This window comes from Rhizobium ruizarguesonis, assembly GCF_012349115.1.
In the GTDB taxonomy this organism is placed as follows: domain Bacteria; phylum Pseudomonadota; class Alphaproteobacteria; order Rhizobiales; family Rhizobiaceae; genus Rhizobium; species Rhizobium ruizarguesonis.
Map to the genome: position 1 here is coordinate 113,612 of NZ_PQIG01000013.1, position 55,980 is coordinate 169,591.

At 61.4% G+C, this 55,980-nt stretch carries 56 protein-coding genes and 1 tRNA gene (2 of these 57 only partly in view); 26 read left to right on the forward strand and 31 right to left on the reverse strand.

The features are described 5' to 3' along the window. Positions 1–859: the 3' portion of a nicotinate phosphoribosyltransferase gene (gene pncB, locus C3Y91_RS02975; RefSeq protein ID WP_024323203.1), read on the forward strand. It extends 446 nt beyond the left edge of the window; 859 of the gene's 1,305 nt are visible here — the last part of the coding sequence; the start codon falls outside the window, past its left edge; it ends in the stop codon at positions 857–859. Here pncB and C3Y91_RS02980 read toward each other — a convergent pair. From C3Y91_RS02980 to C3Y91_RS02990, 3 genes are all read right to left on the reverse strand, one after another. After that, complete coding sequence (locus C3Y91_RS02980) at positions 841–1,080, reverse strand: CrpP-related protein (RefSeq protein WP_024323204.1); 240 nt, start codon at positions 1,078–1,080, stop codon at positions 841–843. The two genes, pncB and C3Y91_RS02980, sit on opposite strands and share 19 nt — an antisense overlap. 433 nt (positions 1,081–1,513) lie before the next feature. After that, the gene (locus tag C3Y91_RS02985; protein WP_018070336.1) at positions 1,514–1,723 is read right to left on the reverse strand and encodes a KTSC domain-containing protein; all 210 of its coding nucleotides are present in this window, start codon (positions 1,721–1,723) and stop codon (positions 1,514–1,516) included. Positions 1,724–1,964: 241 nt separating this feature from the next. Then, positions 1,965–2,585, reverse strand: a complete 621-nt coding sequence (locus C3Y91_RS02990; protein ID WP_075225227.1) for an RBBP9/YdeN family alpha/beta hydrolase — start codon at positions 2,583–2,585, stop codon at positions 1,965–1,967. Positions 2,586–2,626: 41 nt separating this feature from the next. Between C3Y91_RS02990 and C3Y91_RS02995 the strand changes: the two genes are divergently transcribed. Next, positions 2,627–3,103, forward strand: coding sequence for an Lrp/AsnC family transcriptional regulator (locus tag C3Y91_RS02995; protein ID WP_018447980.1), 477 nt, complete (start codon positions 2,627–2,629; stop codon positions 3,101–3,103). Between the two features lie 63 nt (positions 3,104–3,166). Here C3Y91_RS02995 and C3Y91_RS03000 read toward each other — a convergent pair. Further along, positions 3,167–3,256 (reverse strand) — tRNA-Ser (locus C3Y91_RS03000). Between the two features lie 228 nt (positions 3,257–3,484). On the opposite strand from C3Y91_RS03000, the gene C3Y91_RS03005 reads away from it, so the two are divergent. The 9 genes from C3Y91_RS03005 (at position 3,485) to deoA (ending at position 12,193) form a co-directional block, all read left to right on the forward strand. Then, positions 3,485–3,802, forward strand: coding sequence for a hypothetical protein (locus C3Y91_RS03005; protein ID WP_018070333.1), 318 nt, complete (start codon positions 3,485–3,487; stop codon positions 3,800–3,802). 317 nt (positions 3,803–4,119) lie between these two features. Beyond that, a complete protein-coding gene (locus tag C3Y91_RS03010; RefSeq protein WP_018070332.1) occupies positions 4,120–5,112 on the forward strand; it encodes a BMP family lipoprotein in 993 nt (330 codons plus the stop codon). An 88-nt stretch (positions 5,113–5,200) separates the two neighbouring features. Next, the gene (locus C3Y91_RS03015) at positions 5,201–6,712 is read left to right on the forward strand and encodes an ABC transporter ATP-binding protein (RefSeq protein WP_130656745.1); all 1,512 of its coding nucleotides are present in this window, start codon (positions 5,201–5,203) and stop codon (positions 6,710–6,712) included. 7 nt (positions 6,713–6,719) lie between these two features. After that, positions 6,720–7,823, forward strand: a complete 1,104-nt coding sequence (locus tag C3Y91_RS03020; protein ID WP_130656746.1) for an ABC transporter permease — start codon at positions 6,720–6,722, stop codon at positions 7,821–7,823. A 10-nt stretch (positions 7,824–7,833) separates the two neighbouring features. After that, entirely contained in the window at positions 7,834–8,805 is a 972-nt protein-coding gene (locus C3Y91_RS03025) for an ABC transporter permease (protein ID WP_018070329.1), read from the forward strand. Position 8,806: 1 nt separating this feature from the next. Further along, the gene (locus C3Y91_RS03030; protein ID WP_130656747.1) at positions 8,807–9,196 is read left to right on the forward strand and encodes a cytidine deaminase; all 390 of its coding nucleotides are present in this window, start codon (positions 8,807–8,809) and stop codon (positions 9,194–9,196) included. Next, a complete protein-coding gene (locus C3Y91_RS03035) occupies positions 9,193–9,993 on the forward strand; it encodes a purine-nucleoside phosphorylase (RefSeq protein ID WP_024323208.1) in 801 nt (266 codons plus the stop codon). The genes C3Y91_RS03030 and C3Y91_RS03035 overlap by 4 nt, the downstream gene beginning before the upstream one ends. Before the next feature lie 114 nt (positions 9,994–10,107). Continuing rightward, positions 10,108–10,884, forward strand: a complete 777-nt coding sequence (gene deoC / locus C3Y91_RS03040; protein WP_024323209.1) for a deoxyribose-phosphate aldolase — start codon at positions 10,108–10,110, stop codon at positions 10,882–10,884. A gap of 1 nt (position 10,885) precedes the next feature. Further along, positions 10,886–12,193 carry a thymidine phosphorylase gene (deoA, locus tag C3Y91_RS03045; protein WP_130688592.1) on the forward strand — a complete coding sequence of 436 codons (1,308 nt, stop codon included), beginning with the start codon at positions 10,886–10,888 and terminating at the stop codon, positions 12,191–12,193. A 6-nt stretch (positions 12,194–12,199) separates the two neighbouring features. Here deoA and C3Y91_RS03050 read toward each other — a convergent pair whose 3' ends face one another. The 7 genes from C3Y91_RS03050 to C3Y91_RS03080 all read right to left on the reverse strand — a co-directional run bounded on the left by C3Y91_RS03050 (position 12,200) and on the right by C3Y91_RS03080 (position 17,763). Then, on the reverse strand, positions 12,200–12,769 hold the full coding sequence (locus C3Y91_RS03050) for a TIGR02281 family clan AA aspartic protease (protein ID WP_130688593.1): 570 nt from the start codon (positions 12,767–12,769) through the stop codon (positions 12,200–12,202). Between the two features lie 125 nt (positions 12,770–12,894). After that, positions 12,895–13,524, reverse strand: coding sequence for a uracil phosphoribosyltransferase (upp, locus tag C3Y91_RS03055; protein ID WP_012759721.1), 630 nt, complete (start codon positions 13,522–13,524; stop codon positions 12,895–12,897). 106 nt (positions 13,525–13,630) lie between these two features. After that, a complete protein-coding gene (locus tag C3Y91_RS03060) occupies positions 13,631–14,599 on the reverse strand; it encodes an adenosine deaminase (protein ID WP_130688594.1) in 969 nt (322 codons plus the stop codon). Continuing rightward, positions 14,596–15,816 carry a phosphopentomutase gene (locus C3Y91_RS03065; protein WP_024323515.1) on the reverse strand — a complete coding sequence of 407 codons (1,221 nt, stop codon included), beginning with the start codon at positions 15,814–15,816 and terminating at the stop codon, positions 14,596–14,598. The genes C3Y91_RS03060 and C3Y91_RS03065 overlap by 4 nt, the downstream gene beginning before the upstream one ends. Positions 15,817–16,021: 205 nt before the next feature. Beyond that, positions 16,022–16,603: a TadE/TadG family type IV pilus assembly protein gene (locus C3Y91_RS03070; protein ID WP_130765422.1), complete on the reverse strand. Its 582-nt coding sequence runs from the start codon at positions 16,601–16,603 to the stop codon at positions 16,022–16,024. Then, positions 16,603–17,238, reverse strand: a complete 636-nt coding sequence (locus tag C3Y91_RS03075) for a TadE/TadG family type IV pilus assembly protein (protein WP_018070321.1) — start codon at positions 17,236–17,238, stop codon at positions 16,603–16,605. The genes C3Y91_RS03070 and C3Y91_RS03075 overlap by 1 nt, the downstream gene beginning before the upstream one ends. Before the next feature lie 114 nt (positions 17,239–17,352). After that, positions 17,353–17,763 carry a pilus assembly protein N-terminal domain-containing protein gene (locus C3Y91_RS03080; protein ID WP_024323514.1) on the reverse strand — a complete coding sequence of 137 codons (411 nt, stop codon included), beginning with the start codon at positions 17,761–17,763 and terminating at the stop codon, positions 17,353–17,355. 380 nt (positions 17,764–18,143) lie between these two features. Between C3Y91_RS03080 and C3Y91_RS03085 the strand changes: the two genes are divergently transcribed. The 10 genes from C3Y91_RS03085 to C3Y91_RS03130 all read left to right on the forward strand — a co-directional run bounded on the left by C3Y91_RS03085 (position 18,144) and on the right by C3Y91_RS03130 (position 27,898). Then, positions 18,144–18,332 (forward strand): Flp family type IVb pilin, encoded by a 189-nt coding sequence (locus C3Y91_RS03085; protein WP_018070319.1) that lies wholly within the window; start codon positions 18,144–18,146, stop codon positions 18,330–18,332. 113 nt (positions 18,333–18,445) lie between these two features. Continuing rightward, positions 18,446–18,958 carry an A24 family peptidase gene (locus tag C3Y91_RS03090; RefSeq protein WP_018070318.1) on the forward strand — a complete coding sequence of 171 codons (513 nt, stop codon included), beginning with the start codon at positions 18,446–18,448 and terminating at the stop codon, positions 18,956–18,958. A 110-nt stretch (positions 18,959–19,068) separates the two neighbouring features. Further along, positions 19,069–19,884: a Flp pilus assembly protein CpaB gene (cpaB, locus tag C3Y91_RS03095; protein WP_018070317.1), complete on the forward strand. Its 816-nt coding sequence runs from the start codon at positions 19,069–19,071 to the stop codon at positions 19,882–19,884. 12 nt (positions 19,885–19,896) lie between these two features. Then, complete coding sequence (locus tag C3Y91_RS03100; RefSeq protein ID WP_029768293.1) at positions 19,897–21,396, forward strand: type II and III secretion system protein family protein; 1,500 nt, start codon at positions 19,897–19,899, stop codon at positions 21,394–21,396. Next, the gene (locus C3Y91_RS03105; RefSeq protein WP_024323512.1) at positions 21,393–22,151 is read left to right on the forward strand and encodes a CpaD family pilus assembly protein; all 759 of its coding nucleotides are present in this window, start codon (positions 21,393–21,395) and stop codon (positions 22,149–22,151) included. The genes C3Y91_RS03100 and C3Y91_RS03105 overlap by 4 nt, the downstream gene beginning before the upstream one ends. 14 nt (positions 22,152–22,165) lie before the next feature. Next, positions 22,166–23,443 carry a CpaE/TadZ family protein gene (locus tag C3Y91_RS03110; protein WP_018070314.1) on the forward strand — a complete coding sequence of 426 codons (1,278 nt, stop codon included), beginning with the start codon at positions 22,166–22,168 and terminating at the stop codon, positions 23,441–23,443. A 132-nt stretch (positions 23,444–23,575) separates the two neighbouring features. Next, positions 23,576–25,054 (forward strand): TadA family conjugal transfer-associated ATPase, encoded by a 1,479-nt coding sequence (locus C3Y91_RS03115; RefSeq protein ID WP_024323511.1) that lies wholly within the window; start codon positions 23,576–23,578, stop codon positions 25,052–25,054. Between the two features lie 5 nt (positions 25,055–25,059). After that, entirely contained in the window at positions 25,060–26,067 is a 1,008-nt protein-coding gene (locus C3Y91_RS03120; RefSeq protein WP_024323510.1) for a type II secretion system F family protein, read from the forward strand. A gap of 15 nt (positions 26,068–26,082) precedes the next feature. Beyond that, positions 26,083–27,069, forward strand: coding sequence for a type II secretion system F family protein (locus C3Y91_RS03125; protein WP_018482130.1), 987 nt, complete (start codon positions 26,083–26,085; stop codon positions 27,067–27,069). A gap of 196 nt (positions 27,070–27,265) precedes the next feature. Further along, positions 27,266–27,898: a LysE family translocator gene (locus tag C3Y91_RS03130; protein ID WP_024323509.1), complete on the forward strand. Its 633-nt coding sequence runs from the start codon at positions 27,266–27,268 to the stop codon at positions 27,896–27,898. A gap of 47 nt (positions 27,899–27,945) precedes the next feature. On the opposite strand, the gene C3Y91_RS03135 is transcribed toward C3Y91_RS03130, so the two are convergent. After that, entirely contained in the window at positions 27,946–28,782 is an 837-nt protein-coding gene (locus tag C3Y91_RS03135) for a tetratricopeptide repeat protein (protein WP_168574958.1), read from the reverse strand. A gap of 142 nt (positions 28,783–28,924) precedes the next feature. Between C3Y91_RS03135 and C3Y91_RS03140 the strand changes: the two genes are divergently transcribed. From C3Y91_RS03140 to C3Y91_RS03150, 3 genes are all read left to right on the forward strand, one after another. Next, on the forward strand, positions 28,925–30,316 hold the full coding sequence (locus C3Y91_RS03140; protein ID WP_018070308.1) for a leucyl aminopeptidase: 1,392 nt from the start codon (positions 28,925–28,927) through the stop codon (positions 30,314–30,316). 170 nt (positions 30,317–30,486) lie between these two features. Beyond that, positions 30,487–30,837 carry a MarR family transcriptional regulator gene (locus tag C3Y91_RS03145; RefSeq protein ID WP_003544522.1) on the forward strand — a complete coding sequence of 117 codons (351 nt, stop codon included), beginning with the start codon at positions 30,487–30,489 and terminating at the stop codon, positions 30,835–30,837. A gap of 11 nt (positions 30,838–30,848) precedes the next feature. After that, positions 30,849–31,706 (forward strand): C40 family peptidase, encoded by an 858-nt coding sequence (locus tag C3Y91_RS03150; RefSeq protein ID WP_024323508.1) that lies wholly within the window; start codon positions 30,849–30,851, stop codon positions 31,704–31,706. On the opposite strand, the gene C3Y91_RS03155 is transcribed toward C3Y91_RS03150, so the two are convergent. From C3Y91_RS03155 to C3Y91_RS03210, 12 genes are all read right to left on the reverse strand, one after another. Continuing rightward, positions 31,707–33,098 (reverse strand): amidase, encoded by a 1,392-nt coding sequence (locus tag C3Y91_RS03155; protein WP_168251751.1) that lies wholly within the window; start codon positions 33,096–33,098, stop codon positions 31,707–31,709. Between the two features lie 36 nt (positions 33,099–33,134). Further along, positions 33,135–33,998 (reverse strand): ABC transporter permease, encoded by an 864-nt coding sequence (locus C3Y91_RS03160; RefSeq protein ID WP_018495741.1) that lies wholly within the window; start codon positions 33,996–33,998, stop codon positions 33,135–33,137. 3 nt (positions 33,999–34,001) lie between these two features. After that, positions 34,002–34,949 (reverse strand): ABC transporter permease, encoded by a 948-nt coding sequence (locus C3Y91_RS03165; protein WP_018070304.1) that lies wholly within the window; start codon positions 34,947–34,949, stop codon positions 34,002–34,004. A gap of 110 nt (positions 34,950–35,059) precedes the next feature. After that, positions 35,060–36,589, reverse strand: coding sequence for an ABC transporter substrate-binding protein (locus C3Y91_RS03170; protein ID WP_168574959.1), 1,530 nt, complete (start codon positions 36,587–36,589; stop codon positions 35,060–35,062). A 149-nt stretch (positions 36,590–36,738) separates the two neighbouring features. Next, on the reverse strand, positions 36,739–37,659 hold the full coding sequence (locus C3Y91_RS03175) for a LysR substrate-binding domain-containing protein (protein WP_018070302.1): 921 nt from the start codon (positions 37,657–37,659) through the stop codon (positions 36,739–36,741). A gap of 56 nt (positions 37,660–37,715) precedes the next feature. Next, a complete protein-coding gene (locus C3Y91_RS03180) occupies positions 37,716–38,711 on the reverse strand; it encodes a P1 family peptidase (protein WP_168574960.1) in 996 nt (331 codons plus the stop codon). A 232-nt stretch (positions 38,712–38,943) separates the two neighbouring features. Next, entirely contained in the window at positions 38,944–39,138 is a 195-nt protein-coding gene (locus C3Y91_RS03185) for a hypothetical protein (RefSeq protein ID WP_003544544.1), read from the reverse strand. 522 nt (positions 39,139–39,660) lie between these two features. Beyond that, complete coding sequence (locus tag C3Y91_RS03190) at positions 39,661–42,588, reverse strand: aminotransferase (protein ID WP_164567436.1); 2,928 nt, start codon at positions 42,586–42,588, stop codon at positions 39,661–39,663. Between the two features lie 120 nt (positions 42,589–42,708). Next, entirely contained in the window at positions 42,709–43,593 is an 885-nt protein-coding gene (gene purU / locus C3Y91_RS03195; protein WP_018070299.1) for a formyltetrahydrofolate deformylase, read from the reverse strand. Positions 43,594–43,809: 216 nt separating this feature from the next. Next, positions 43,810–44,826: an acyltransferase family protein gene (locus C3Y91_RS03200; protein WP_168574961.1), complete on the reverse strand. Its 1,017-nt coding sequence runs from the start codon at positions 44,824–44,826 to the stop codon at positions 43,810–43,812. A gap of 168 nt (positions 44,827–44,994) precedes the next feature. Then, positions 44,995–46,287 (reverse strand): hypothetical protein, encoded by a 1,293-nt coding sequence (locus tag C3Y91_RS03205; protein ID WP_168574962.1) that lies wholly within the window; start codon positions 46,285–46,287, stop codon positions 44,995–44,997. A gap of 2 nt (positions 46,288–46,289) precedes the next feature. Then, entirely contained in the window at positions 46,290–47,339 is a 1,050-nt protein-coding gene (locus tag C3Y91_RS03210) for a glycoside hydrolase family 5 protein (protein ID WP_168574963.1), read from the reverse strand. Positions 47,340–47,473: 134 nt separating this feature from the next. Here C3Y91_RS03210 and C3Y91_RS03215 point away from each other — a divergent pair, with 134 nt between their 5' ends. After that, complete coding sequence (locus C3Y91_RS03215; protein WP_018070295.1) at positions 47,474–49,078, forward strand: GumC family protein; 1,605 nt, start codon at positions 47,474–47,476, stop codon at positions 49,076–49,078. Between the two features lie 160 nt (positions 49,079–49,238). Then, positions 49,239–49,571, forward strand: coding sequence for a hypothetical protein (locus C3Y91_RS03220; protein ID WP_018070294.1), 333 nt, complete (start codon positions 49,239–49,241; stop codon positions 49,569–49,571). 6 nt (positions 49,572–49,577) lie between these two features. Here C3Y91_RS03220 and C3Y91_RS03225 read toward each other — a convergent pair whose 3' ends face one another. The 7 genes from C3Y91_RS03225 to rfbG all read right to left on the reverse strand — a co-directional run. Then, positions 49,578–50,252: a GNAT family N-acetyltransferase gene (locus C3Y91_RS03225; protein WP_018070293.1), complete on the reverse strand. Its 675-nt coding sequence runs from the start codon at positions 50,250–50,252 to the stop codon at positions 49,578–49,580. Between the two features lie 24 nt (positions 50,253–50,276). After that, positions 50,277–51,035 carry a cephalosporin hydroxylase family protein gene (locus tag C3Y91_RS03230; protein ID WP_017962832.1) on the reverse strand — a complete coding sequence of 253 codons (759 nt, stop codon included), beginning with the start codon at positions 51,033–51,035 and terminating at the stop codon, positions 50,277–50,279. A 32-nt stretch (positions 51,036–51,067) separates the two neighbouring features. Then, the gene (locus C3Y91_RS03235) at positions 51,068–52,216 is read right to left on the reverse strand and encodes a DegT/DnrJ/EryC1/StrS family aminotransferase (RefSeq protein ID WP_018070292.1); all 1,149 of its coding nucleotides are present in this window, start codon (positions 52,214–52,216) and stop codon (positions 51,068–51,070) included. Between the two features lie 76 nt (positions 52,217–52,292). Next, a complete protein-coding gene (locus tag C3Y91_RS03240; RefSeq protein WP_130665370.1) occupies positions 52,293–53,531 on the reverse strand; it encodes a glycosyltransferase family 2 protein in 1,239 nt (412 codons plus the stop codon). Next, the gene (gene rfbC, locus C3Y91_RS03245; protein ID WP_168574964.1) at positions 53,528–54,070 is read right to left on the reverse strand and encodes a dTDP-4-dehydrorhamnose 3,5-epimerase; all 543 of its coding nucleotides are present in this window, start codon (positions 54,068–54,070) and stop codon (positions 53,528–53,530) included. The genes C3Y91_RS03240 and rfbC overlap by 4 nt, the downstream gene beginning before the upstream one ends. Then, positions 54,067–55,302: a class I SAM-dependent methyltransferase gene (locus C3Y91_RS03250; protein ID WP_168574965.1), complete on the reverse strand. Its 1,236-nt coding sequence runs from the start codon at positions 55,300–55,302 to the stop codon at positions 54,067–54,069. The genes rfbC and C3Y91_RS03250 overlap by 4 nt, the downstream gene beginning before the upstream one ends. Next, a protein-coding gene (gene rfbG / locus C3Y91_RS03255) for a CDP-glucose 4,6-dehydratase (protein ID WP_168574981.1) crosses the window boundary here: on the reverse strand, positions 55,299–55,980 show its 3' portion. 383 nt of this gene lie beyond the right edge of the window; the window shows 682 of its 1,065 coding nt (coding positions 384–1,065); its start codon lies off the right edge, out of view; it ends in the stop codon at positions 55,299–55,301. The genes C3Y91_RS03250 and rfbG overlap by 4 nt, the downstream gene beginning before the upstream one ends.

Sequence of the window (55,980 nt, forward strand, 5' to 3'; positions counted from 1 at the left end):
CGAGCTGCGGTCGCGCTCGGCGATGAAGGCGCTCGGCCCCTTCACCCTCGATGTGCTCTATGCCCGCGCCAAGGCGAAGATGTGGTCGAAGGTCGAACGGCTAAAGGAATTGCCGGGCCTGCGCATCTCCGATTTCGGCACCCGCCGCCGCCACAGTTTCCTCTGGCAGCGCTGGTGCGTCGAAGCGCTGAAGGAAGGCATCGGCCCGGCCTTTGCCGGTACCAGCAACGTATTGCTGGCGATGGATTCCGATCTCGAGGCCGTCGGCACCAATGCCCACGAGCTGCCGATGGTGGCCGCCGCCCTTGCCGAAACCGACGAGCAGTTGCGCAACGCGCCCTACAAGATCCTGCGCGACTGGAACAAGCTCTATGGCGGCAACCTTCTGATCGTGCTGCCGGACGCCTTCGGCACCGCCGCCTTTCTGCGCGACGCGCCGGAATGGGTCGCCGACTGGACCGGCTTCCGCCCGGACAGTGCCCCGCCGATCGAAGGCGGCGAAAAGATTATCGACTGGTGGAAGAAGATGGGCCGCGATCCGCGCCAGAAGCTGCTGATCTTCTCCGACGGCCTCGATGTCGACGCCATCATCGATACCTACCGGCATTTCGAAGGCCGCGTGCGCATGAGCTTCGGCTGGGGCACGAACCTGACGAATGATTTTTCCGGCTGCGCGCCGATCGAGATCTCCGGCCTCAACCCGATCTCCGTCGTCTGCAAGGTCAGCGACGCCAACGGCCGTCCGGCAGTGAAGCTCTCCGACAATCCGCAGAAGGCGACCGGTGAACCGGCCGAGGTCGAACGCTACCTGAAATTCTTCGGCGCCGAGGACAGGGTCGATCAGACCGTTCTGGTGTAGGTCTGGGGCAAGGCGCCGCCATCCCGGGGCATATTGATGTGCCCCGCCATCGCATCTTCGATCGACCAACCGAAGCGCCAGGCATCGAACATCGAGTACCATTCCTGGAAGTCGGTTATCGGCAGGATATCCGGCTTCGACATCGGATTGTCGGCTAGGCTGCGGCCACGGGCACGGTCCCGTGCGCCACGCTCCTGCATCTCAAGCAGATTCTCGAACATCATGACCCCCGTCTTTATCCCGATTTATGCAATCATGCTAATAAAGCGTTGTCGAGTCCGGATGCGATAATTCGAGTTTTTCACAGGATTAACCCCAATTCGCTAGCCCAGGGATGATCAGGTCGCAACCGGCCCGGGGTCATCTCAATCAGACAAGCAGAGCATGACGGCGTCCGAGAGCCGCTCATGCGCTTCGTCATCACGCTCACCGAGCACCCGTGACGGGGAGGCTCGGCTTCCTGGCTGGGGTCCGCCGCCGAGCCTCCCGGCTGGCCGACCTTGAACAGGCCGGCAGCGCCGACACGTTGCCGCTTTCCGGCAGGGGCGATCCAACCGAGATGATATTGAAGGCTAACAGCCGGTTAATATCCACCGGCCTCGTCCCGATCCCGCACAATCCCGCAATGCGTGCTGTCGCTATCCGCTCGGGTTTTCAGGCTGCCAATCTGCGAAACCGGGTTCTGATCCGGTCGAGATAATAATGGCCGGGAGACGGCGCCACCGTCATCGCATGCGCTTCCGAGGAGGGAACGCCTTCGAACAGACGTTCCTCGCCATTCTTGAAACAAATCCTGAGCCGTCCGTCTTCCTGGCTGAAATAGACGGATTTGATGATCTTCGACGTTACCGAAAGTTCTTCCACCTGTTTTACCTCTGTTTTTTAGTTTGGCAGACGGTAAACCCAAACGTGCAAAGACGCGGTGAAGCCGCATGGTAAAAATTCAGGAATCTTTCGACGTTTAAAACCTCGTAGCGTCATCGGAGCGACGGGTCGAGAGCCTCGAACATACGCTTGCGAGCGGGGCATTTCGTTGCTCCGTCTCGCACACGTCCGCCGCAGCAAAGGCCTGTTTCCGCTATTTGGTCGGGAACTCGAAATAAGATCAAACCCGATCAGATTTCGCCAATCCGGCAGAGAAGGCCGTCAGCAAGGCCTTTCCTGGGATCCAGTCCTCAAGGCCGCTTTGCCCGTTGATATGGCCGAAAGGTCCGATCGCGACAAGACCGCTGCCCCACAGATCCGCTCGCGCATGGGCATGGTCGAGCGTGCCGAAGGGATCATCGGCGCTTGCGATAATCAGAGTGGGGAAGCGTATTTTTTGCGATGGCGTATTTGCGAATCCGGCCGCCTCCTCAGGAAATGAATCGGACTGCGGATCTGGAACCGCCACAAGAAATGCTCCGGCAACGGCAAGCGAAGAAACCTGCTGCCAATGAGCAACCAGCAGACAGGCAAGGCTATGGGCGACCAGCAGGGGAGGGGTCGCCGATGCGCCGACGGCGCGTTCCAGAGCTGAAATCCAGTCCGCCAGATCGGGTTTTTCCCAACTAGCCGGTTGGAAACGCCGCATGTCCGGGTTCGACCTTTCCCAGCGGGTTTGCCAATGAGTCTCGCCCGAACCGCCAATTCCCGGCAATATGATGATGTCCTTCATGTGTTTTCCTTTGATCATCCGCGCAGGTGAAAATGATGCATTTTCATTTGCTTCGGAATGAATGATCATCGGAAAACCACGTCCCTCTCCGATGATTTTAAGGTGATTCCATGGCTTTTCAGGAAAACAATCGGGTACTGCTCGATCCAACCGATATCGCCATTATCGAAGCGATGCAGGAAAATGGACGCATTGCGATTTCCGAACTCGGTCGACGGGTCGGGCTCTCTCAGCCGGCAGCATCAGAACGGGTCAAGCGGCTGGAAGACCGCGGCATCATTGTCGGTTACTCCGCCCGTATCGACCCCACCGCTTTGGGAATTGGAATGACGGCTGTGCTTCGCTTGCGCACGACGCATGAGCATATCAAGGCCTGTCTGAAACAGTTCGCGGAGATGCCGCAGGTCATGGAAGTATTGCGCCTCACTGGAGAGGACTGTTTTCTTTTGAAGGTGCTGGTTCCGTCGCCGGGAGAGTTGGAAACGATCGTTGACACGATCGCGCGATTTGGGGCCGTGACGACATCTCTGGTGTTGCGCAGCGAGAATCCGAAGCCGATTGGACGCGCCCTGCTGCAGCGCCCTTGAGAATAACAAAGCTTCCGCGTCCGGCTCAGGATGCGGTTTGAATCAATATTGAAAATGAAGGTATGGCGGACAGGGTGGGATTCGAACCCACGGTACGCTTTCACGTACACACGCGTTCCAGGCGTGCGCCTTAAACCACTCGGCCACCTGTCCTTTTTTGGCGTTCGCGCCCGGATAGGAGCAAATCGTCGGAACGGCGCGATATATACCGATGAATTTTTGCCGATCAACCGAAATCTAACAGTTTTTTGACTTCTTGCGATAAAACTCGCCTCGGCCCCTCCATTGTGCTTCACCTCATCGATGACTATGTAATTCTCGAAGGTGGAGAATGGCGCGGCCGGCCGGAATTGTCCGGCATATCGAGCGTCGGAGGAATTGATGCGTTTCCTGTTGCGTCTGGCGAGTCTTGTCGCGCTTGCGGCGGCCGTGATTGCCGGGACCATCGATTCGATCCAATCGGTTGCCGCGTCTTCCGTGGTGATGACGCCGATCTCCGATGCCTGGCAGGATGTCAGCCCGACAACCCTCACGTCGCTACAATCCTCCCTTTCCTATTATATCCACCCGCGTTTCTACACCTTCATCTTCCAGTGGCTGATGCTGCAGCCGGCCTTTGCCGTTTTCCTGGTGATCGCGCTGCTTCTGTGGATGATCGGCTACAAGAAGCCGCCAGTGGCGGGTCGCTTCACCGCATAGCAAGGTGGTTCTGCCAACACGATCCGGCGAGAAATCCGGGTGGGCATCGCCCGCTCTTCTATCTCTATATTTGCCGCCGGATTGGCTAGAAAATCCGCATTCCCATGCGAGGAATGTCCAAAAATCAGCCCCGAAGAGCTGATTTTCGGCAATCGCTGCAAATCTTTACCAGCTGAAAAATTTCTGGTGAATTTTTCCGTGAGCCATGCAAGGATGCGCCCAGCCAGGCCTCCGGGGGGAGGTCGGTGGTTCCGCAGACATGCCCGAAAAGGGCTTGCGGGAGGACCCCTAACGAATAGCAACAACAGGGCTGCACAATGAAAAAATCCCTTCTCACTCTCTTTGCCGTGGCTGCCATGTCGACGACGGCGCTTGCTGCCGATGTCAAGCCGGCGCTGGTTTACGGCACCGGCGGGAAGTTCGATAAATCCTTCAACGAGGCGGCCTATAACGGTGCCGAGAAGTTCAAGGCCGAGACCGGCATTGCCTATCGCGACTTCGAGCCGACGGGCGACACCCAGGGCGAACAGGCCATCCGCAACTTCGCAAGCCGCGGTTTCAATCCGGTGGTTGCCGTTTCCTTCGCCTGGACTTCGGCCATCGAGAAGGTTGCAGCCGAATTCCCTGATACCAAGTTCATCATCGTTGACTCCGTCGTCGACAAGCCGAACGTCCGCTCGGTTGTCTACAAGGAAGAGGAAGGCTCCTACCTCGTCGGCGTTCTCGCCGGCATGGCGTCGAAGTCAGGCAAGGTCGGCTTCGTCGGCGGCATGGACATCCCGCTGATCCGCAAGTTCGAATGCGGCTACGAGCAGGGCGCACGCTCCGTCAAGGCCGATATCGAAGTCTTCCAGAACATGACCGGCACGACGGGCGCTGCCTGGAACGACCCGGTCCGCGGCGGCGAGCTCACCAAGAACCAGATCGACCAGGGCGCTGACGTCGTCTATGCGGCAGCCGGTGCCACCGGTCTCGGCGTTCTGCAGACGGCCGCTGACAACAAGAAGCTGTCGATCGGCGTCGACTCCAACCAGAATTATCTGCATCCGGGCTCGGTCCTGACCTCGATGGTCAAGCGCGTCGACCTCGCCGTCTACAACGCCTACAACGACACCAAGAACGACAAGTTCACCGGCGGCGTCCAGGCGCTCGGCGTCAAGGAAGACGGTGTTGGCGCCGCGATCGATGAGCACAACAAGTCGCTGATCACGCCGGAAATGCAGGCTGCCGTCGACAAGGCCAAGGCCGACATCATCGCGGGAACCATCAAGGTTCACGATTACACCTCGGACAACGCTTGCCCGAAGTGATCCGCGCCCGAATGTGATCGACGATTGAGATCGGGCGTATGGCGGAGGGGATTTTCGCCATACGCCCTTTTCTTATTTGGAGCCTGCAGTGACAGATAAGCCCGCTATTGAGCTTGTCGGCATCGACAAGAAATTCGGTGCCGTCCACGCCAACAAGGACATCAACCTTACCGTTGCCAGGGGGACGATCCACGGCATCATCGGTGAAAACGGCGCCGGCAAATCGACCCTGATGTCGATCATCTATGGTTTCTACCATGCCGACAGCGGCGAGATCCGCGTCAACGGCAATCCCGTCACCATCCGTGACAGCCAGGCGGCGATCGCCACCGGCATCGGCATGGTGCACCAGCATTTCATGCTGGTCGATAATTTCACGGTGCTCGAAAACATCATGCTTGGCGCCGAAGGCGGCATGCTGCTGGCGAGGGGCGTCGCCTCGGCCCGTGCCGAGCTCAAGCGGCTGGAAACGGAATATGGCCTGGAGGTCGATCCCGACGCGCTGATCGAGGAATTGCCGGTCGGCCTGCAGCAGCGTGTGGAGATCTTGAAAGCCATGTATCGCGGCGCCGAGATCCTGATCCTCGACGAGCCCACAGGCGTTTTGACGCCGGCGGAAGCCGATCATCTCTTCCGTATCCTCAAGGTACTGCGCGACCAGGGCAAGACGATCATCCTCATCACCCACAAGCTGCGCGAGATCATGGCGATCACCGATACCGTCTCGGTTATGCGCCGCGGAGAAATGGTCGCGACCCGCAAGACGTCGGAGACGACGGTGGAGGAACTCGCCGAACTGATGGTCGGCCGCCGCGTGCTGCTGCGCGTGCAGAAGGGCGAGGCGAACCCTGGGGCCGCCGTGCTGTCCGTCCGCAACCTCACGGTCAAGGACAATCGCGGCGTCACCATGGTCGACAATGTCTCTTTCGACGTGCGCGCCGGTGAGATCGTCGGCATCGCCGGTGTCGCCGGCAATGGCCAGTCCGAATTGCTGGAGGCGATTGCCGGCATCCGCAAGCCGACCTCCGGCGAAATCCTACTCGACGGCCAGACGATCGACAAAGCCGATCCCGCCCGCCTGCGTGATCTCGGCCTCGCTCATATTCCAGAGGACCGCCACCATATGGGCCTGGTGCTGAAATTCGAGGAATATGAAAATTCCGTGCTCGGTTACCATCGCCGCCCGGCCTACAGCAAAGGCCCGCTGCTCGATCTCGAAGCGATCCGCAAGGATGCGATGGAGAAGATCGAGAAATACGACATCCGCCCGCCGAACCCGCGGCTGAAGACGGCGAATTTCTCCGGCGGCAACCAGCAGAAGATCGTCGTCGCCCGCGAGATCGAACGCGATCCGAAGATGCTGATCATCGGCCAGCCGACACGCGGCGTCGATATCGGCGCCATCGAATTCATCCACCGCCGGATCATCGAAATGCGCGACGCGGGCAAGGCGATCCTGCTCGTCTCCGTCGAACTCGATGAAATCCGCTCCCTTTCAGACCGTATCCTTGTCATGTTTGCCGGCCATGTCGTCGGCGAGAAGACGCCCGATGCCGGTGAACAGACCCTCGGCCTGATGATGGCCGGCATTGCCGCATGAGGCCTTTATGAGCACTGCTTCCGTTCCGCTACCAAACTGGATCAATTACGGCCTCATCCCGATTTTGAACCTCGTCGTCGCCTTCCTGATCTCCGGCTTCGTCGTCTGGGTAATCGGTGAAAGCCCGCTCGATGCGCTGTCGCTGCTGATCCAGGGTGCGCTCGGCAATGGCGAAGGCATCGGCTTCACGCTGTATTACGCGACGAGCTTCATCTTCACCGGCCTCTCCGTCGCGGTGGCGATCCATGCCGGCCTGTTTAACATCGGCTCGGAAGGCCAGGCCTATGTCGGCGGCCTCGGCTGCGCACTGGTGGCGCTGGCGCTCGACCGCTACGTGCCGTGGTATGTGACGATGCCGATCGCGGTCGTTGGCGCCGGCCTGTTCGGTGCAGCCTGGGCCTTCATCCCGGCCTTCCTGCAGGCAAAACGCGGCAGCCACATCGTCATCACGACAATCATGTTTAACTATATCGGCGCAGCGCTCATGGTGTATCTCCTGGTGCATGTGCTGATCGTGCCGGGAAAAATGGCGCCGGAAACCCGCACCTTCCTTGAAGGCGGCCAATTGCCGAAGCTCGGCTGGGTCATGCAGCTGTTCGGCGCCAAGCTGGGGGCTGCCCCGTTCAACGTCTCCTTCATCATTGCGCTCGTCGTCAGCTACCTCGTCTGGTTGCTCATCTGGCGCACCAAGCTCGGTTTCGAGATGCGCACGCTAGGCGTCAGCCCGACGGCGGCGGCCTATGCCGGCATCCCCTATGCCCGCACCGTGATCATCGCCATGCTGCTCTCCGGCGCGCTCGCCGGCATGATGGCGCTGAACCCCGTCATGGGCTCGTCGGCCCGCCTGCAGGTGGAGTTCGTCGGGGGTGCCGGCTTCGTCGGCATCGCCGTCTCGCTGATGGGCCGCAACCATCCGCTCGGCATCATCGTGGCGGCGATCCTCTTCGGCATCCTCTACCAGGGCGGCGACTGGATTTCCTTCGAAATGCCAAACATCACCCGCGAGATGATCCTCGTCATCCAGGGTCTGGTGATCCTCTTTGCCGGCGCGCTGGAATATATGTTCCGGCCGGCGATGGTGCGCCTCTACCAACAGTTCAAGCGCGGTTAAGGAGCGGGCGATGGATTATTATGACATCTTCATCAGCGTTCTGAGCTCGACCATCCGCCTGTCGATCCCGCTGATCTTCACCGCCCTTGCCGGTCTGTTTTCGGAACGCGCCGGCATCTTCGATATCGGCCTCGAAGGCAAGATGCTGGGCTCGGCCTTCGCCGCCGCCTGCGTTGCCTATCTCACCGATTCGGCCTGGCTCGGCCTCGGTGCCGGCATCCTCTGTTCGGTGGCGCTGAGCCTGGTGCATGGCTTTGCCTCGATCACCAATCGCGGCAACCAGATTGTGTCAGGCGTCGCGATCAACTTCTTCATCGCCGGCATCACCATCGTGCTCGGTCAGGCCTGGTTCGGCCAGGGCGGACGCACGCCGCAGCTGTCGCCGGAGTCGCGCTTCGCGCCGATCATCCTGCCAGGCGCCGATGCCGCCCGCGAGATACCGATCATCGGCCCGATCTATGCCAATGTCATATCGGGCAACAATGTCCTCACCTATCTCGCCTTTCTCGCCGTGCCGTTTTCCTGGTGGGTGCTTTACCGCACACGCTTCGGCCTGCGGCTGCGCGCCGTCGGCGAAAACCCGGGCGCGGTCGATACAGCCGGTATCTCGGTCGCCTGGCTGCGTTACCGCGCCGTCATGTGTGCCGGCATTCTCTGCGGCTTTGCCGGCACCTATCTGGCAATCGCCCAGTCAGCCGCCTTCATCAAGGACATGTCGGCCGGCAAGGGCTATATCGCGCTTGCCGCTCTGGTCTTTGCCAAGTGGAAGCCGGTGCCCGTCATGTTTGCCTGCCTGCTCTTCGGCTTCCTCGATGCGCTGGCAAATTTCATGCAGGGAAAGCAGGTGCCGCTGATCGGCGAAGTGCCGGTTCAGGTCTTCCAGGCGCTGCCCTATGTTCTGACCTGTGTCCTGCTTGCCGGCTTCATCGGCGTTGCGACCCCGCCAAAAGCTGGTGGCGTGCCCTATACGAAGGAGCGTTGATATGTCTCACGATCTGTTCGAAGCCGCCCGCGGCGCCATGGCCTTTGCCCATGCGCCCTATTCGAAATTCCCGGTCGGTGCGGCGATCCGCGCCGAGGACGGTAAGGTTTATACCGGCGCCAACGTCGAAAATCTCTCCTTTCCGCAAGGGTGGTGCGCCGAGCCGACGGCGATCGGCGCCATGATCATGGGCGGCGCAAAGAAGATCGTCGAAATGGCCGTCATTGCCGAGAAGCTGCCGCTCTGCCCACCCTGCGGCGGCTGCCGCCAGAAGATCTCCGAATTCGCCTCCAAGGAGACGAAGATCTACCTCTGCGATGAGGCGGGCGTGAAGAAGACCATGACGATGGAAGAGCTTCTTCCCTTCAGCTTCGAGACCGAACTCGGATGAAGGCGACAGTCAGCCTGCTCGCCGCACTGCTCGGGGGCATCAAGCCGCGCCACGGCATCGTGCTCGGCTCCGGTCTCGGCTCCCTCGTCGGTGAGCTGGACGGCGCCGTTCGTGTTCCCTATCGCGACCTGCCGGGCTTTCCCGTCAGCGCCGTCTCCGGACATGCCGGCGAAGTGGTCGCCGGCCGCCTCGGCGGCGTGCCCGTTATCATGCTCTCCGGCCGCGTGCATTATTACGAGAAGGGCGATGCCAACGCCATGCGCCTGCCGATCGAGGTGCTGAAGGCGCTCGGCGTCGAAGCGCTGATCCTGACCAATTCGGCCGGATCGTTGCGTGACGACATGCCGCCCGGTTCGGTGATGCAGATCATCGATCACATCAACTATTCCGGCATGAACCCGCTGATCGGCGAGGAAAGCGATCACCGTTTCGTCGGCATGACCAATGCCTATGATTCAGGCCTTGCCGCGGCGATGCAAAGGGCAGCGGCAAAACTTGAAATCGAGCTGGCACAGGGTGTCTATATGTGGTTCTCCGGTCCCAGCTTCGAAACGCCGGCCGAAATCCGCATGGCGCGCATCCTCGGCGCCGATGCCGTCGGCATGTCGACGGTGCCCGAGGTCATCATCGCAAGAATGCTCGGCCTGAGGGTTGCAGCCGCCTCCGTTATCACCAACTATGGGGCAGGCATGACCGGCAATGAGCTCAGCCATGAAGAAACCAAGGACATGGCGCCCATTGGCGGCGCCCGTCTCGCCGCCATATTGAAAGACATGATTGCGGCTGGAACAGGATGATTTTTGGGCCGGGTCGGCCTAAAATCTGAATCCTGTTCTACATTATATAGTGAGAGCATGACGTCGTCCGAAAACCGCTCACATTTTCGGCATCATGCTCTAGAGGAAGCAAAGATGAATGGCCATTCCAACCGGGAAACGGCGGCTGTCGCCCTTTCTCTTCTCGATCTCACCAATTTGAAGGATGATTGCACCGAGGCGCAGATCGACACGCTCTGCGCCCGGGCGCAGACGCCCTACGGCAACAGTGCTGCGATCTGCATCTGGCCGCGGTTCGTCGCCCAGGCTCGCAATATCCTTGGCACCGGGCATGCCGTGCGTATCGCGACCGTCGTCAACCTTCCCTCCGGCGATATGGAAGTGGCCGATGTCGCTGCCGAAGCACGCGAGGCGATTGCCGATGGCGCCGATGAGATCGATCTGGTCATCCCTTACCGCAAGCTGCTCGCCGGCAATGAGAAGGCGGTGACCGACATGGTCAAGGCCGTGCGCGCAGAATGCGCCGGCCCCGTCCTGCTGAAGGTCATCATCGAGACTGGCGAGCTGAAGGATGCGGCATTGATCCGCCATGCCTCCGAACTCGCCATCGATGCCGGCGCCGATTTCATCAAGACCTCCACCGGCAAGGTCGCCGTCAATGCGACGCTCGAAGCCGCCGACATCATGATCCGCGCTATCCGCGAAAGCGGCCGCAAGGTTGGCTTCAAGCCGTCAGGCGGTATCGGCTCGGTGGCCGATGCCGCACTCTATCTGAGCCTTGCCGAAACCATCATGACACCGGACTGGCCGATGCCATCGACGTTCCGCTTCGGCGCTTCCGACCTGCTCGACGATATCCTGGCGGTTCTGAGCGGAACACAGTCGGCATCGGCTGCGGCGTCGGGCTACTGAAATGATTCCGCAGGAGATCATCCGTCGCAAGCGCGATGGCGACGAACTCGACGCCGCCGATATCAGCTCCTTCATCGCGGCACTCGCTGCCGGCCAATTGTCGGAAGGCCAGATCGGCGCGTTCGCCATGGCTGTTTGGTTCAAGGGCATGTCGCGGGCCGAAATCGTGGCCTTGACGCTGGCGATGGCCGATTCCGGCAACAGGCTGCAATGGACCGATATCGACCGCCCGATCGCCGACAAACATTCGACCGGCGGCGTCGGCGACAATGTTTCGCTGATGCTGGCGCCGATCGCTGCTGCCTGCGGCCTGGCCGTTCCGATGATCTCCGGACGCGGTCTTGGCCACACCGGCGGCACGCTGGATAAGCTCGAATCCATTCCCGGCTATCTAATCACCCCGGATGCGAACTTGTTCCACAAGGTCGTGAAGGAAGCGGGATGCGCCATCATCGGCCAGACCGGGACCTTGGCGCCTGCCGACGGTAGGCTCTACGCCGTGCGCGACGTGACCGCCACCGTCGATTCCATTCCCCTCATCACCGCCTCTATCCTCTCGAAGAAACTTGCGGCGGGGCTCGAGACGCTGGTGCTCGACGTCAAGGTCGGCAACGGCGCCTTCATGGCTGACCGCGGTCAGGCGGAGATCCTGGCGCAGTCGCTGGTCGAGGTGGCCAATGGCGCAGGCGTGAAGGCGTCGGCCCTCATCACCGACATGAACCAGCCGCTCGCCGACAGTGCCGGCAATGCCGTCGAGATGCGCAACTGCCTGGACTTCCTGGCGGGCAGAAAAAAGGACACGCGGCTTGAGACCGTCGTTCTCGCCTTCGCCGCCGAAATGCTGGTGAAATCCGGCATTGCCGCTTCGTCCGATGAAGCCGAGACGATGGCGCGTCGAGCCCTGTCATCGGGAAAGGCGGCAGAGGTCTTCGCGCGCATGGTATCGATGCTCGGCGGTCCGGCCGATCTCATCGAAAACCCCGACCGATATCTGGCCAGGGCCCCTGTGGAAAAATCTGTCCCGGCCGCCCGGTCCGGCTGGCTTGCCGCCTGCGATGCGCGCGGTATCGGCGTCAGTGTCATCGACCTCGGCGGCGGAAGACGCCATCCGGCGGACCGGATCGACCACCGCGTCGGCTTTTCCGAACTCCTGCCGCTCGGCACCCGTGTGACCGCGGGCGAACCGATCGCTCTCGTTCACGCCGCTGACGAGGCCGCGGCGGAGAGGGGGGCTACAGCACTTGCCATGCACTACCGCATCACCGAGGACAGGCCGGAGCTGACACCGGTGATTGCGGGGCTGGTCTGATGCGGTTTACTGCTTGAGGCTGAGCGAACCGTCGGCGACGGAGTAGGAGGCGAGCTTCCGCAGGAAGCTCATGCCGACCAGCGTCATCGTCAGCGCACCGTCCCTCAGGACGAAGGCTTCGACATCGCGCACGCGAATACCGCCGATTTCGACCCGGTCGAGTGTCACATGCGCGGCCTTCGTCTGACCGTTCGCAGTGTTCACGCCATAACGGAAATCGAGCTGGTTGGCCGTGAAGCCCAGTCGGCGGGCGAGCGTCTCATTGAGCGCCACATAGGTGGCGCCGGTATCGATGAGGCCCTGCACCGGCTTGCCGTTGATCTTGAAGCTGCCGGTATAGTGGCCCTGCGCATCGGCCTGCAGGCGGATCGCATTGCTGCCGGATACGGGCGCGGGTACTGCGGGCTCATCGCTTTCGGTCGATACGTAATTGGCGGAGAGAGCGTCAGCAGGTTGCTGGCTGGTGCTTCCGAAGAAGGAAGGCACCTGTGTGGCGAGCACCGCGGCGATGCTGGCGAATAGGACGGTACGCACGAGCATGAAACAGAAATCCTTCCTGTATAAACCCCGCTTCATGCGGGGCCTCATGCTTCATGCTTCCTAAACCTCAAGTGCTGATAAGTTGCTAAGATCGACAACAAAAGGCCCGGATTGAACCACCGGGCCTTAAAGTCTTTCGATTTGGTAAAGGAAGGCTGAAATTACTTGGTGCCGTACATGCGATCGCCGGCATCGCCGAGGCCAGGCACGATGTAGCCCTTCTCGTTGAGATGACTGTCGATCGATGCGGTGAAAACCGGAACATCGGGATGCGCGGCGCGGAAGTTGCGGATGCCTTCCGGGGCGGCAAGCAGGCAGAGGAAGCGGATATTGTGGGCGCCGCGTTCCTTGAGTTTGTCGATCGCCGCGATCGAGGAATTGCCGGTCGCAAGCATCGGGTCGACGACGATGATCAGGCGCTCGGCCACGTCCTCCGGCGCCTTGAAATAATATTCGACCGGCTGCAGCGTCTCGTGGTCGCGGTAGACGCCGATATGCGAGACGCGGGCGGACGGCACGAGATCGAGCATGCCTTCGAGCAGGCCGTTGCCGGCACGCAGGATCGAGGCGAAGACCAGCTTCTTGCCCTCGAGGATCGGCGACTCCATCGTCTGCAGCGGCGTCTCGATCGTTTCCATCGTCAATTCGAGATCGCGGGTCACCTCGTAGCAGAGCAGGGTCGAGATTTCGCGCAGCAAGCGCCGGAAACTTCCCGTCGATGTCTCCTTGCGCCGCATGATGGTGAGCTTGTGCTGCACAAGCGGATGATCGATGACCGTGACGCCGTCCATGGGGAAGCCTTTCATTCTTTCTATCGGATGTTTCTTTCACGGAAATCGGCCCGACCGCAAGAGTGGCGGTCAACTTGCGTCGATCTTCCCCAGTCTCTCGCGTCTTTTAAAGCCGGGCGAGCAAAGTCTTTCGTGTCTCATCGTCGACGAAGGCCGCCTCGATCGCAGTGCGCGTTATGGCATCGATCTCCGCGTCACCGAAGCCGAAAGCCCCGGCGGCAAGCTCATATTCTCGCTTGAGCGAGGTATGGAAGAAGGGAGGATCGTCTGAGCTGATCGTCACCCGCACGCCTGCTTCCTTCAGATGGCGCAACGGATGGGAGGCGAAATCTGGAAAGACCCCGAGCGCGATATTGGAGCCCGGGCAGATCTCGAGCACGGTGCCGAGATCGGCAAGCCGCTTCACCAGATCGAGATCCTCGATGGCGCGCACGCCATGGCCGATGCGCGAGGGGCGCACCGCATCGAGCGCGTCAGCGACGCTGAAGGCGCCGCAGACCTCGCCGGCATGGATAGTGAGCCCAAGGCCGGCATCGCGGGCGATATCAAAGGCGCGGGCATAATCCGCGACGCGGCCCATGCGTTCCTCGCCGGCAAGGTTGAAGCCGGTAATCAGAGGATTGCCGGCCTTTGCCGCATATTCGGCAGCACCGATCACACTCTCCGGACCGAAATGCCGCTCGCCGGTGACGATCAGCCGGGCCTCGATGCCGCTCTTTTCCCTGGCCCGCCGGATGCCTTCGCAGACACCTGATATATAGGCATCGGCGCCCAGCCCGATGCGCTTGCCGTGATCGGGCGAAACGATGAGCTCGCTGTAGATCGTATTGATGCGGGCCAGTTCGTCGAGATAGGTTTCGGTCAGAAGCGCATAGTCCTCCTCGGTTTTGTAGACCTCGGAAACCTTGTCGTAACATTCGAGGAAGCTTGCGAAATCATGCCAGACATAGGCTCCGTCGCGAAGCTGCGCGCTGATGTCGACGCCGTATTTCCACGCCTGCGCCGCGGTCAGAGCTGGAGGGGCCGCACCCTCCAGATGGCAGTGCAGCTCGACCTTCTTGAGATGCGATGTCACAGAAAACTCCTTCCATGCGGTCCGGCCGGGATGCCGAGATGTCGGGCGATGCTCTCGCCGATATCGGCGTAGCTGCGGCGCACGCCGATCGAACGCGACCGGATACCGGGGCCATAGGCGATAACAGGCACGCGCTCGCGCGTATGATCCGTGCCGCGCCAGGTCGGATCGCAGCCATGATCGGCGGTGAGCACGACGAGATCGCCGGGCTTCAGTTTCTTGTGGACTTCGGGCAAGCGCGCATCGAAGGCTTCGAGTGCCGCGGCATAACCCGGCACATCGCGGCGATGGCCGTAGATCATGTCGAAATCGACGAAGTTGGTGAAGACGAGATCGCCATCCTCAGCCTCGTCGATCGCCGAGAGCGACGCATCCATCAGCGCCTCGTTGCCGTTCGCCTTGATGACCCTGGAAACACCTTGATGCGCGAAGATGTCGCCGATCTTTCCCACAGCATGCACGTGCCGTCCGTGCTCGATAAGCCGGTCGAGCAGCGTCGGTTCCGGCGGCAGCACGGAAAAGTCGCGCCGGTTTCCGGTGCGCTGGAAGGAAGAGGTAGACTGGCCGATAAAGGGCCGGGCGATGACGCGGCCGATATTGTAGGGATCGAGCAGTCCCCGGGCCAAACGGCAGAAGGCGAGCAGACGATCGAGGCCGAAATGCACCTCGTGCGCCGCGACCTGGAAGACCGAATCCGAGGAGGTATAGCAGATCGGCTTGCCGGTGCGGATATGGTCCTCGCCGAGCCGGGCGATGATCTCCGTTCCCGAGGCATGGCAGTTGCCGAGAATGCCGGGCACATCAGCCTCCCTGCATAGCGCCTCGATGAATTCCTGGGGAAAGGCGTCGCCCTCCGTCGGGAAATAACCCCAATCGAAACTGACAGGTGTTCCCGCGATCTCCCAATGGCCCGACGGCGTATCCTTGCCGCGGGAGATTTCGGTGGCCGCGCCATAAATACCGTAGACCTTTTCCGGGACGGGCATGCCCGCCGGAAACCGGCCGGAGGCGGACCGTGCGATGTGCATTAGCCCGAGTTCCGACATGTTGGGCAGGGAAAGCGGCCCTTCGCGCAATCCGGCGCGGTCCCCGGCTCCGGCTGCGCAGAACTCGGCGATATGGCCGAGCGTATCAGCGCCTTCGTCGCCATAGGCAGCCGCATCTGGTGCTCCGCCAACGCCGAAAGAATCCAGAACGAAAAGAAAGGCACGCGCCATTTTACACCCGAGAGAGAGCCGATCGCCGGCCTCTGGAATGTCGGAGGCGGCTGAGATCCAGCCATATAATGCCGCGGCCGGCTTGGCAAATTACAGCGCCGAGCGTCCTTTTCAAAGGACGCTGTAACACTTTGAATTGCTGCATAACTCCCTAGATCGATTTCGATCTAGGGAGTTATGCAGCAGACAAGAGCGGAAGGGGCCGTCAGCAGTCGCCGCAGGGAATCGAGTCGCCTTGGCGCTGGCGGTAGAAATAACTGCGGTTGATGGTGATCGTGCGCATGCCGTCCGGCATGAAGTTCGGGGCAAACAGGAACATCGTATAGGGGATGCTGAGCTCGGTGCGGACCAGGAAGCTGTTCGCCGTCTTCATGTCCGATGGCACGTTGCTCACTGTGGTGTTCTTGGCATAGGGCGCCGTCCCGTCCTGCGCCCACGACCAGAGCACCTTCGCATTGGCGCTGGCATCGATGGTAACCCCCGTGATCTTCATCGTCAGCGCCGTCGAATTGTAGGGCACGAAGATCGCCGTTGCGACCGAAGGCATCTGCGCGAGCGCGCTCTTCGTGACGGATTGCTGCTGGGTGATGAGGTCGGCCACCGTCCCTGCGGCGCGTGTCACGCGCTTGCTGACGCTGAGGCCGATGGTAATCTCGAAAGCGCCAATATAGAGCATAATGAGCACGGGAAAGAGGATCGCGAATTCGATCGCTCCGGCGCCCTTGCGATCTCGGATGAGCCGCCGCGCCGTCAGGACCAGTCTTGTGAACGGGTTGCGCAACGCCATTATGGATACTGCTCGTTCTGGAAGGCCGCGGTGGCGACGATCAGATATTGGCTCGGCATCGAGCCGTCGGAGGGACGTATCGTGGTGATATAGGGCCGGACCAGATCCGTGATGATTTCCCAGCGGTAATAGGCGCGGACCATATTGATCGTCCCAGCGCCGCCCGGAGCATATTTGAAGGCCGCCGTGTTGATATCGGCATATTTGTCGGTAGAAAGCTTGGGGATCGTCGTCGGAATGGCCGAAAACGTGCTGAACGTCTGTACATCCAGGTAGAGCTTGCTCGGCGTGGCGACTTCGCTCGCCGAGCAGCGGACCAGGATCGAGATCTCGTCGCAGAAAGCCTGGCGGAATTGCGCCTGGTTCATATCGGTCGTGCGGCCGAGATTATAGGTGATCTGCCCGGTTCGCATCCGGCGGCTCATCGTATCAACGCCGTTGGAGACGAGCTCTTCGGCGGCGAAGGCGACGAAAGTTTCGAGGATTGCGAAAATCACCAGAAAATAGGGAATGGCAAGCAGGGCGAATTCGATCGCCGCTGCGCCGTCGCGCGAGCGGGCGAGAGCGCGAAACCGTAAGAAACGGAATGGCGTAAAGGCGCGCGCCTTATCGGTCTTCTGATCAATTACCGTCATTGCCTGGACCTAAGCGACATTCTCCGTCCGTCACACTAGGATCCGTTCGTTGATTTTCCGTTTCAACCTGACACGATGATTTTAACGAATGGTCGAGGAAGCTCCGAGATATGCTCAGGGTGAGGCGGTCGCGGTGGCCGCTTGCTGCGCATGCTGCTCGCAATTCGGCGTGCAGGACAGCACGGAGCGCTCGGTCTGCCGGTAGACGCGCACCGTATTGCCCTCATCGATCGACACCAGGATGCGCTCGTCGAGGATCGCATTGCCGTCGGCATCGAGAAGCACCAGATTTGTGGTGCCGAAACTGCGTCCTGTCAGCACGATGGTCTTGGCGTCGGCGACGGTCGCATCGGCGACCTTGGCATTGCCGACGATCACCTTGCTGACGGGGCGGTCAAGCTTCAATACGCGCGCGTGATCCATATAGACGCGCAGCATGTCATCGTCTGCGGCCGCGGAAACTCCCGAAATACCGAAAACGGCGATCATGCCGGCAAAGAAAATGGTTTTGCCGCTCGATGACATTTGGTCCTCTTTCACGATCACAGCGCAATATGCACATAGAATGGAAAAAAATGGTGAACGAAGCCTTAAGCTTGCCGCTCTGTTCCAGGATGAAGCGTAATGCTCCGATCTGGCACGGTTTCGGGGCGGCGCACGCCCCGGTTGGAGACGCAATTTGTGCTATTTCCGGATGAATGCAGCAGTTATTCCCGGAATATTGTTAAATATTGAGGTAAGTGCGTAAGAAAATACTGACTCTACAAAGGCCTGTTGTCTCGTTCACATGTCGTTAACTCTTTTCCTTAAGCCGATGGAAACGGCCATTCGCTAGGTTGCAGTCATCCGATCAACGGCAAACAGTTGGCGGACGTGCTGAACATCAACTGGAGTTAGGAGTTATCATGACCAAGCTTTTTAGCCGTTTTCTGAAGGACGAATCCGGCGCGACCGCGATCGAATACGGCCTGATCGCCGCCCTCATTTCCGTAGCGCTCATCACCGGCGCAACGACCCTCGGCGGCAAGATCGGCGATACGTTCAACAACTTGGGCACCAAGATGAATACTGCGGCCACCGCGAGCGGCAGCTAAGCAGCGGCATCTGCATAATGCCGGCCGGATTTGCTCCGGCCGAACTATTCGAGCGGGCTCACAGGCTGAACGGCCGTGAGCCTTTTCGCATCATGTCATGATCGGGTATACGCATGTTCGCAGCTGCAGTTTTCCTAATACTGCCACTCTGCCTGGCCATGGCGGCCTTCTCGGATCTGTTGACCATGACGATCCCGAACCGTATTTCCTTGATCCTTGTTGCCTCTTTCCTTCTCCTCGCGCCATTCTCCGGCCTGGGCCTGGAAATGATCGGCATGCATCTCGCCGCTGCTGCCATCGTCTTTGGCGCCTGCTTTGCCCTTTTTGCCTTTAATGTGATGGGCGGCGGCGACGCCAAGCTGTTGACCGCTACCGCACTCTGGTTCGGTCTGAACCAATCCCTTGCGTTCCTCATGACCGACGTTGCCATGATCGGCGGCCTCATCACCCTGTTGATCCTGCTGGTGAGAGCGCAATCGGACACCATCCTCGCCATCGGTTTGCCGGTGCCGAACTCGATCCTGCTCGCCAAGAAGATCCCCTATGGCATCGCGATCGCGATCGGCGGTTTCATGGCCTTCCCTTCCTCGCCGCTCTTTCTCGTCGCGCTGGAAAGCCTGAAATAACGGTATTTTAAATGCCCGTTAACTTAAAATGTAAGCGTTCCATTAACCATAATTATACCAATTGCTGAGCATTCTACAGGGCGAACATATCGTGCCCTGAGGAATGATCGATGAAACCGGCCCGCCTTATAATCCTAGCTGTCGCCGTGGTGGCAGCCGGCCTCGCCGGCCTCCTGGCAATGCGCATGGCTGGCAGTGGCGGTGTCGTCACCCAGGTTCAGTCGGTCATCGAGAAGGAACCGACCGTCAACGTCCTCGTCTCGAGCGCCAATCTGCCGGTCGGCGCAAGGCTGGACGACAAGTTGGTGCACTGGATGGCCTGGCCGCAGGGCGGCGTCGTCCAGGGCCTCATCACCGAAGCCGACAAGCCGGATGCGATCAAAGATCTGCAGGGCGCCGTCGTGCGCCTGCCGATCTTCGAAGGCGAACCGATCCGGCCGGAAAAGATCGCCGATTCCAGCAGCCGCATCCTCTCCTCGCTGTTGCCGGCCGGCAAGCGCGCCGTCGCGACCGAGATATCGGTGGCAACAGGTGCCGGGGGTTTCATCCTGCCGAACGACCGCGTCGATGTCATCATGGTCCGCAAAGGCACCGAAGCCGACAAGCTCATTACCGAAACCGTGCTGAGCAATGTCCGCGTCCTCGCCATCGACCAGCAGATCCAGGAAAAGGACGACGGCTCGAAATCGGTGGTCGGTACGACCGCGACGCTCGAACTCACCCCTGATCAAACGAAGGTTCTCGCTGTCGCCCAGCAGATGGCGGACCGGCTGTCGCTCGCGCTGCGCTCGGTCGCCGATGCGCAGGAGCAGGATACGAGTGCCGCCGACTATCTCCTGAGCGGTGACAACGGCAGTGCGATCATCCAGGTCATCAAGTCGGGCGCCATCGTCACGGATGCCAGCGCAGCGCCGAAGGCGGAGTAAAAGGACGTGCAAATGGGCAATTCAACGCGGCGCGCCGGACCTCTCCTGACAGGCTGCCTTTCGCTGGCAATCGGCGTCTCCGGTATAGTGCCGACCTCTTTCGCCCCGTTTCTCGGCGCCGGCGAGGCGCACGCCGATTCCGATAGCCTGGTCCGGATCTCTCAGACCGGCCCCAATGCCCATCGCCGGCTGAAGCTCGGGCTCAACAAGGCCGTCGTCGTCGATCTGCCGGACGACGCGCACGATATCCTCGTCTCCGATCCGACCATGGCCGATGCCGTGACCCGTACCTCGCGGCGCATCTACCTGTTCGGCAAGAAGGTCGGCCAGACCAATATCTTCGTCTTCGGTGCCGGTGGACAGGAGATCGTCAATCTCGACATCGAGATCGAACGCGACGTCTCCGGCCTCGAAGTCAATCTCCGCCGCTTCATTCCCGACTCCAACATCAACGTCGAAATCGTCTCCGACAACATCGTGCTGACCGGCACCGTGCGCACGCCGCAAGATGCCACGCAGGCGGCCGATCTGGCGCAGGTCTTCCTGAAGGGCGGCGAGGCGACGACCAGAACCGAGACCGCATCCGGCACCGGCGGCGATAGCTCGGTGGCGCTCTTTGCCGAAAACCGTCAGGCCTCGCAGGTCGTCAATCTTCTGCAGATCGAGGGCGAGGACCAGGTCACTCTCAAGGTGACGATCGCCGAGGTCCGCCGCGAAGTGCTGAAGCAGCTTGGCTTCGACAACCTCGTTTCCAGTTCCTCCGGCATGACGGTCGCCCAGCTCGGCAGTCCCATCGCCGACAGTGCCACATCGACGGTTGGCGGCGGTCTGGCGGCGCTCTTCAAGAGCTCGATCGGCAAATATGACATTTCGACGTATCTCAACGCGCTGGAGCAGGCCAAGGTCGTCAAGACGCTCGCCGAGCCGACGCTGACGGCAATATCGGGTCAGGCCGCGACCTTCAATTCCGGCGGTCAGCAGCTCTATTCGACGACCGACAGCAACGGCAACGTCACCGTCACGCCGTTTAACTATGGTATCAACCTCGCCTTCAAGCCGGTCGTGCTGTCATCGGGCCGCATCAGCCTGCAGATCAAGACCAATGTCTCCGAACCGGTGGCCGGCAGCGGCAACGCCACCTATCAGCGCCGTTCGGCGGAGACCTCGGTGGAGCTGCCCTCGGGCGGTTCGATCGCGCTCGCCGGCCTGATCCGCGACAACGTTTCTCAGACGATGGGCGGCACGCCCGGCGTCTCGAAGATCCCGCTGCTCGGCACGCTCTTCCGCCAGAAGGGTTTCGAGCGTCAGGAAACCGAGCTCGTCATCATCGCAACGCCCTATCTGGTGCGTCCGGTGGCGCGCAATCAGCTCAGCCGGCCGGACGACAATTTTAGCCCTGAGAACGATGGTGCAACCTTCTTCCTCAACCGTGTCAACAAGGTCTATGGCCGCCGCGAGGCGCCCGTCGCCGACGCGCAGTTCCACGGCTCGATCGGGTTCATCTACAAATGAGCGGGACACGATCGGCAGCAATGGCACAGAACAGAGATCAGGCGATGGCCCACATGAATTCGACGACACCCCGCTTCGGAATCTCGAAGGCGTTTTTTGCGACGGCTGCCATTTCGGTGGCCGTCCTTTCCGGATGCGCCGGCCCGCACGACCAACTGACGACCGGCGGCATTCCGGACGATTACCGCGCCCGCCACCCGATCATCGTGACGGAGGCGGAGCAGACGGTTGATATACCCGTCGCCTCCACCGATCGCCGCCTGACCATCGCCCAGCGCGACCTCATCCGCGGCTTTGCCGCAAACTATATCTCGCGCGCCTCCGGGCCGGTTTACGTGCTGTCGCCGCAAGGCTCGCCCAATTCCGCGGCGGCCTACCAGCTGCGCAATCAGGTCCGTGCCGAGCTGACATCGAGGGGGATCGCAAGCTCGAAAATCGTCAACACCTCCTATGCCGCGGCCGGGCCCGGCGATGCGGCGCCGATCCGGCTGAGCTTTACCGGCACCACCGCGGTCACCACGCAATGCGGTCAGTGGCCGAAGGACATTTCGAACGATTTGACCAACCAGAATTACTATAATTTCGGCTGCGCTTCGCAGAACAACCTTGCCGCCCAGATTGCCAATCCGGAGGATTTGGTGGCACCCCGCGGCATGACCCCGATCGACGCGCAGCGGCGCAACAATGCCATCCAGGAATACCGGACGACGACATCGACGATCGAAGATGTTGCCGACAGCAACAGCGGCTTCTGAGGCGGAACGAGACGATGAGCGCGATCGAATACGAAATCAGGAATCCCAGCGAGCTTCGCCACGCCGAGGAGGCGGTGCGCATGGCGGATCTGGAAAACATGCGGCCGCTGCCGCGCATCTCCGTCCACGCCTTCTGCGAGAGCGAGGCCCTGCAGCGTGTCATGGAACGCTGCGCCAATGATCGGCGCGTGGCGAAGGTCAGCATGCGCATCACCAGCGGCGGCACCGCCGCTGCCGCCAATATGTTTTCCGGCGCCCCGACACCGAACCTCATCATTCTCGAGACCAAGGCGAATGCCGCGAACCTGCTCGCTGAACTCGCGCCGCTTGCCGCGGTCTGCGATCCGACGACCAAAGTCGTCATTATCGGTTATTACAACGATATCGGGCTTTATCGCGAACTCATCCGCAACGGCATTTCCGAATATATGGTCCAGCCCGTTGCCATGCCCGATATCCTTGCGGCGATGGCCTCGATCTTCGTCGATCCGGACGCCGAGCCGCTCGGTCGCAGCATCGCCTTCATCGGCTCGAAGGGTGGCACCGGCGCCTCGACCATCGCGCATAATTGCGCTTTCGGCATTTCCAATCTCTTCTCCACCGAGACAATCCTCGCCGATCTCGACCTGCCCTATGGTACGGCGAACATCGATTTCGACCAGGATCCGGCCCAGGGCATCGCCGAAGCGGTCTTCGCGCCCGATCGTCTCGACGAGGTCTTCCTCGACCGCCTGCTGACGAAATGCTCCGAGCATCTGTCGCTGCTTGCGGCACCCTCGCTGCTCGACCGTGCCTATGATTTCGACGGCCAGGCTTTCCAGCCGGTGCTCGATGTTCTGCAGCGCAGCGCGCCCGTCACCGTGCTCGATGTTCCGCATGTATGGTCGGAATGGACGCGCTCGGTGCTATCGAGCGTCGACGAGGTGGTCATCGCAGCGGTTCCCGATCTCGCCAATCTGCGCAACGCCAAGAACATGCTGGACGCGTTGCGCAAGATGCGACCGAACGACAGGCCGCCGCATCTCATCCTCAATCAGGTCGGTATGCCGAAACGTCCGGAGATTTCGCCGTCGGATTTTTGTGAACCGCTGGAAATCGATCCGATCGCGATCATCCCCTTCGACATCAATCTTTTCGGCAACGCCGCCAATAGCGGCCGGATGATCTCGGAAGTCGACCCGAAGTCGCCGACAGCCGAGACCTTTTCGCAGATATCGCACATCGTGACCGGCCGTGTCGCGATCAAGAAGGCAAAGAAGGGCGGCCTGATGGGCCTCCTGAAGCGCAAGTAGACGATGAGCAATTCCAGCAAAAGTGTGCAGCGGTTTTGCGTCCGGAATTGCGTGAAAACAAAAAGATAGAGCATTTCCGTGACTCGGAGAGATCGGGAAATGCCCTAGAACGAGCAGATTGGATCGAGTGGCATGTTTGGAAAACGCGGAAACGAAGGTTCCGGAAAGGTCGGAGGAGCGATTGCTCCACCGCCGCCGGCTCCGGCCGCCGCCGCCCCTGCGGTCTCTTCCCCCTCCATTCTGGTCGAACCCTCGCGCGAGCCCGTGCGCCAGCAGGTGACGCCACCGCCGATGCAGACGCCGCAACGCAAGCGCCCGGCCCGCACCGATGAATATTACGACACCAAGGCGCAGGTCTTTTCCGCGCTGATCGATACGATCGATCTCTCGCAGCTTTCCAAGCTCGACGGCGAAAGCGCCCGCGAGGAAATCCGCGACATCGTCAACGACATCATCACCATCAAGAACTTTGCGATGTCGATCTCCGAGCAGGAAGAGCTGCTCGAGGATATCTGCAACGACGTCCTCGGTTACGGCCCGCTGGAGCCGTTGCTCGCGCGCGACGATATTGCCGACATCATGGTCAACGGCGCCGGACAGACGTTCATCGAAGTCGGCGGCAAGACGATCGAATCGGAGATCCGCTTCCGCGACAATGCGCAGCTTCTCTCGATCTGCCAACGCATCGTCAGCCAGGTCGGCCGCCGTGTCGACGAATCGAGCCCGATCTGCGACGCCCGCCTGCCGGATGGCTCGCGCGTCAACGTCATCGCGCCGCCGCTGTCGATCGACGGGCCGGCGCTCACCATCCGCAAGTTCAAGAAGGACAAGCTGACGCTCGATCAGCTCGTCCGTTTCGGCGCGATCACGCCGGAAGGCGCAACCGTGCTGCAGATCATTGGACGCGTGCGCTGCAACGTCGTCATTTCAGGCGGCACCGGCTCGGGTAAAACCACGCTTCTGAACTGCCTCACCAATTATATCGACAGGGACGAGCGCGTCATCACCTGCGAGGATACGGCCGAACTGCAGCTGCAGCAGCCGCATGTCGTCCGTCTCGAAACGCGCCCGCCGAATATCGAAGGCGAGGGCGAGATCACCATGCGCGATCTCGTCAAGAACTGCCTGCGTATGCGTCCCGAGCGCATCATCGTCGGCGAAGTGCGCGGACCGGAGGTTTTCGACCTGCTGCAGGCGATGAACACCGGTCACGACGGCTCGATGGGCACGATCCACGCCAACACGCCGCGCGAATGCCTGAGCCGTATCGAATCGATGATCGCCATGGGCGGCTTTACCCTGCCGGCAAAGACGGTGCGCGAGATCATTTCCAGCTCGGTCGACGTCGTCATTCAGGCGGCGCGCCTTCGTGACGGTTCGCGCCGCATCACCCAGATCACCGAGGTGATCGGCATGGAAGGCGACGTCATCATCACCCAGGATCTGATGCGCTACGAGATCGAAGGCGAGGATGCAAACGGCCGCCTGATCGGCCGGCACATGTCGACCGGCGTTGGCAAGCCGCATTTCTGGGATCGCGCCCGCTACTTCAACGAGGAAAAACGTCTTGCCGCTGCTCTCGACGCGATGGAAGCGAAAACGAAGGAATAGGTGAGATGTTCGGGTTCGATCCGGTAGTGTTGGCAATCATCGTCCTCGCCGCCGTCTCCGCGGCGGCGGTCGCCTATGCCCTGTTGTTTTCGAAGATCGAGGCCGACAAGAAATCGGCAAGCCGCATCAACCGCGTCAAGTCGGCCGAAAGCGACCGGGTCAAGGTCAAGGCGGCCCGTGACCGGGTGCAGGAGCTGTCCAAGCGCCGCAAATCGGTGCAGGACAATCTGAAGGATCTGGAAAAGCGCCAGCATGAAAAGACCAAGAAGACCCTCTCGATGAAATCCCGGCTGGTGCAGGCCGGCCTGACGATCACACCGGCGAAATTCTATCTCATCAGCGCCATCTTCGCCTCCGTGCTGCTGTTCGTCGCCTTAGTCGTTGGTGTATCGTGGATGGTCATGGTCGGTATCGCCGTCGTCGCCGGTCTCGGCCTGCCGCGCTGGGTCCTCGGCTTTCTGATCAAGCGCCGCCAGACCAAGTTCCTCAACGAACTCCCCAATGCGCTTGACGTCATCACGCGCTCGATCAAATCGGGTCTGCCGCTCAACGATGCCATCCGCCTTATCGCCACCGAAGGCACCGACCCGGTGAAGAGCGAATTCCGGCGCGTAATCGAGGCGCAGCAGGTGGGTCTCAGCATCCCCGACGCCTGCGCCCGCATGACGATCCATATGCCGCTCCAGGAAGTCAACTTCTTCGCCATCGTCATCGCCATCCAGTCGCAGGCCGGCGGCAATCTGTCGGAAGCGATCGGCAATCTCTCCAAGGTACTGCGCGAGCGCAGGAAGATGAAGGCCAAGGTCCAGGCGCTGTCGATGGAAGCCAAGGCATCGGCAGTCATCATCGGCGCTCTACCCTTCATCGTCGCGACCCTCGTCTATCTCACCTCGCCGAATTACATGATGATCCTTTTCACCGATCCGCGCGGCCATTTCATCATGGGTTTCTCGGCGATCTGGATGTCGATCGGCATCTTCGTCATGCGCAACATGGTCAATTTTGACATCTAGCCGGAAGGAAGCACCATGTCGCAGGACCTTGCCGCAACGCTGACCAATTCGAGCATGCTGATCGCCGTCTTCGTTGCGATCGCGGTCTTCGCCACCTTTTACACGATCGCCATTCCCTTCTTCGAGCGCGGCGATCTCAACAAGCGCATGAAGGCGGTTTCGACCGAGCGCGAGCAGATCCGTGCCCGTGAACGCGCCCGCATGAACATGGAAACCGGTGCCAACAAGGCATCGCTCCGGAGCCAGAACAATCGCTCGGTCCGCCAGATCGTCGAGCGCTTCAACCTGCGCAAGGCGCTCGTCGACGACAATACGGTCAACAAGCTGCGTGCCGCCGGTTTCCGCTCGGAGAATGCGCTGAATACCTTTCTCGTGGCGCGTTTCCTGTTGCCCTTCCTTTTTCTGACGCTTGCCGCCGTCTGGGTCTTCGGACTCGGCAATCTCGCCGGAAGAGGCATGCCCATCCGTCTCTTCGCCGTCATCGGCGTTGGTTATCTCGGCTTCTACGCGCCAAACATCTATATCTCGAACCGCATGGGCAAGCGCCAGCACTCGATCAAGCGCGCTTGGCCGGATGCGCTGGACCTGATGTTGATCTGCGTCGAATCCGGCATCTCGATCGAGGCTGCGATGCGTCGTGTGTCCGAAGAACTCGGCGAGCAGTCGCCGGCACTCGCCGAGGAGATGGTGCTGACCACGGCCGAGCTCTCCTTCCTGCCGGATCGCCGCGTGGCGCTCGAAAATCTTGCCACGCGCACCCAGATCGAGTTGGTACGTTCGGTGACTCAGGCGCTGATCCAAGCCGATCGCTACGGTACGCCGGTCGCGCAGGCGCTGCGCGTTCTCGCCCAGGAAGGACGCGACGAACGCATGAACGAAGCGGAAAAGAAGGCGGCTGCCCTGCCGCCGAAGCTGACGGTGCCGATGATCCTGTTCTTCCTGCCGGTGCTGATCGCCGTCATTCTCGGTCCGGCTGGCATCCAGGTGTCAGACAAGTTCTGACGGTTGAGCCGGAAAGAGGCGACCGCTTTCGGCAGAAGACGACGATGTGCATCAAGGACCATCGGTCCGATCCGCAGCCTTAAACGCGCGTGACCGCCGCCTGTAGAGCTGATAAATGGGATGGACGACCATCGGCAAGCGCAGGCGCCCCCCGCGGCGCCCCTGACGTTCGTTCAATCCAAAAGAGAGGTTTCCAATGTCTTCTGCGGGCATTTTCATCAGCATCGTGGCAGCCTTGGCCGTCGGCGCGATGAGCCCCGGCCCGAGTTTCGTCGTCGTCTCCAGGATCGCCATCTCGCGTTCGAGGCTGGATGGCCTTGCGGCAGCATTCGGCATGGGCGCCGGCGGTGTCGTTTTTGCCGTGCTGGCGCTTGCCGGGCTGACGGCGCTGCTGTCTCAGTTCGAATGGCTCTATGTCCTGCTGAAGGTCGCAGGCGGCGCCTATCTCGTCTATATCGCCGTCAATATCTGGAGGAGCGCTGGTCAGCCGCTCGAGGTCTCCGACACCGTCAACGGCAATCGCGCGCCGAGGCTGAGCTTCATGACCGCGCTGCTGACCCAACTCAGCAACCCGAAGACCATCATCGTCTATGCCAGCATCTTTGCCGCACTTTTACCGAGAACGGTGCCGCTCAGTCTCATCGTCGCGCTGCCGCTCGGTGTCTTCGTCGTGGAGGCGGGGTGGTATTCGATCGTCGCCTTCGCTTTTTCGGCTCGCCACCCGCGGCGGCTCTATCTTGCCGCCAAGAGCTGGATCGACCGCAGCGCGGGTGTCGTCATGGCCGGCCTCGGCCTCCGGCTCATTCTCGCGGGCGTAAGTGATCGATAGGTTGTCGCACGTGACTTCGGACGCACTCAAGCGCTGAGGAGATCCGGTCAGTTGGTATTGCTGCTGTCCGCTGCGCCCGGCGTCTTGTCCTTGGCGGCGAGTCTCTGCCACGAATTCTGCTGCGAGAGCATGCCTCTGAGATAGGCGACATTGGCATCGGCCTGTTGCGGCGAAAGTTCGCGCCGCGCGATCTGCTCGGCTTCCGGGAAACGTCCTTGCAGACCGACGACGAGGGCAAGGTTCTGCCGGACGCGGCTGTCGGCCGTCGGCTGGCTGGCGGCGGAGCGCAGATAGGTTTCGGCCGTGCGCAGATCGCCGGTCAGCACGTAGGACATGCCGAGGTTGGAGAGGATGGAGGGCTCGTTCGGCTGGATGTCGAGCGCGTCGCGGTAGCGCTGCCTGGCATCGCTTGCCCGGCCCATCTGGTCGAGGATCGCGCCTTGGGCCGAGACCAGCTTCCAGTCCGGACGGTCGGGTGTCTGGGCGCGGCCGATCGTGTCGAGCGCCTGCTGGAACTGGCCGGCCGCCGCCTGCGCCTTGCCGTAGGCGGCCAGCACGTTGCGGTCGCCGGGATTGGCGATCGCCACCTGCTGCATGACGGCGAGCGCCTGGGTGTCGCGGCCGTTCATGCGCAGCAGATTGGCATAATTGACGCCGGTGACGGGATCACGCGGGTTCTTTTCATAGGCCTGGCCGAGCCGGTCCGTCGCCGAGCGCAGCTCGGTCGCGTCCATCTCTTCAACCGGCTTGGTGAGCTTCGGCACCGAGCCGGTTGTCATCCGGTCCTTGGTCGTCGAGCAGCCGGCAAGCGCCAAGACGATCAGCGAGGCCGCAGCGCCCTGCAGGATACGATTCGTGAATATGGTGGTGAGCGAGGCAGGCATGACGCGTTCCTGGATTCCGAAATCGGCGCCTGACCTCGAAGCGGAACAGGGAAAGGTTTGACGCAATCTTCGCTCCAGCAATAGTCTGTTAACCCTAACAGACCGTTAAGGAACGATTCCTTACGACCGCCGAAGGACAATCATGGCCCCCTATCAGTTCATCGAGAGACCGACTCCTTTCAACACGAAGGGCGGTTCGACGCTGCCGATCTTTGCCGTCACGCCTGCCCATATCGAGACCGGCACGATCGATCCGATCGCGCTCGATTGGGCGCGCAGAGCAGGCTACAAGGCCGAAAGCGGGTCGCTGCTGCTGATCCCGACGGCTGAAGGCCATCTCGGCGGCGCGCTTTACGGCCTCGGCACCAATCCATCAGAGCAGCCTTACATCACCGGCAGGCTCGCCCGCGCGCTGCCGGCCGGCGACTGGCACATCGAGACCGCGCCGCTGACGGCAAATCGCCTGGCCCTCGGCTTTGGGCTCGGCAGCTACCGCTTCGACCGTTACAAATCCGAAAAATCGCCGGCGGCGACGCTGATGATCCCCCGCGATGCCGACGCCGCCGACATCAAGCGCCAGCTGGCCGGCGTCTTTCTCGCCCGTGACCTCATCAATACGCCGACGAATGACATGGGGCCGGTGCAGCTCGAGGCCGTTTTCCGTAGTCTGGCCGAACATTACAAGGCGGAGATATCGGTGATTACGGGCGACGACCTGCTCACGCAAAACTTCCCGCTGGTCCATACCGTCGGCCGCGCCAGCGCCGATGCGCCGCGCCTTCTCGAGCTGCGCTGGGGCAAGAAGGGCCATCGCAAGGTGACGCTCGTCGGCAAGGGCGTCTGCTTCGACACCGGCGGTCTCGACATCAAGCCTGCCGCCTCCATGCTGCTGATGAAGAAAGACATGGGCGGCGCGGCGAATGTCATGGGGCTTGCCCTGATGATCATGGACGCCAAGCTGAAAGTCGACCTGCGTGTTATCGTCCCGGTCGTCGAAAACGCGATCTCGTCCAATGCCTTCCGCCCCGGCGACATCTATCGGAGCCGCAAGGGCCTGACCGTCCAGATCGACAATACCGACGCCGAGGGCCGTTTGATCCTTGCCGATGCGCTCGCTTATGCCGACGAGGAAGAGCCCGAGCTCTTGATCGACATGGCGACGCTGACCGGCGCCGCCCGCGTTGCTCTCGGTCCGGATCTCCCGCCCTTCTTCACCGATGACGCCAATCTGGCGCATGACCTGACCGAAGCGAGCCTGGAAACCGACGATCCGCTCTGGCGCCTGCCGCTCTATTCCGGCTACGAAAAGGATATCCGCACCAAATTCGCCGACCTTACCAACGCGCCGGCCGGCGGCATGGCGGGTGCGATCACTGCGGCCCTCTTCCTCAAGCGTTTCGTCAGCAAGGCGAAGAGCTGGGCGCATTTCGATATTTTCGGCTGGGCTCCGTCCGAACGGCCGCATTCGCCGGGCGGCGGCGAGGCACAGGCGATCCGCGCGCTCTTTCATCATATCCGCGAGAGCCTGCGCTGAGCCCGTACGCAAAAAAGCGTTGAGGCGCGCCGCGTGTTCACGCGCTGCGCCTCGCTGCCGATCGTTAAAATTTTATTCACCCTGCCGGGCGGCAATTTCCAGCGCCCCTTGCATGTGCATGGCAACTACCGGAAAATGAAACGTTAGCGTAACGATCTTCCGGAGGGGCCGTGCCGATCGAACTGACCGCCTCGCAGGCGCTGGGGCTCTGGCATGGCGCGGCGCTCGATCAAGTCCGCCACGATGACCGCGATTTGACGTTGCGCCAGATGGCGATCCTGCTGCATATTTATCTGGTGCCGCCGCCGCACACGGTGCGCGGGCTTGCCGCCACGCTTGATGTCACCAAGCCGGTCATTACCCGCGCCTTGGATACGATGGGCGAGATGGGCCTAGTCGATCGTGTGCGTGACGATGCCGACCGGCGCAACGTGATCATCAAGCGCACCGTCGGCGGCGCGCTCTACCTGGAAAAGCTCGGCGATCTCATACGAGATCAGGCCCGCCGGCTGCCGATCTGAAAGGAATGCGAATGACGATGCTCGACCGCCGCCTGCATGCCTACAGACCTGATCTCGCGGAAGCGAGGCTTGAAGGCAAGGTCGAGGCGTCGCGCTTTGTGGAAGGCGCGCCGGCGCGTGTCGCCATTCCCGTCGTGGGTTTGCGCCCTGAACCGGATGTTGCGCGCGGCATCGATACCGAGCTGCTTCTCGGCGAGGACGTGACGGTTTTCGATCGCGCCGACGGCTGGTGCTGGGTGAAAGCCGCCTCTGACGGCTATGTCGGGTATGTCGCGGCAGACGCGCTCTTGGAAGGCAAACCGGCGCCGACCCATATCGTCACCGTGCAGCGCTCCTTCGTCTATCCCGAACCGGAACTGCGCAAGCCCCACCAGGCCACCGTGTCGATGGGAAGCCGCGTTCATGTCGCCGGCGAGGCGGAAGCGCGGGGCAATCGCTATGTCGTGCTCGAGGACGGAACGGCGATCTTCGCCAAGCACGTCCAGCCGATCGGCGCTCTCGACGGTGCCGATTATGTCGGCATCGCAGCCCGTTTCCTGGAAACGCCCTATCTCTGGGGCGGACGTTCCGGTCTCGGTATCGATTGCTCCGGCCTCGTCCAGCTTGCCATGCTGATGACGGGCAGAGCTGCGCCGCGCGATACCGACCTGCAGGCAGCAGGCCTCGGCCAGCCGATCGATCGCGCCGAAATCCGCCGTGGCGACCTCGTATTCTGGAAGGGCCATGTCGCCATCTTCGAGGATCCAGAAACCATCCTCCATGCCAATGGCCACAGCATGACGGTAGCGCGCGAGAATTTCGCGGCCGCCGTCGAGCGCATCGGCTGGCTCTACCAGCAACCGACCGGCTATCGCCGTCCGATCAGCTGATCAACTGATCGGAGGCCGCGGCCAGGATCTTACCCCGCCCGTCCAGTCTTCGAAGGCTTTCGACAGCCTCAGCACCCGCAGATCGTCGAAACGCGGCCCGACGATCTGCAGGCCGATCGGCATGCCCGATCGGGAGAAACCGCAATTGATCGAAGCGGCCGGCTGCTCCGACATGTTCCACGGCACCGTGAAAGCGATGTGCTCGAACGGCAGGGCCGGATCGTTGGTCGGCGATGCCCATTCGGCCGCATAGGAGATGATCGGATTGGTCGGCGAAAGCAGGGCGTCGACCTCGGTAAACAGCCGTCCGCAGCTCTTGCGCATCTCGATCGTCTGGTTGAAGCCCCTGACCGCATCGACGCCGCTGATGTCGGCGCCGCCCATCGCCCAATCCCTGATATAGGGCAGGATGCTGTCCCGCCGTTCTTCGTCGAGGTCGGCGATATCGCCCCAGAACCGGGACCGCCAGAAATTGTCGAGGCCATCCAGCATCGCGCGTGTCAGCACCGGTTGGACTGATACAATAGTCGCGCCGGCCTTCTCGAAATGTTGCGCCGCCGCTTCGACCGCGACCCTGATCTCATCCTCCACCGCAAGCCCGCAGCCGGCTTCGAGCATCAGCCCGATCTTCATGCCCGACACGTCGATATCGAGATCCATCCAGTTGAAATCGTTCGGCGGCAGGCTCGTGCCGTCGCGCCAGTCCGGGCGTGACAGCGTCGCCATCGAAAAGGCCGCATCCTCGACCGTGCGCGCCATCGGCCCGACGCAGCGCCCAACATAATAGGGATCGGCTGGAATGCGCCCATGGCTCGGCTTGAAGCCGAAGATGCCGGTCCAACCGGCGGGAAGGCGCACCGAGCCGCCGATATCGGTGCCGATATGCAGCGGTCCGTAGCCGGCCGCCGCCGCTGCGGAAGCCCCGGCGCTCGATCCGCCGGGATTTTGCGTGGTGTTCCAGGGATTGCGGCTGAGAGGATGAAAGCTCGAAAGTCCGGAGGAAAGCATACCGTAATCGGGGCAGGTGGTCTTGGCGAAGATCACCGCGCCGTCTTCCCGCAGCCGGGCGGCGGCCGGTGCGTCGGCCTCTGCCGGCTTGAGTTCCACTGCCCTCGTGCCGAGCGGCACCGGCTGGCCCTTCGTGGCGATCAGCTCTTTCAGCGTCACCGGGATGCCGTCCAGGGCGCCAAGCGTTTCTCCCTTCGCCCAGCGCTCCGTCGACGCTTTCGCCTGGGCGCGCGCCGATTCCGGATCGTAGAGGTAGAGTGCCGAAATCGAAGGCTCCCAGGCCGCGATATGGTCTTCGAGGGAAAGCCAGTATTCGAGAGGGGAGAGGCTTTTATCAGCGAAGCGCTGCCTGAGTTCGCGGATGGTGAGGTCGGTTTTGGTCATGGCATGGTCTTTCGGGCTTTTCGTCTGGGGAGGACATCAACGGCTTGCCTCGCGCGGGTCGAGCAGATCGCGCAAACCGTCGCCGAGCATGTTGAAGCCGAAGACGGTGAGCGCGATGGCAAGGCCGGGCAGGATCGCCAGCCAGGGGGCGAGCGCCAGATAGGTTTGCGCATCGGCAAGCATCCGGCCCCAGGTCGGCGCCGGCGGCGCCATGCCGAGCCCGAGGAAGCTGAGACCCGCTTCGGTGAGGATCGCCAACCCCAGCTGGATCGCGCCATGCACGATGATCTGGCTCATGATATTCGGCAGCACATGGCGCAGCGAAATGGTCAGTCGCGTATTGCCGATGGCGCGCGCCGCCGTCACATAGTCGCGGCTCCAGGCCTGCAGCGAGGTCGCGAGGGTGACGCGGGCAAAGACCGGGATCATGAAGACGGCAATCGCGGTGATTGCGGTGAACCGCCCTGGCCCGAGAAAGGCGCCGAGCATCATGGCGGACAGGATCGGCGGCAAGGCGAAGATGACATCGCAGATGCGCATCAGCAGCGCTTCGAAGGGACCGCGGATCGCCGCGGCTGAAATACCGGCGATCGAACCCAGCGTCCCGCCGATCATAACCGCTGTGATGGCGATCGACAGTGAATTCCAGCAGCCTACCATCAGCATCGAAAGCACGTCGTGGCCGAACTGGTCCGTGCCGAACAGGCCGAAGGCAAGCGGCGGCTGCAGCTTGTGGATGATCTGCATTTTCGCTGGCGGCAGCGGCGTCCAGACGAGTGACAGCAGCGCAACGGCGACCAGCAGCCCGATGATGACAGTCCCAGCAATCAAGTTCATTCGCCGGCTAAGTCTAAAGACTCGATGGCGGCCGGCGATCGCGGGGGATGCAATCGGTACCATGGTTCAGGCCGCCTTTCTCATCCTGGGATCGATCGCCAGATAGGAGAGATCGACAATGAAATTCATCACGATGACGAGGCCTGCGAAGAACAGCACGACATCCTGCATGACGATGACGTCGCGCTGGGAGAGCGCCTGCAGCGCGAGCCGCCCGAGGCCGGGCAGGTTGAAGACGTTTTCAACCAGCACCGCGCCGGCGACGAGAAAGGTGAATTGCAGCCCGATCATGGTGAGGATCGGTATCAGCGCGTTCGGCACGATATGGCGCCACAGTACCGCACTGCGTGACAGTCCCTTGGCCACTGCGGTGCGGGCAAAATCCTCATGCATCGTGTCGAGTACCGCCGAGCGTGCCACCCGCGTCAACACGCCCGCCTGCGGCATCGCCAGCGCGACGGCGGGCATAACCAGCGCCTGCAGCGCCGGCAGCAGGCCGGCACTCCAGCCCGGGAAGCCGCCGGCCGGCATCAGCCCGAGCACCGTCGAAAACAGAATGATCAAGAGCAGCGCCACCCAGAAGGCGGGCACGGCGATGCTGACCTGCGAAAAGAGCGTTGCGACGATGTCGAAGATGCCGCCGCGGCGCGAGGCGGCCAGCACGCCGAGCGGCAAGGCAATCGCCACCGAAAGCATAATCGCCATCAGCGCCAACGGCAGCGTCACGGTCAGCCGCTCGACGATCAATCCTGCGACCGGTACGCCATAGGTTAGCGAATTGCCGAGATTGCCGGATAGCACGCCGGTCAACCATTGCCAGTAACGCAGCAGCAGCGGCTGATCGAGCCCGAGATCGTGGCGTAGCGCGGCAAGCGTTTCCGGTGTCGCCGAGGTGCCGAGCAGGATCGAGGCGGGATCGCCGGGCAGAAGGTCCATGATGGTGAAGATCAGCAGCGAGACGATGACGAGCGTGACCAGGAGACCGGTGAAGCGGCGGGCGAGGAGCGGGATCATGCGTGCCACACTTTTAATGTGAAACGGCGAAAGCTGCGACCGGCATTGAACAGCTCGCTATGCGGCTTCCCCTCGCTCATCGTGCCTCTCAATCCGCCTTAACTGTTCGCTCACTCGTCCCAGGAGACGCCGGAGAGCACGTTGGAGGGGATCGGCTCGTTCTCCCACAGCCCTTTCAGGTGTTTGTCCCAGACGCCGAGTTTCGGCATGACGAAGAGGTAGAGCGCCGGCACGTCCTCGGCGAGGATCTTCTGCGCTTCGCCATAGATCGTATTCTGCGCGTCCGGATCGGTCGTCTCTTGGACCTTCTTCATCAGCGCGTTGAAAGCGGGGTTCTTATAATTGAAATAATAGGGATCGCGCCCATAGATGTCGATGTCGAGCGGTTCGGCATGGGCAACGATCGTCATGTCGAAGTTGCGGTCCTTCATGATGTCCTGGACCCATTTCGCCGGAAATTCGGTCGGCTCGATATTCATCGTCACGCCGATTTCGGCAAACATCGCCTGCATCACCTGGGCACTGCGCGGCGCATAGGCCATCTGCGGCGATTTGATCGTGAAGGTAAAGCCGTTGGGGTAGCCGGCTTCGGCGAGCAGCGCCTTCGCCTTTTCGATGTCATAGGGCAGCACATTGGTCATGTCCTGATAGCCCGGATCGTTCGGCGTGTAGTGGCTGCCGATCGGCGTGCCGAGGCCCGACCATGCGCCGTCTATCACCGTCTTGCGGTCGATCGCCATCATCAGCGCCTGGCGGACGCGTTTGTCGTCGAAAGGCTTCTTGGCATTGTTCATGCCGGCAACGACCTTGAGTTCGGTATTGCCGATCTTGGTGACGAGCCTCGCATCGCCGTCGAAGGAACTCATCAGCTCGGGTGCGGCAAATTCCGGAAAGGCATCAAGATCGCCGGATTTCAGCGCAGCCGCCTGCGCCTGCGGATCGGCGATGAAGCGGAAGGTCACCTTGTCGAGTTTGGCGGCCGCATCCTTGTTCCAATAATCGGCATTCCTGGTGAGTTCGACTTTGTCGCCCTTCGCCCAGCTGGCGAATTTGAGCGGACCGGTGCCCACTGGCGTCGTCTTGTCGTCGGCAGCCGTCTTCGGTGCGACCATCACTGAGGCCGGCCAGCCGAGCCAGTAGATCAGGCTGCCGGTCGGTGCCGAGAGATGCAGCACCAGCGTTTCGGCATCGGGTGTATCGATCGAGGCGATCGAGGCGAAGAAGCGCTTCTGCGGATTGACCGAATCCGCGCCGCGGGCGCGGTCGAGCGAAAACTTGGCGCTCGCGGCATCGAAGGCCTCGCCATCATGGAAATTGACGCCGGTCTGCAGCTTGAACGTATAGGTCAGGCCATCGGGCGAGATTTCCCAGCTTTTCGCCAGCTGCGGCTGGATCTTGCCGGCCTGGTCGATCGTCACCAGCCCTTCGAACACGTTTTGCCAGGTCACCTGGCCGATCGCGACCGGTGCTGCGATCGTCGGATCGAGACCGGCCGGCTCAACGCTCATGCCGAGATTAAGGGTGGTCTTTGCCGCCTCGGCCGGCGTCATCGCCGTCATCACCAGGCCGGCCGAAAGTGCGGCACTGAGCGAGAGCCGCCGGGCGAAACGCGCTAAAGGCGCAAACGAAAGCTTGATCATCACGTTCCCTTGTCTGGCCACGCTGCGATGGCAGGCCCTTTTGCGAATAGAGTGGCACTATGCCAGTGCACACACAATGACGATTTTGTGTGCTCAGTGTAGCCGAAACAGCTACACCGCAAATCCGCTGGCAATGCAAGCTCGAAGCGTCAGTCTCTCGTCTCGGCCCGGCGGTTCGTACGTTCGCGCATGAACCTCTCGATGAAGTCGAGGAGTTTCGTCGCAGCGAAGGACAGCTGCCGGTCCGGCGCGACGCAGAGATCGACATGGGTGCGGATGCCGGTCTTGCCGGCGAGCGGAATGGCAAGGAGCTGACCCGCTTCGATCTCGCGGCGGACGGTCAGCGCCGGCAGCAGCGTGGCCGCAGCCCCGCTGAGCACGAGTTCCTTCAGCATTTCGAGCGAGCTGGTGACGAAGACGGGATCGAGGCTTAGCCCCTCCTTCTCGAACAGCGCGTCGAAGGCCTGGCGGAAGCCGAAGGATTGATCCGGCAGCGCCAGCGCATAGTCGGCGAGCTCCCGGACCGCGATCTCGGCATGCGCGGCCGCAGGATGCTGCGGCGCGGTGATCAGATCATAGACGATCTCGGAGCGCAGCCGTACCTTGGTGCCGGACATAGGAGGCGCAAACAGCGTCACCGCAATATCCGCCTCGGCGCTGTTGACGGCGTCGACCGCCTGCCGCGCGCTGGTGATCGTCACGGTAAAGCGCAGCTTCGGATATTTCAGGCTGAATTCGGCGAGCGCCGGCGCCAGCAGATTGGCGACGGTCGCGCCATTGGCATAGATGCTGACGCGGCCGCGCTGCAGGCCCTTCAGGTCTTCGATCAGCTGCTGCACGTGATCGAGCTCGCGCAGCGTCCGGCCGGCGCGGGCGGCAAGCAGCTCGCCGGCGGCCGTCAGCTTGACGCCGCGGGCGCTGCGTTCGACGAGCGGCGCACCGAAATGATATTCGAGGTTCTCGATCTGCCGGCTGATCGCCGTCGGTGCGACATTGAGATTCTCGGCCGCCTGGCGCATCGAATTGGTCCTGACCAGCTCGTCGAAATACATCAGCGCCCGGATCTGCATTCACGTCTCTCCGCCATTCGGCATATTGGATCTGTAGAGAGTCTGACCCTATTCAATCAACCGCTGCTCGGATAGCGGTCGCGCCAGGCCTTTTGCGCGCCCTCGACCGGCAGCGCGGTCGCAGCGTAGACCCCACGGGCGATCGCCCGCGCCATGACGATAGTCGCGAGATGGCAAAGCTCCATCAGGCTCGCCATGTCGTCTCTTCGATGCTTGGCCGTCGAAGCGGCAAAGACGGTGTCGCCGTCGAGCGGCAGGTGCGCCGGCAGCAGTGCTCGGGCAAGGCCGTCATGGCCGGCGAGCGAAAGCCGGTGCGCCTCGGCCTTCGTCAGCTGCGCATCGGTCACGACAGCGCCGATCGTCGTCGCCGGGGTGTTCATGCCCTTGAGCCGCATGCTGTGGTCAGCCACATCAGGCATGCCGAGCCCACCGAATTCCGCATCTTTTTCGAAAGGCGCCGCCCAGAAATGAGGCCCGTCGCCGATCGTTGCGGAGCCGAGCGCATTGACTGCGACGATCGCCGCGATGCGATGCCCGGTGCTGCTGACGGCGCTGGCCGAGCCGAGCCCGCCCTTGACGGTGGCCGTCGTCGCCCCTGTGCCGGCACCTGTCGTGCCGAGTGCGAATGTGCCCTTGGCAGCCGCCTTCAACGCCGCATAACCCATGTCGCGGTAGGGAGAATGAAGGCCCCAATCCTTGTCGCCGCCGTTCAGCAGGTCCATCAGGATCGCCTGTGGCACGATTGGAATGCGCACTGGCCCGACGGCAAAGCCGCGGCCGAGTTCGCGCAGGCCCGCCTGCACGCCGCCGGCGGCATCCAGCCCGAAGGCAGAGCCGCCGGAGAGCACGAAGGCATCCACGGCATTGACGGTCATTGACGGATCGAGCAGGCCGGTGTCGCGCCCGCCGGGCGCACCGCCAAGCACCGTGCCGGATGCGACGGCCGGTTCGTCGAAGACGATGACCGTGACGCCGGAACCGAGCGCAAGGTCGGTCGCATGGCCGGCGGAGACGCCTTCGATGTCGGTGATAAGGTTGAGAAGATCGGGCAAGGGCGGATCCTTATGCGGAAAGGCGGCCGATAGGACTGTACTGCATAATTCCTTAAATCGGAATCGATTTAAGGATAAAATTATGCAGCAATTCAAAGTGTTACAGCGTCCCTTGCGCGTCTGACAAAGACGCGCGGCGCTGTAATGCCCTCAAAAAACAAGACCGGCCCCATTTGGCGGGACCGGTCGGACATCGGGAAAAGCCGCGAATGCTAATCGCGGCCTCATGCCCTCAGGCATGAAGCGGCTTCGGATGACGGCGGGTCATCAGGTCATGGATGGCCAGCCGCACCTCATCGGGCGAGCCGAAACGCTGCTCGTCGAGGTCGTGGACATGAAATTTCACGGCGATGAACTTCAGCCGATCTTCATCGGGAATGACGATCCCGACGGGAACGCCTGCATATTCGATAACTTGCTTCTTCATAGATAGAACTCCTGCCGCACAACATGCGCAGCCATGGCGAATTGACTTGTCTGGTACCGTTGAAAGGAGGACGAACGTCACATTCGACAGTTCGGGCGGGAGAGGGCGCCCGGACGGTCATTGCCAAGCACAGATCGCCCAAGGAGATCGGCGAGAATATCGATGTCTATCATGCTCGTTCCCTATGTTGGCGTTGCACTTGAGGGGTCCCGGTAGAGCCCGGGGCCGGTGATGGCTGTCTTAGATAATCTACTAACTTGGTAGAGATTACCCCATAGCCTGTCAGAAACATATTCCGAAACATGTCAAAATATCGACGATCCGAAAAAATTCATTCCGTCGTAGCCCGAACTTACAGAAAGAAACATATCAGTCCTTCGTTAAATTCGCATGACAGAATCGGAAGTTCGATCGATCACCGCGGCAGACATAGGAAGCCTTGCTGTATCCGGCAATGGCTCGTTTCATTAAAAATCGACATGCCTCGAAATGACCGATTTGGTTAATGCTGGAAGCCCTGGATCACCAGCCTTCTTCGAGCACCTTCTCCAGCATGTCCGCGAAAAAATCCGCGCTGTCGATGCTGAGGCAGAGCGGCGGTTTGATCTTCAGCACATTTTGGTGATCGCCGGTCGGCTGCATGATGACGCCGAGTTCGAGAAGCCGGTCGCAGATTGCAGCCGTCTCTTCCGTCGCCGGCTCCAGCGTCGTTCTGTCGCGGACGAATTCGAGGCCGAGATAGAGGCCCATGCCGTGCACGGCGCCCGCAATCGGATGGCGGTCGATCAGCGCGGCGAGCCGCGCCTTCAGATGATCGCCGACCGTCCGGGCATTTTCCTGCAGCTTTTCCTCGGCCATGATGTCGAGCACCGTCATGCCGGCGATGCAGCTGACGGGGCTACCGCCGGTAGAGGAAAAGAAAGTGCCCTCCTTCTCCAGCGATTGCGCAATCTCCCGCGTGGTGATGACGGCGCCGAGCGGATGGCCGTTGCCCATGCCCTTGGCGACGGTGATGATATCAGGCACGACCCCTTGCTGCTCGAAGCCCCAGAAATAATGTCCGAGCCTGGAATAACCGACCTGCACCTCATCGGCGATGCAGAGGCCGCCGCGGGCGCGCACCTGCGCGTAGAGCTCTTTGAGATAGCCTTCCGGCAATGGAATGCCGCCGGCATTGCCGTAGACCGATTCGGCGATGAAGCCCGCAAGGCCTTCGCCCGCAGCATCAATTGCCTCAAGCACCGGTGTCGCCATGCCGAGATAATCCGCTGCCGTATCGGGACCACGGAAGTCGCCGCGATAGGTGTTCGGCGAAACGACGGTATGCACCCAGTCCGGCCGGGTGGTCGGTGCCTGCGGATTGTCGGCGATCGAGGTGGAGACGGCGTCGCTCGCCGCTGACCAGCCATGATAGGCTTCGAGCAGGCAGAGCATGTTGCGCGCGCCGCTATGGGCTTGCGCCAGCCGAAGCGCCAGATCGTTCGCCTCCGAGCCGCTGTTGACCAGGAAGACCGTGTCGAGCCCGTCCGGCGACAGGGCGGCGAGGCGTTCGGAAAATTCCGTGATCGCGGCATAGTGGAAGCGCGAATTCGTGTTGAGCCGCAGCCATTGGGCGTGGATTGCTGCCGCGAACCTGGGGTGGCCATGGCCGAGAATGGTGACGTTGTTGACCATGTCGAGATAGGCGCGGCCCTCGACATCGAACAAATGCTCTCGCCAGCCGCGCTCGATCTGCGGCGCCGCCGCGTAATAGTTCTTCTGCGGCCTTGCGAGATGCGCCTGCCGCCTGGCGAAGAGCGCGGCGGTATCAGGTTTCGGTGCATCTGCTTGCGGGCTGAGAAGCAGTGAGGGCGAAGGGCAGAGCACCGACCAGGCCGCCGCCGCGCGCGGTGTGGCAAAGAGTGGCGGTTCGAGACCTGCGACGTTGCAAAGCTGGACGCGCAGCCCGCCGAGCGACGAAGCCTCTCCGATAACCGTGCCGAGCGGATCGCCGCTGGCAACCTCGGCTCCATCCTCGACCGAGAGATCGAGCCCATCGAGATGCAGGGTCATGCTGTCGCTGGCAAGCGTCAGATGCTGGTCCTTCCAGCCGATGCGGCCGGCAAAGGGTGCTGCAATCGCGCTGCCTGCCGCGAGACATATGTCGATATGCAGGGCGCAGGTCGCCTGTCCCGTCGCATTTCCCAGGCTCGCGCGGGAAAGCCGATATTCGCCGTAGCGTGTCGCTGCCGTGCCGTTTTCGGTTGCCACGCGGGCAAGCAGCCGCCAGTCCATGTCGGTATTCAGCCAGTTGCCGGCGGAAAAATGCGGGCTCCGCACCCCAAGATCGACATAGGCGATCCCGGCGGGATCGATGTTGGGCAGCAACGGTAGCCATCCCGATGCTTCCGGGGCGGCGACATTTGCGCCGGCCGCCTTGAGGATCGCGGCTTCCATGAGTTCGAAGGGAACGGACATCGCCGTATCGAAGATCGTCCGCTCGTGCTCGAGATTGCCGCGGACATAGTCATTATCGGGATCGACCGAAATCTGCTGCTCGCTGCTGGCAACTAGAATGACCGCGCGTGCGACGGTCAACGGCCAGAGCGCCTTCAGCTCCTCCCCGGTCAGTGGATAGATCGCCTGGTAGGCGGTGACGGCTGGCAGGATATGAAAAGGGTCGCCATCCGCCTGATGCAGCAGCGAAGCGCATGTGACGGCGAGGTCGCCGACCAGCCAGCCGCGGATGATGTCGCCGAAATCGATCACCCCGTCGGGGATCGTATGGCCACGGGCGTCGCGGTGGCCGACGACATTGTCGCCGGTGACGTCATGATGCACGGCCTGCAGCCGAAGCGATGGCGCCAACGGCTGGATGCGGCGAATGGCCATGACCATGGTCTTGGCGATCCGGTCGCGCGCCGCACTGTCGGTGATCGCGGACAGCAGCTGCACCGCGACCGGCCCGGCGCGCCTGAGATCCCATTGCAGGCTGCGGTCGAGACCGGGATGGTTGAAATCGGCAAGCGCCAGCGCCAGCCTGGCGCAGAGCGCGCCGAGGGCTGCAACGGAAGCCGGCGCCAGATAGGTCAGCTCCGTCAGCCCCTGGCCTTCCAGATATTCCAGCAGCCGGACCTGATAGCCCCGCCCGCGCACGGTCAGGACGACGATCTCCCGCCCCTCATTGGTGGGGATCACCTGCGGAACGCGCGGCGCATCCTGCCGGCTTTTGAGGTGATGGATCGCCGCATTCTGCGCTTCGAGCTCGCGGATCTCGTAGGCTGCATGGCAGATCTTCAGGACGTAGCGGCCACGATCGCTATCGACGCGATAGTTTCGATCCTGCTGGCTGCCGAGTTCGGTTAGCGTGCCGGAGAGGCTGTAATGAGCAAGGAGGATCTCTTCCGCGTCGCTGGCGGTGACGTCGGGACGCGGCAGCGCCATGCGATCAACAAGCGCCTCGTCGGTCATGACACCCCTCCCGCTGTATGATTCGATTACCTATTGAACGAGATAATCGAGTACTTGCCGTTGGCAGGCAACGGGAGATTGTCATTCGCCAGCAAAAGAGATGCAGGGTCTAGGCGACGCTCAACCCATGCGTTCGGAGGCGTAACCGCCGGGGCTTGCCGGGAAGACCACGGTGCGGTTGCCGTTCAGGAAGGTGCGGTGGTGGATATGGGCGTGGATGGCACGCGCCAGCACCTGGCTTTCGACATCGCGGCCGATCGAGACATAGTCGTCGGGCGACTGCGCATGGGTGATGCGCGCCGTGTCCTGCTCGATGATCGGACCTTCGTCGAGATCGGCAGTGACGTAATGCGCCGTCGCCCCGATCAGCTTCACGCCGCGTTGATAGGCCTGCTTATAAGGATTGGCGCCCTTGAAGCTCGGCAGGAAGGAATGGTGGATATTGATGATCCGGCCGGACATTTTCTGGCACATCGCATCCGAAAGCACCTGCATGTAGCGGGCCAGCACGATCAGCTCCGTGCCGGTCTGTTCGACGATATCCATGATCTGGCCTTCGGCCTGCAGCTTGTTCTCCTTCGTCACCTTGATGTGGTGGAAGGGGATGTCGTGGTTGACCACGACCTTCTGGTAGTCGAAATGATTGGAGACGACGCCGACGATATCGATCGGCAGCGCGCCGATCTTCCAGCGGTAGAGCAGGTCGTTGAGGCAATGGCCGAAGCGCGACACCATCAAGAGCACCTTCATGCGGGCGTTGCCGTCATGGATCTCGGCATCCATGGCGAACCGCTTGCAGATCGGCTCGAACCCTTCCTTGAGTTCGGCAAGCGGCACGCCTTCCTCGGAGATGAAGCTCACCCGCGTGAAGAACCTGCCGGTATCGAGATCGTCGAACTGGGAACTGTCGACGATGTTGCAGCCCTTGTCGGCCAGATAGCTCGAAATCGCCGCCACGATGCCGCGCGTCGACTTGCAGGATACCGTCAATACGTAACTTGTCATGTCTTTCCCTCTTCCCTCTCCAAGGCCGCCGCTGTGCTTAGATCAAAGCCCGGGCCGCGAATAGGCCGGCGCACTTTCATTCATGCGACAAATTGCAAGAGAAACCATCACGTTTGCGCAAGTTCTCTCATTGCTCAGTCTGAAGCTTAGGAGAAGTTGCGCGAAAAACTGTACCGTCAGCGCCGCTTGGATGCGTATTCTCGCCTTCGACGCGCTTTAGGCCGGCGGGCGGCTCGCCACTGCGACCTTCCGGCGCGGCGAGGTGATCTCATGGATGATCGCACCGCCGATCGACGAGAGCACCAGCGAGAGGATGACGAAGAGCACCGGTTGCTGCAGGATGCCGATCGGCAGGCGATCGGCGGCGACCCTGAGAAAAGCCAGGGTGAAGGCGTGGGTGATATAGATGCTGTAGGAGCAGTCGCCGAGATAATTCAGCCATCCCACAACCGGCAGTCTGGAAAAGTCGATGGAGATCGCGCCGTAGACGATGAAAATCGCCGGGATTCCCCAGGCATAGAACCGGCTTTCCGGCGGCATCAGCGCCTCGTTGATGAAGAGAAAGGCGAAGCCCATGGCAACGGCCGCCCAAGCCCAGCGGTTCGGCAGCAGGATCTTCTGTCCGTAGAGCCAGCCGAGCACGACACCGGCGAGAAACTCCAGCATGATCGGCTCGCGGTAGAACCGGGTCACAGTCGTTTCCGGCAGCAGCCGGCAGGCGATCAGGATGACGGCAAAGACGGCAAACATCGCCGGGATGCGGCGAACTTCCTGTAGCGGCAGCAGGAGCGCGAAGACGAAGTAGAAGAACATTTCGTAATTCAGCGTCCAGCCCGGAACGACCACCGGCGTGATCGTGCTGGGATCGGCGGGATTGGCCCATGGCAGGAAGAACAGCGAGGCGATGAGATGCGGCAGGTCGAACACCGTCGATTTCAGCAATGACGGGGCCACCAGCGCCACAGTCGCCGAAAACAGCGTCGCCAGCCAGTAGAGCGGCACGATCCTTTTGATGCGCCGCCGGGCGAAATCGACCGGGCTCATCGCGCGTCCGCTCGTCGTCAGCCACATCACGAAACCGCTGAGGACGAAGAAGATGTCGACGCCGGTTTCGCCATAGATGAAGGCGGTGGCGTCGACCGCGGGATTGACTTTGGCGAGCTGCAATATCGCGTGGAAATAGACGACCATCAGCGCCGCGATGGCGCGCAGATATTGAAGCTGGACAAGCATCGAGCGTCTTGCTCCCTAGAGCATGATGCCGAAAAGTGTGAGCGGTTTTCGGACGACATCATGCTCTATTTCTTTGATTTAGAACAGGATTCAGATTTTAGGCCGATCCGGCCTAAAATCATCCTGTTCTAGGCTCGCGCGGGCCTCGGTCTCAGCCGTGCCGCTCGGTCAACTCAATACATCTGCCGGACGACCCTGCCGGATGCGCGGGCTGTCGTGGAAACGCATATATCCGACGACGAACCACAGGAGACCGGCGATCTTCATCGAGAAGACCGCGGTTCCCCCGATCATCATATTCAGAAAAATGAAAAGAGAAAGTGAATGGGCGCAGCGCCGCTGCGCCGCCGTGCGCCCGGCGGGAAAGAGGCAGACGAACAGCCATAAGGCGATGACGCCGAAGATCGTCGCCGCGTAGATCAGGTAGACATAGCCGCTGTCGGCGAATTCGGCCACCCGGTCGACCGAAAGCCCAAAGATGGCGAGCGGATCGAGCTCCATGATCTTCTTCATCGTCAGATTGATGCGGCCGGTGAAATTGTCGCCGGTCGCATTGGGTTTCAGCACGTAGACGAGGAAGCCGGCGGCGACGATCAGCGGCATCAGCGCCAGATTGAAATTCTTCGGGATCTTCGGAAAGACGAAGTAGCCGACGATGCAGGCAAAGCAGAAGATCAGCATCGTGCGCGTGTCGTTCGTCACCAGGATCAGCACGGCCGTGCCGATCATCAGCAACCGGTCCCAGCGACCAAGCCTTTCCCACATCGAAATCAGGTAGACCGCGATCACGCCGCAGAAATTGGCCAGCGACACCTGTTCGAGGAAGATCGAGGAGGAACGATGGTCGATGATCCCGAAGGAGAAGCGCTCGGGAAAGCCGAGCGCGTTCTGAAAGAGGCCCGTCGTGTTGTAGCTCAGCGGCAGCAGCCCGCGTGTATTGGCGAAATAGTCGGACGGGTGGACGATGCTGACGTAGAACGGCACGCTGACGATCTCGAAGATCAGGAAGATCATGACGGCAAAACTTGCCCAGCGAAAGGCGAGCTTCATCGTTTTCTCGTTGCTCCAGCCGCCGAGCCCGGTAAAGCAGAAGATAATCAGCACGTTGCGGAAGTGATCGATGAACAGCATGCGGTTGAGCACGCTGACATAGATGGTCACGATGAGCGTGAACAGCAGGAACAGGAAGGCCGGAAGGTCGGTCTCGTAGATCCCCTTGTGCAGGATGTAGATGATGGCGCTCGCCATGATCAGGCCTTCGCTGGCGGCGACATGCGTTATCGACAGCGGCACGATGTTGTGGTTGATGAAGGCGAGAATGCCGTTGTAGAGCACGGAGAGCAGGCCGAGCCAGAGCACCGTATGATCGGTGCGCAATGCCTCACGGGTGGCATCGAGCCGGTTGCCGGCTACGGTGCCGGCTACAGTGAATGTCGCTGTCCTGTGATCGACGACTGCCATGCTCATTTCCCCGCAGGCTTGACGGCCGAGCAAGTGCCGGCATCGGCTTTTGCCGCCTCGGCAAGAAGCCGCATCTGCGGCCGCTCGATGCCCTTGCGCGGCTGGACGTTGAACGGCTCGTCCGCCGGCCACCATTCGCCCGCCGCCCAGTAGGACCAGCCGAGCCAGACATCGCTATTCCCGGACATGGTGGCGTAGATCTCGGTCAGCCCGCTCATGCAATCCTTGTCGGCGGAGGCGCCGAATTCGCCGAGAAAGCCGCGTTTGTGGTTCTGCTTCAGCCAGGCAGTGACGCCGTTGATCGCCGCGACTGCGGCGCCTGCACCTTCGCAGGTCGGATGGGTTCCGGAGGAATCGGCGTCGAGATACTGGTGGACCTCATAGGCGTAGAAGTCGAGCGGATCGCGCACGCCGAGCATCACCGTGCCGTTGGCGCCGCCGATCACATCCTTTTCCCAGCTGCCCGCGCCGCTCCATGCCGTGCCCGGCACCAGGATGAGGTTGCGCGCGCCGACGGCGCGGATGCTGCGGATCGCCGCATTGGCGGCATCCAGCCAGTCGGTTGCCTTGATGTCGTGCGGTTCGTTCATCAGGCCGAAGAGAACGCCGTCCTGATTGGCAAATTCGACGGCAAGCCTTGCCCAGAAATCCCCGAAGGCGGCATCCGTCGCCGGCGCCGTGCCGACCTGGGTCTTGTCGTAATAGCCGAAATTATGCGGGTCGAGCAGAACCGTTATGTCGTGCTTGCGGATCAGACCGATCGTATCTTTGATCCGCTTGAGCTCATCCTCGTCGAGCCGTCCGCCGAGCGCCGGCTGCAGCCGCTCCCAGCGGAAGGGCAGCCGGATGATGGTCATGCCCTTCTTGGCGAAATAGCCGATCGTGTCTTCGCCGGGATAGGTATAGTTGGTGCCGTAGATGCCGCCGCGTTCGCCATATTCACCGCCGGACAAATTAACGCCGCGATAACAGGGAGCCTCGGTCGCAAAGGTCGGCGACGGGATCAGAGCGGCCGCAAGCAGCAGCGCTGTCAGATGTCGTGTCGTCCTCATGGCATCCTCGCAATCGCGGCAAATCGCAACATCGGCGTCGCTGAAGTTATTTTAACGGTCCGTTAGCTAAGAATTTCTAAAGTATCTGCACCTCGGCTTCAGTCTTTCACGCTGGGCGGGACACGAGTGCGCGTATGAACCAGTATGACAGGAACAGGGTAAGCCGGCTCCCTGGCTGGCGCAGTTTTGAGCCGTCTCAGACTGCGCCGGAAGGCGTGCGCATGCGCAGTCCTGTCGTCCGTCCGGATGATTTCGTCCGGCCATCGCCCGAACCCGCCCCGCCACCCGTCGTGCCGCCGGCAAGCATTGCCGAAAGCCGCCAAAATGAGCGTCCGGCGCCTCCTCCAAAACAGCCTGTCGTCGACGCGCCGTTGAATGCAGCGTCGGCACCTGCCGCCCCGCTTCTCGACCTCCGCTCCAGTATCGCCGCGATCTGGAGCCGGCGGTTGGTCGTGCTGGGGCTGGGCCTTCTCGGAGCTGTGGCCGGCGGGGCGGTGGCGCCGCTGATCGCCCAGAAATTCACCGCTGTCAGCAGCCTCTATTTCGACCCACGCCAGATCGGCCTTGCCGACGCCAGCGCGCAATCCTCGGGCCCCTCGCCGGAAATGATCTCGGCGCTGATCGACAGCCAGGTGCAGATCCTGACTTCGGGCAATGTGCTGCGCCGCGTCGCCGAAGCCATGAAGCTCGGCCAGGATCCCGAATTCACCGGCGGCCGGACGGATGGCGCCGCCGTGATCGGCACTCTGCAGAAGGCGCTGGTCATCACCCGCGAGGCCAGCACCTATGTCGTCTCGCTTGCTGCCACGACCAACGATCCCGAAAAATCCGCAAGGCTTGCCAACCAGGTCGTCACCTCCTTCACCGAGGAGGAGAACAGCGCTTCGAACGGCATCTACGAAAACACCTCGTCGACACTTGATGGACGGCTCAACGACCTGCGCCAGAAGGTGCTGGAAGCCGAGCAGGCTGTCGAAACCTTCCGCGCCGACAATGACATGGCCGCGACCGAGGGCAACCTGATCTCCGACCAGCGGCTCGTCTCGCTGAACACGATGCTGGTGACGGCACAGGAAAAGACCATCCAGGCGAAGGCGCGCGCCGATGCCGTCGCCAATCTCCGCGTCGAGGACATTGTCGCCGGCAACCAGGCGGAGGGCGGCGTCACCTCGCCGCTCGTCAGCCTGCGTCAGCAATATGCCACCCAGGCCGCCGCCGTCGGCAGCCTCGAAAGCCAGATGGGCACGCGTCATCCGCGCCTGCAGGCGGCCCGCTCCTCGCTGCAAAGCATTGGCGGCGAAATCAAGGGCGAATTGCAGCGTCTCGCCACCTCGGCAAGGGGCGAATACGAGCAGGCAAAGGCGGCCGAGGACAGCATCGCCAAGGAGCTTGCCGTGCAGAAGGCGCTACAGGCGAGTTCGTCGGACAAGCAGGTGGAACTGAACGAATTGCAGCGCAAGGCGACGGCGGCGCGCGATATTTACGAGACGGTGCTGAAACGCTCCAGCCAGACGAGTGAAGAGCAGAATTTCAACCAGAGTAACATTCGCGTCATCTCGCCGGCCGAGCCGCCGGTCAAGGCCGATGGTCCGGGAAAGAAAATCCTGCTGGTCGCCGGCATTATCGGCGGTTTTCTTGCCGGTTTCGTCGTCGGCGCGGGTTTTGCGATCCTTGCCGGTCTCTTCGGCCATCCCGTCATCAGAAGTTATTTCAGGAAGTCGCCCGCTGCGGCCGCTTGATGACGGTCGTCGGTTTTCCTACATCGGGGAAGCGGCCTATAGAGCAATTCCAGGAAAAGTGCGAAGCGGTTTTCCGTCCGGAATTGCGTAAAACGAAAAGTTAGAGCGGTTCTGCGTTTCCGTGAAAAGCTGAACCGCTCTAGCCGGCAGGAGAATTCCCATGCGGCTGTTGATGATGCTTCTGATATCGCTCGTTGCCGTGCCGAGCCTCGCCCCGGCGTCCGCCTTTGCCGTCGACTGGACGAAATCCGTCGATTCGGGCGTTCAACCCCTCTATCCCTACAAGGGTCTTCCCGGCGTCAAGGCGCAGCCGGACAAGAAAGAGGAGGAATCCTACAATTGCCGCACCGAAACCGTGCAGATCCGCCGTCGTTATGACGAAATCTTCCGTTCCGGCGGCATGCCGACGCTGATGTATGTCTGCGAACGCGACGGCTTCGTTACCACGGGTGGCAAAGTTCCGCTCCGCGGCCACTATCAGCCGGTGCGGTGAGGGGCTTCAGGCGGTCAGCAAAGCCGCTGGATGCGCCTGCCGGAAACGTCCGATCGGAAGCTCCATCCTCAGATAGTCGAAGCCGGCATTTGCTTCCGATCGATCGACGACCGAATATTTGACCATGCCCTCTTCCTCCGTGCGCCGCAGCGGCAGGCTTTCGGCCGCCGCAAAGCCCAGCCGCTTGTAAAGGCCGATCGCTTTTTCATTGTGGGAGAAGACATGCAGCTCGGCGGTTTCGACTCCGAGCCCGGAAAACATCCACTCCAGCAGTGCCCTGCCGCAATGGAACATCAGGTTTCGCATATCGCTCGCCCGGCCGCGGATGACGTTGTCGAATTCGGCCGAACCGGGCCGGATGTTGCAGATGCCGAAATTGCCGAACCGGTTTCCGCCGGGATCGCAAATGACGAATAGGATTCGGTCGGCGGCGGGCAGGGAGATGGTTTCGAGCCACTGCCGCGTGCGTTCCTGGGTGGCGTTAAACTGGCTGAGGAAAAACGGCATCGACTGGTTGCGCCACGTCGTCAGGTCGTCGATCAGGCCGGGCTCGTCGAGCATCGACCTGTCGATGCATTGCAGGTCGCCCACGTGCCTGCCGCTATCGTCCCTGATCGCAAGTCGGAGCCGTCTGGCCGGATCCGCATTGTCCTTGAGGCTGACGATATCGACCTGCGCCATGAACGACTATCCCTGAGTGTCCGCTCACGCCTTGCGGCAGATGCAGTAGCCGCCCGGCGAGGAAGACAGCACCAGCTTGCCGTTCAGAACCGGATCGACTTCGAAGCGGTCGGTTTCCGCCAGATAATCGGTGACGGCCTTCAGCGGCTCGTTGCCGCGCAGCCAGACCTTGGAGCGTTTTGTGAAGGCCTGCTCCTCCGTCAGGTGGCCGATGAGCGTGTCGGCGACGACGAGGTAGCAGCCTTCCGTCACCAGTGGACCGTAGGCGCGGCATTCCGCCAGGACATGCTCGTAGGAATGGTCGCTGTCGAGTACCACCATCACGCGGGCGCCCGGCGGGATCTCGGCCTTCACGGCGGCAAGCACGTCGTCGTCGACTGAACCGCCCTGGATCATCTTGATCCGGTTCGACATCGGATGGGATTCGATCGACTCGCGATTATGGGCGCGGATGTCGATGTCGACGCCGACAACCTTGGCCTTGTCGTTGCCCATGGCGGCGAGGATCGACGCCATGAAGATCAGCGAGCCGCCGCGCGCAATGCCGGTTTCGATGATGACATCGGGCTTGGTCGCCCAGATGACTTCCTGGGTCGCCAGGATATCGACCGGAAGCTGGATGATCGGCACGCCCATCCATGACCAGAGATAGAAATAGTCGAACTTGTCGAGCCCGATCAGTGTGTTCAGCGATTGTTGAAAACTTGCCTCATCCTTGCCGAGCGCAAGCGACATTTCCCGCTTGTGGGCTTCGAATTCGAGACGATCGTCCTTCGTGGTCATGACTGTTCTTTGTCCTTCGCTGTAGGGCTGTCTTAAACCGACTGCCGCAATGCCGTGCTGTTGTGGTAGATCCGCCCGGCCGCCATATCGAGCAGCGTTACCGCTACCCGGTCGATATCGGCTTCGCTCATGTCATGATAGCTCGGCAGGTTGATCGCGCGACCCGGAATGCTCCAGGCGTTCACGTTCTGGGGCCGATCTTCGAACATGGAGAGGCTGGAGAGGGGATAAAAGAAGACGCGCGCATCGATATTGGCGGTCTCGAAGGTCTGCTGCATCATCTCGCGGGTAATGCCCGTCGACGGATGGAAGACGGCGGTCGGCATCCACGCGCCGTTGATCGTGCCGGTGTATTCCGGGTTCATCGTGATGCCGGGCAGCGCCGAAAGCCGGATCATGTAGGAGGCCAGAATTTCGCGCTTGCGGTTGACGAGTTCCTCGATGCGCTCGAGTTGGGCGCATCCGATGGCCGCCTGGATGTTGGACATCTTGTATTTGAAGCCGATCGCATCTGGCCAGAACTGCTTCGTCTGTCCCCGAGCCCGGCCGTGATTGCTGAGCGTCAGCACCTTTTCGTAAAGGGCGGCGTCATTGGTGACGAACATGCCGCCTTCGCCTGTCGTCAGCGTCTTGGTGCCGTGGAAGGAGAAGGTGCCGAAGGCGCCCATCGAGCCGGCGCGGCGGCCGTGCCAGACGGAGCCGACCGCTTCAGCTGCATCCTCGATCACCGGAATGCCCGTCCTGTTGCCGATTTCCAGCAGCGCATCCATGTCGCAGAGGTTGCCGTAGAGATGCGTGGCGATAATGGCCTTGGTCTTCGGCGTGATATGGCGCTCAACCTCCTCGGGATCAATGCACCACGTATCGGCAAGCACGTCGACAAAAACGGGTCTTGCGCCGAGGTGGACGATCGGCGAGACGGTGGCAACCCAGTTCGTATCGGCGAGGATCACTTCATCGCCTTCGCCGACGCCGAGCGCCGCCAAGCCCATGTGCATGGCGCCGGTGCAGCTCGAGGTCGCGATCGCAAAGCCACTGCCGAGATAGGTTTTGAAGTCGCGTTCGAAGCGGTTGAGATAGTCGTAGCAGCGCGCGCCCCAGCCGGTGGCGGCGGCATCGGCCGCATAATCCGTTTCGAGCTGGGTGATCGAAGGCTTGGTGTAGAAGATCCTGTTTGTCATGCCGCTAATTTCTGTTGAATTGAAATCAAGACGCAGGCGCCCGCCACGACGCTAGTTTTTGAAGCTGGCGCGAGGCTCACATGATGATGTGTCGGGAGAGATCGTGCTCGTGGAAGACGAGGTTGGGCAGGTAGCCAAGTGCTACGAAATACTCCCGGTCGCTATTGACGCTGACGAAGACGGCGGTGCTTTCCAGCGGACTGTCGCTGAGTTTCACCGTCACCTTCACCTTTCCGTTGAGGCCGAGTTCGCGCATCAGGCCTTCGAGAGCGGTGATTTCCGAGAAACCGCCGAGAAGCAGCGTATCGATGCCGATTGCCGAATTCACTTCGCTCACCAGCGTCTGGATGGCGACCATCAGGGGCAACCTTTCACGGAAACTGCGAATTTCCGGGTGGTTGAGCATCCCGCCCCACATGATGCGGGTATAGAGCTCATAGGCCTTGATGAAGTTCTTGCGCTCCGCCCAGAAGCGGAAGGCGACCGCCATGCGATTGAGCGTGAAGACCTTGCACATCTCGTCATACTTGAGACGCGTCTCGGGCGTGAGGGTCATCGCTCCGCGCTTGACGCCCATATAGAGGAAATATTCAAGCCCGCCGCGATAGCGGTCCCAGCTCGTCATGACGTCGTTGGTGCCTTCTTGCGGACGGTCGCGGGCGATCGCCGAATTGACGATGGAGCGGTAGAACGGCCGCTGCAGGAAGGAGACCGCGCCCTGATCGAGGAAATGCGCAAGGAACGGGAACGGGTAGAAGCAGAATTCTCTTGGAATCCAGGCCGACCGCAGGGCTGACGAGCGATAGATCGCGATTTCCGGAAAGATGTGGCCTTCGCAGATATACTGGAAGACGTCGCCGAAGCTTCCATGCGGAAACTTCCGATCCTCCTCGACATTGTAGAACTTCGTGATGTCGGTTTTGGCGACTTCGTCGTAGAGGAACCACGGCGCATGGGCGCAGGTCACCTCCTGATTGTTGTCGAGATATCTGATGGTGTCGGCCACCGCATCGGCAATCAGCATGTCGTCGTCGGCGAGATAGATGAGGTATTCGCCCTTGCCGAGGCGCAGAGCGCTCGTGACGTTTGCCGCGGCGCCGGCATTGGTTTCACGTTTGTAGTAGCGGATCGGCTGCCCGCGGGCGATGAATTCCTCGACCACCTGCTGCGTGCCGTCCGTGGAGGCATTGTCGCAGATGACGATTTCGAAGGGAAAGGCGAACTTGTAGTCGTTCTCGCAGTAGGTCAGCGCGTTTCTGAGATAGGCTTCGCGGTTATAGGTCGGGATGCAGATGCTGAGTTTGATACCGCTCAAAGGCTTGTCTCCTGGCCGTAGCTGTCAAGCGCGGCGTCACGCTCGCTGATGATGCTCGGCGTGAACGGCCAGGCGATGGAAAAGGCGGGATCGTCCCAGCGGACGCCACGGGCAAGTTCCGGCACGTAGGTTTCCGACATTTGGTAAAAGAGTTCGCAATCATCCTCGAGAGTCAGCAAGCCGTGTGCGCATCCTGCAGGTATGTAGAAGGCGTTGTGACTGATAGCATCGAGCTCGACGGAGGCCCATTTGAGATAGCTTGGCGAATCCGGTCTCAGATCGAGCGCCACGTCGAAGACCCTGCCGCGCGTGGCACGCACCAGCTTCACCTCCGGCCGCGGTTGGGCTTGGTAGTGCATGCCGCGCAGCGTCCCCCGCTTGTGGTTCTGCGAGACATTGCACTGTGGGTAGACGGGCACGAGACCTTGCGCCGCAAAGGTCTGCGCGTCGAAGGTTCGTGCGAACATTCCCCGGTCGTCGGAGCGCGCGTCGACTTCCACGACAAAGGCGCCCGAAACCGCAGTGGGAAGGAATTTCATCCGAGCACCGTCAGTTCCGGCACGGCAACGGCGAAGCGTCCGCCCCAGGCGCCGACCCTGCTATTGGCCGCAACGACTTCGTTCTTGATGTTCCAGGGCAGGATGAGGATATAATCCGGCTGCGTCTCGTCCATCTTCTCCGGCGCGTAGATCGGCAGTTTGCTCCCCGGCAGGAAATGCCCCTGCTTGTGCGGATTGCGGTCGACGACGTATTCGATGAGGTCGGTGCCGACGCCGCAGAAATTCAGCAGCGTGTTGCCCTTGGCGGCAGCGCCATAGGCGGCGACCTTCTTGCCGCTGCGTTTGGCTTCCGCGAGGAAGGCGAGCAGTCCATCCTTGATCGGCGCCACGCGGCTCTGGAAAGCCTCGTAGGTCTCGACCTTGTCGAAACCGGCGGCTGCCTCATCGGTGCGGACCTTGGCAAGACCGCGGCCGATTGCGTGAACCGTGGACGTTGCGCGGCAGGCAAGCACGCGGAGACTCCCGCCATGGGTCGGCAATTCTTCCACGTCAAAGATCTTGAGGCCGTGCGCCGCGAACACCTTTTCGACGGCCAGCAACGACAGATAGTAGAAATGCTCGTGGTAGACAGTGTCGAACTGGATATTTTCCATCAGCCGTAGCAGGTGCGGGAATTCAACGCTGACGACGCCGTCCGGCTTCAGCACAGCCGAAAGCCCGCCGACGAAATCGTTGATGTCAGGCACATGCGCCAGCACGTTGTTGCCGATGACAATGTCGGCGGCAAGGCCGCGGGAGACGAGATCGGCAGCGGTTTCCTTGCCGAAGAAGCGCGCTTCCGTGGGAACGCCGATCTGCCGCGCCACTTCCGCAACGTTCTCGGCCGGCTCGATGCCGAGCACCGGCACGCCTGCTTCGACGAAATGCTTGAGGAGGTAGCCGTCATTGCTCGCCACCTCGATCACCTGTGATGCCTCACCGAGGCCGAAGCGCTTGCGCGCCATGATCGTAAACTGGCGGGCATGCTCCACCCAGCCGTCGCTGTAGGAGGAGAAATAGGCATAGTGGCTGAAGATATCCTCCGGCGGAACGAAGGCATCGGCCTGCACCAGCCAGCATTCGGAGCAGACGAAGGCGCGCAACGGATAGGAGGGCTCCGGCTTGTTGAGCTGCTCTTCCGTCAAATAGGCGTTGGCGAGCGGCGTCGAGCCCAGGTCGACGAAACGATGCTTCAGCGGGGCATCGCAAAACCGGCAATTGTGCGCTGTCATGATACTGCTTCCTCATATGCCGCGATCTGGCCGAGCGAGAAGGCGCGCATGTCTTCGCCCTCGCGATTGGCCTTGTACCAGGCGGCAGTCCAGTCGATGGTCTGTTGCAGGCTGAGGCGCGGGCGCCAGCCGATGGTGTCGAGCGCAAGCTCCGAGCTCAGCGTCAGCGCCGGCGCTTCCGGCAGATGATTGCCGGGCGCCAGCCGCCACACATCTTCGACGCAGTGCGCGCGTCCGAGCGCTTCGGCGAGTTCGGAAACAGTGGCGAAGCTTTCGGGATGCGGACCGAAATTCAGTGCATCCGGCAGATCCCTGCCGCGCTGCTGCGTCAGCACCTCAGCGAAGCTCAGATAACCGCCAAGCGGCTCCAGCACGTGCTGCCAGGGGCGGATCGCCGCGGGATAGCGCAGCATGATCGGTTCGCCGCCTTCGAAAGCGCGGATGAAATCCGGGATCAGCCGGTCCTTCGACCAGTCGCCGCCGCCGATGACATTGCCGGCGCGGACCGTGGCGAGCCTGAGATCGCGCCCTTTGAAGAAACTGTCGCGGTAGCTCTGGCAGACGAGTTCCGTGCAGGCTTTTGAATTGCTGTAGGGGTCCTTGCCGCCGAGCGTATCGGTCTCGACGAAGGGTATGCCGCTGCCGTTATTGGCGTAAACCTTGTCGGAGGTGATGACC

Excerpts from the sequence above, each read along its gene's own strand:
- C3Y91_RS02980 (WP_024323204.1), bottom strand. The coding sequence starts at position 1,080 with ATGTTCGAGAATCTGCTTGAGATGCAGGAGCGTGGCGCACGGGACCGT.
- C3Y91_RS02990 (WP_075225227.1), bottom strand. The coding sequence starts at position 2,585 with ATGATCATTCATTCCGAAGCAAATGAAAATGCATCATTTTCACCTGCG.
- C3Y91_RS02995 (WP_018447980.1), top strand. The coding sequence starts at position 2,627 with ATGGCTTTTCAGGAAAACAATCGGGTACTGCTCGATCCAACCGATATC.
- C3Y91_RS03005 (WP_018070333.1), top strand. The coding sequence starts at position 3,485 with ATGCGTTTCCTGTTGCGTCTGGCGAGTCTTGTCGCGCTTGCGGCGGCC.
- C3Y91_RS03010 (WP_018070332.1), top strand. The coding sequence starts at position 4,120 with ATGAAAAAATCCCTTCTCACTCTCTTTGCCGTGGCTGCCATGTCGACG.
- C3Y91_RS03020 (WP_130656746.1), top strand. The coding sequence starts at position 6,720 with ATGAGCACTGCTTCCGTTCCGCTACCAAACTGGATCAATTACGGCCTC.
- C3Y91_RS03025 (WP_018070329.1), top strand. The coding sequence starts at position 7,834 with ATGGATTATTATGACATCTTCATCAGCGTTCTGAGCTCGACCATCCGC.
- C3Y91_RS03030 (WP_130656747.1), top strand. The coding sequence starts at position 8,807 with ATGTCTCACGATCTGTTCGAAGCCGCCCGCGGCGCCATGGCCTTTGCC.
- C3Y91_RS03035 (WP_024323208.1), top strand. The coding sequence starts at position 9,193 with ATGAAGGCGACAGTCAGCCTGCTCGCCGCACTGCTCGGGGGCATCAAG.
- deoC (WP_024323209.1), top strand. The coding sequence starts at position 10,108 with ATGAATGGCCATTCCAACCGGGAAACGGCGGCTGTCGCCCTTTCTCTT.
- deoA (WP_130688592.1), top strand. The coding sequence starts at position 10,886 with ATGATTCCGCAGGAGATCATCCGTCGCAAGCGCGATGGCGACGAACTC.
- C3Y91_RS03050 (WP_130688593.1), bottom strand. The coding sequence starts at position 12,769 with ATGAAGCGGGGTTTATACAGGAAGGATTTCTGTTTCATGCTCGTGCGT.
- upp (WP_012759721.1), bottom strand. The coding sequence starts at position 13,524 with ATGGACGGCGTCACGGTCATCGATCATCCGCTTGTGCAGCACAAGCTC.
- C3Y91_RS03065 (WP_024323515.1), bottom strand. The coding sequence starts at position 15,816 with ATGGCGCGTGCCTTTCTTTTCGTTCTGGATTCTTTCGGCGTTGGCGGA.
- C3Y91_RS03070 (WP_130765422.1), bottom strand. The coding sequence starts at position 16,603 with ATGGCGTTGCGCAACCCGTTCACAAGACTGGTCCTGACGGCGCGGCGG.
- C3Y91_RS03075 (WP_018070321.1), bottom strand. The coding sequence starts at position 17,238 with ATGACGGTAATTGATCAGAAGACCGATAAGGCGCGCGCCTTTACGCCA.
- C3Y91_RS03080 (WP_024323514.1), bottom strand. The coding sequence starts at position 17,763 with ATGTCATCGAGCGGCAAAACCATTTTCTTTGCCGGCATGATCGCCGTT.
- C3Y91_RS03085 (WP_018070319.1), top strand. The coding sequence starts at position 18,144 with ATGACCAAGCTTTTTAGCCGTTTTCTGAAGGACGAATCCGGCGCGACC.
- C3Y91_RS03090 (WP_018070318.1), top strand. The coding sequence starts at position 18,446 with ATGTTCGCAGCTGCAGTTTTCCTAATACTGCCACTCTGCCTGGCCATG.
- cpaB (WP_018070317.1), top strand. The coding sequence starts at position 19,069 with ATGAAACCGGCCCGCCTTATAATCCTAGCTGTCGCCGTGGTGGCAGCC.
- C3Y91_RS03100 (WP_029768293.1), top strand. The coding sequence starts at position 19,897 with ATGGGCAATTCAACGCGGCGCGCCGGACCTCTCCTGACAGGCTGCCTT.
- C3Y91_RS03105 (WP_024323512.1), top strand. The coding sequence starts at position 21,393 with ATGAGCGGGACACGATCGGCAGCAATGGCACAGAACAGAGATCAGGCG.
- C3Y91_RS03110 (WP_018070314.1), top strand. The coding sequence starts at position 22,166 with ATGAGCGCGATCGAATACGAAATCAGGAATCCCAGCGAGCTTCGCCAC.
- C3Y91_RS03115 (WP_024323511.1), top strand. The coding sequence starts at position 23,576 with ATGTTTGGAAAACGCGGAAACGAAGGTTCCGGAAAGGTCGGAGGAGCG.
- C3Y91_RS03120 (WP_024323510.1), top strand. The coding sequence starts at position 25,060 with ATGTTCGGGTTCGATCCGGTAGTGTTGGCAATCATCGTCCTCGCCGCC.
- C3Y91_RS03125 (WP_018482130.1), top strand. The coding sequence starts at position 26,083 with ATGTCGCAGGACCTTGCCGCAACGCTGACCAATTCGAGCATGCTGATC.
- C3Y91_RS03130 (WP_024323509.1), top strand. The coding sequence starts at position 27,266 with ATGTCTTCTGCGGGCATTTTCATCAGCATCGTGGCAGCCTTGGCCGTC.
- C3Y91_RS03135 (WP_168574958.1), bottom strand. The coding sequence starts at position 28,782 with ATGCCTGCCTCGCTCACCACCATATTCACGAATCGTATCCTGCAGGGC.
- C3Y91_RS03140 (WP_018070308.1), top strand. The coding sequence starts at position 28,925 with ATGGCCCCCTATCAGTTCATCGAGAGACCGACTCCTTTCAACACGAAG.
- C3Y91_RS03150 (WP_024323508.1), top strand. The coding sequence starts at position 30,849 with ATGACGATGCTCGACCGCCGCCTGCATGCCTACAGACCTGATCTCGCG.
- C3Y91_RS03155 (WP_168251751.1), bottom strand. The coding sequence starts at position 33,098 with ATGACCAAAACCGACCTCACCATCCGCGAACTCAGGCAGCGCTTCGCT.
- C3Y91_RS03160 (WP_018495741.1), bottom strand. The coding sequence starts at position 33,998 with ATGGTACCGATTGCATCCCCCGCGATCGCCGGCCGCCATCGAGTCTTT.
- C3Y91_RS03165 (WP_018070304.1), bottom strand. The coding sequence starts at position 34,949 with ATGATCCCGCTCCTCGCCCGCCGCTTCACCGGTCTCCTGGTCACGCTC.
- C3Y91_RS03170 (WP_168574959.1), bottom strand. The coding sequence starts at position 36,589 with ATGATCAAGCTTTCGTTTGCGCCTTTAGCGCGTTTCGCCCGGCGGCTC.
- C3Y91_RS03175 (WP_018070302.1), bottom strand. The coding sequence starts at position 37,659 with ATGCAGATCCGGGCGCTGATGTATTTCGACGAGCTGGTCAGGACCAAT.
- C3Y91_RS03185 (WP_003544544.1), bottom strand. The coding sequence starts at position 39,138 with ATGAAGAAGCAAGTTATCGAATATGCAGGCGTTCCCGTCGGGATCGTC.
- C3Y91_RS03190 (WP_164567436.1), bottom strand. The coding sequence starts at position 42,588 with ATGACCGACGAGGCGCTTGTTGATCGCATGGCGCTGCCGCGTCCCGAC.
- purU (WP_018070299.1), bottom strand. The coding sequence starts at position 43,593 with ATGACAAGTTACGTATTGACGGTATCCTGCAAGTCGACGCGCGGCATC.
- C3Y91_RS03200 (WP_168574961.1), bottom strand. The coding sequence starts at position 44,826 with ATGCTTGTCCAGCTTCAATATCTGCGCGCCATCGCGGCGCTGATGGTC.
- C3Y91_RS03205 (WP_168574962.1), bottom strand. The coding sequence starts at position 46,287 with ATGGCAGTCGTCGATCACAGGACAGCGACATTCACTGTAGCCGGCACC.
- C3Y91_RS03210 (WP_168574963.1), bottom strand. The coding sequence starts at position 47,339 with ATGAGGACGACACGACATCTGACAGCGCTGCTGCTTGCGGCCGCTCTG.
- C3Y91_RS03215 (WP_018070295.1), top strand. The coding sequence starts at position 47,474 with ATGAACCAGTATGACAGGAACAGGGTAAGCCGGCTCCCTGGCTGGCGC.
- C3Y91_RS03220 (WP_018070294.1), top strand. The coding sequence starts at position 49,239 with ATGCGGCTGTTGATGATGCTTCTGATATCGCTCGTTGCCGTGCCGAGC.
- C3Y91_RS03225 (WP_018070293.1), bottom strand. The coding sequence starts at position 50,252 with ATGGCGCAGGTCGATATCGTCAGCCTCAAGGACAATGCGGATCCGGCC.
- C3Y91_RS03230 (WP_017962832.1), bottom strand. The coding sequence starts at position 51,035 with ATGACCACGAAGGACGATCGTCTCGAATTCGAAGCCCACAAGCGGGAA.
- C3Y91_RS03235 (WP_018070292.1), bottom strand. The coding sequence starts at position 52,216 with ATGACAAACAGGATCTTCTACACCAAGCCTTCGATCACCCAGCTCGAA.
- rfbC (WP_168574964.1), bottom strand. The coding sequence starts at position 54,070 with ATGAAATTCCTTCCCACTGCGGTTTCGGGCGCCTTTGTCGTGGAAGTC.
- C3Y91_RS03250 (WP_168574965.1), bottom strand. The coding sequence starts at position 55,302 with ATGACAGCGCACAATTGCCGGTTTTGCGATGCCCCGCTGAAGCATCGT.